The sequence below is a fragment of the Halomonas flagellata genome (assembly GCF_022487945.1).
GTDB classification, from domain to species: domain Bacteria; phylum Pseudomonadota; class Gammaproteobacteria; order Pseudomonadales; family Halomonadaceae; genus Halomonas; species Halomonas flagellata.
Genome location: NZ_JAKVPY010000009.1, coordinates 110689 through 167318, shown reverse-complemented (window position 1 = coordinate 167318; position 56630 = coordinate 110689). Strand labels below are relative to the sequence as shown.

The window sequence follows — 56630 nt, the reverse complement described above, 5'->3', positions numbered from 1 at the left end:
GCGCCCGACGCCGCGCCACGGTACCCTGACGCCGTTTCGAGGCGGGGCGTTGCGCGCCGGCGACCCGACCGTCGCCGCGTCACGACATCCGCCACGCTGAATTTCTGGAGATTCCATGGTGCACTCCTCCTCCTCCGGGGGCCTGGCCCCCATCGAAGACCTGATCGAGGACATTCGTCAGGGCAAGATGGTGATCCTCATGGACGACGAGGATCGCGAGAACGAAGGCGACATCATCATGGCCGCCGAGAAGGTCGAGGCCGCGCACATCAATTTCATGGCGCGTCACGCCCGCGGCCTGATCTGCCTGCCGATGACCCACGAGCGCTGCGAGCGGCTGCGGCTGCCACTGATGGTGCGCGACAACGGCACCGGCTTCGGCACCAAGTTCACCCTCTCCATCGAGGCCGCCGAGGGCGTGACCACCGGCATCTCCGCCGCCGACCGCGCGCGCACCGTGCAGGCCGCGGTGGCCCGTGACGCCAGGGCAGAGGACATCGTCCAGCCCGGCCACATCTTCCCCCTGATGGCCGAGCCCGGCGGCGTGCTGCGCCGTGCCGGCCATACCGAGGCGGCCTGTGACCTGGCGGCGCTGGCCGGCCTCGACCCCAGTGGCGTGATCTGCGAGATCATGAACGACGACGGCAGCATGGCGCGCCGCCCGGAGCTCGAGCGCTTCGCCGCCGAGCACGGCCTGAAGATGGGTACCATCGCCGACCTGATCCACTACCGCATCCACAACGAGCAGACCGTGGAGCCGGTGGAGGCCACGCCGGTGAACACCGCCTTCGGCGAGTTGACCCTGCACGTCTTCCGCGACCGCATCCAGGGCGCCCACCACCTGGCGCTGGTCAAGGGGCACCCGACCCCCGAGGCGCTGACCACGGTGCGCGTGCACCTGGCCGACGTCATGCGCGACCTGCTCGGCCTGCAGCAGGGCGAGGGCGGCCACTGGACGACCCATAGCGCCCTCGCGGAGGTCGCCCGCGCCGATCACGGCGTCTTCGTGCTGCTCGACGACGGCCGTCCGCGCCAGGACTTCCTCGACTACCTCGAGGTGTTCCTGGAGCGCCGCCGTCCCCCGCGTACCAGCGATTCCGACGGCGCCGGCAACTACCTGACCATCGGCACCGGCTCGCAGATCCTGCGTCACCTGGGCGTTGGCCGCATGCGCCTGCTCAGCTCGCCGTGGAAGTTCTCGGCACTCTCCGGCTTCGACCTGGAAGTGGTCGAGCGGCTCGGGCCCGAGGACCGGGCTCCCGAGGACGACGTCCCCGGCGCCTGAGACCGACGAACGACGATCATCAACGGCACGGCACCGGCCGTGCCCCTGCGGATTCAGCAGGACGGGATTCACGAGGAACCTGGAACCATGCAACCGATTTCCCAAGTCGAAGGCAGCTTCGTCGACGTCGATGGCCGCTACGTGATCGTGGTGGGTCGCTTCAACCACCATGTGGTCGACAGCCTGGTTGAGGGCGCCGTGGACAGCCTGGTGCGCCATGGCGTCGATGGCGAGCACATCGATATCGTCCATGTCCCCGGGGCCTGGGAACTGCCGCTGGCGGTCAAGCGGGTGCTCAAGGTCGTGCGCCCCGAGGCGGTGATCGCGCTGGGCGCGGTGATCCGCGGCGGCACCCCGCACTTCGAGTACGTGGCCGGTGGCTGCAATGCGGCCCTCGGCAACCTGCAGCTCGAGTTCGATACCCCCATCGCCAACGGCGTGCTCACCGTCAACTCCATCGAGCAGGCCATCGAGCGCTCCGGCACCAAGGCCGGCAACAAGGGTGCCGAGGCGGCCATGGCGGCCATGGAGATGGTCTCGCTGCTGCGCTGCTTCAGCGACGATGACGGGGGTGAGGCATGAGCGACGAGCGCACCTCCCGCACACCCTCCAGGGCCCAGCTGTCGCGGCGCGCCGCTCGTGAGCTGGCGGTGCAGGGGCTCTACCAGTGGCAGATGACCGGCAAGTCGATCACCGCGGTGGAGGCGGAGTTCCGCAGCCAGGTGGCCGACGACGACCTCGAGGACCACGAGAACTGGCGCAAGGTCATGGAGATCGCCGACCTGGCGCTGTTCCATGAGCTGTTGCACAACGTGGTGCGCTTCAAGGCGGAACTCGACGCCACCATCTCCCCCTTGCTCGACCGTCGCCTCGAGGACCTCGATCCCATCGAGCTGGCCATCCTGCGGCTGGGGGCCTACGAGCTCTCCCGGCGTCTCGAGGTGCCCTATCGGGCGGTGATCAACGAGGGTGTCGAGCTGGCCAAGTCCTTCGGTGCCACCGACGGGCACAAGTACGTCAACGGCATCCTCGACAAGCTCGCCGGGCGGCTGCGTGCCGCCGAGGTCGCCGCCCGTCGCCGCTGAAGGTTGCCGCCGGATGCACAACGAATTCGAACTGATCGCCCGCTACTTCACGCCGGCGCCCCCCGCCCCCGAGGCCGGGGTGACCCTGGGCGTGGGCGACGACTGCACCCTGCTCGCCCCCACCCCGGGACATCGCCTGGCGGTCAGCGTCGACACCTCGGTGGCCGGCGTGCACTTCCCCGACGCGGCGCCGGCCGAGGCGATCGGCCACCGGGCCTTGGCGGTGAGCCTAAGCGACCTGGCGGCGATGGGCGCCCGTGCCCGCTGGTGCCTGATGGCGCTGACCCTCGCCCGGGCCGATGATGCCTGGCTGGAGGGCTTCTCCCGGGGCTTCCGGGCGCTGTGCGCCGCCACCGGCACCGCCCTGGTGGGGGGCGACGTGACCCGGGGCGCGACCACCATCGGCGTGACCGTGATGGGCGAGGTCGCCCCTCGGGCCGCCCTGACCCGCGGCGGGGCCCGTGCCGGCGACCTGCTGGCGGTGACCGGCGCCCTGGGCGGCGGGGCCGGCGGGTTGGCACTGTGGCAGCGGGGCGAGCGCGACCCCGCCCATCCGCTGCTGGTGCGCTACCTGTGGCCCCAGCCGCGGCTGGCGGCCGGCGAGGCCCTGCTGGGGCTGGCCACGGCGGCCATCGACATCTCCGACGGCCTGCTGGCCGACCTCGGGCATGTCCTCGAGGCCTCCGGCGCGGGCGCCGAGCTCGAACTCGAGGCCCTGCCGCTGGCCGAGGGGCTGGTGGCGGCCCTGGGTGACGAGCAGGCCCGACGGGCCGCCCTGGGCGGCGGCGATGACTACGAGCTGCTGCTGACACTGCCCGCCGAGCGGCTGGACGAGGCCCGCCGGCGTCTGGCCGCCCTCGGCCTGCCGCTCACCGTGATCGGCCGGATCACCGACACGCCGGGCGTGGTCGGGGCGGAAGACGGCGTCCCCGGCGGCTGGCAGCACTTCCAGGGCCAGCCCGACCAGGGAGAGAGGCCATGAACCGCGCGCCGGCCAGCGTCTGGCACCGTCCGACCCATTTCCTCGCCTTCGGGCTCGGCAGCGGCGCCGTGCCCTGGGCCCCCGGCACCTTCGGGACCCTGGCGGCCATTCCCTTCTACTGGCTGATCTCCGAGCTGCCCCTGAACTGGTACCTGGCGCTGGTGACGGTGTCCTTCATCGCCGGCATCTGGCTGTGCGACAAGACCTCCCGCGACCTGGGGGTGCACGACCACTCCGGCATCGTCTGGGACGAGTTCGTTGGCTACTGGATCACCATGGCGGCGGTGCCCTTTTCCTGGGAGGCCGCGCTGTGGGGGTTCGTCGTCTTCCGCATCTTCGATGTCTTCAAGCCCTGGCCGATCCGCTGGGCGGACCGCCGCGTGGCCGGTGGCTTCGGGGTCATGATCGACGATGTGCTCGCCGGCATCTACGCCTGGAGCACGATGCACCTGTGGTTATGGTTACACTGACGAGACGAATCGGTAACATGTCGATACACGGCGCCATGTGCGTGCGTGTGGCCTGCGACATGCCTCGGTGTCTTGCGATGGCCTGAGTCTCGGTAGCGGGTTGCCGGTGCCGGCATCCAGGGGAGGGGAGGCCGCGATGCGCAAGGAACGACTGATCGTCCCGGTGGTGGTGGGGCTGGCGGTGGTCTGGGCGGTGGCCCAGCTCGTCGCCGGGCTGCTGTTCGAGCGGGAGCTCGCCCGGGCCATCGACGACCTCGAGGCGCGGGGCGAGCTGGTGGTGGAACGCACCGATATCGAGCGGGGCTGGCTGACCTCCAGCGGGACCATTCGGCTGGCCCCCCTGCTGGGTGATGCCTGGCAGCTCGAGCTCAGCTACGAGGCGCGCCATGGCGTACTCAGCACCCGCGTCGACGGCCAGGTGATGCCGCGCCTCGGGCCGCATCAGGTGCGGCTGTTCGGCGATGCATTGCCCTCCACACCGCCGCGCTGGCGCGCCAGCTACCGCACCCTCGGTGGCACCCTGGACGGCAACATCCAGTTGGCGCCCTTCATCGCCCGGCAGGGCGAGCGTCAGCTGGACTTCGCCGGTGGCGAGATCCGCTTCGATGGCGAGTATGGCGACTGGCACCTGCTGGCCCGCCTCGAGGCGCTGAAGCTGAGCGACGGCCGGGCCACCCTCGAGGCGGGCCCGGTCGTCCTCGAGAGCCGCTATGCCTACACCGCCGGTGCCCACCACTTCACCCAGCACGACCTGCTGCGCACCGAGCGCCTGGCCTGGCGTCAGCCCGACCTGGAGCTGGAGGCGCGGGACCTGGTCTACCGGAGCCTGATGCATCTCGATGAGCGCGAGCTGAGCATCGACGGCGAGTTGACCATCGGCGAGGTGCAGGCCGCTGACCAGCTGCTGCTCACCGGCCGGGTGGGAATGGCGCTCTCGCGGATCAATGCCGATGCCCTGCGTGGCGTGCTGGCCGAGCTGCGCGACGAGGCGGCCCGGGGCGATGCCGCCCGGGAAGGACGCGAACTCCTGGCCAGGCTGGAGCCGGGACTGATCGCCATGCTGCAGGATTCGCCGCGTCTCGATGTCACCACGGTGGACCTGGACAGCCCCATGCTCGGCCTGGCGGTCCACGGCGACGGCGCGCTGTTCTTCGATGCCCGCCACCTCGACGAACTCAGCCTGCTCGGGCTGGATGACGAGCGGCAGCGGGTGCGCTGGCTGTCACGGCTGGACGGCGACTTCACCTGGCACGACGTGCCCACGGTGGTGGCCCTGTGGCTCGGCCTGCCGCTGGATACCCGCACCCTGGAGATCGACGTGGTGCGCGGCCAGGTGCGGGTCAACGGGCGTCCCCTGCCGCCGCTGTGGCGTTGAGCCGCGACGTCGTCGTGGGCCTCGCGACTTGAAGTCGGTACCTGTCGCCCGCATTCCTCTAACCAGTTTGCTTGCGTACACAACTCGGATCAGGACGACACGCCATGAGCGACGATCAGGAGCGCCCCGGGGACCCGGAGGTCCCGGGCTGGGCTCGGGAGCCATACGATGACGGTGACGAGCTTCCCTTCGACGAGGAGGAGCAAGGCCGCGGCCATGCCGTGGTGCCAGCCAGGGAGACCCTGCCCGAGCGCATCTACCTACTGCCGATCCATAACCGGCCGTTCTTTCCCGCCCAGGTGCAGCCGCTGGTGATCAACCGCGAGCGCTGGGAGGAGACCATGCGCCGGGTCGGCAAGACGCCGCACCATGTCGTGGGGCTCGCCTTCGTCGGCGAGACCGCCGTCGAGGAGCTCGGGCACGAGCACTTTCCCGAGGTCGGTACCGCGGTCAAGGTCCACAAGCTGCAGGGCGAGGAGCAGCAGATCCAGTTCATCGCCCAGGGGCTGCAGCGCTTCAGGATCCGGCGCTGGCTGTCGAAGACGCCGCCCTACCTGGTGGAGGTGAGCTATCCCCGCGAACCGGTGGACGCCGAGGACGACGAGGCCCGCGCCTACGCCATGGCGCTGATCAACGGCATCAAGGAACTGCTGCCGATCAACCCTCTCTATGGCGAGGAGCTCAAGCACTACCTCAACCGCTTCAGCCCCCACGAACCGGGGCCGCTGACCGACTTCGCCGCGGCCATCACCTCGGCCAAGGGACACCTGCTGCAGGATGTGCTGGCGACCCTGCCGGTGGTGACGCGGATGCAGAAGGTGCTGCCGCTGCTGCACAAGGAGATCGACGTCGCCCAGCTGCAGAGCGAGATCAGCGAACAGGTCAACGCCCAGATGCAGGAGCGCCAGCGCGAGTTCTTCCTGCGCGAGCAGCTCAAGGTGATCCAGCGCGAGCTCGGCATCTCCAAGGACGACCGCGAGAACGATGTCGACACCTTCCGCGAGCGACTCGAGGGCCTGACGGTGCCGCCCAGGGTGCTGACGCGGATCGAGGAGGAGCTCGACAAGCTCTCGGTGCTGGAGACCGGCTCGCCGGAGTACGGCACCACCCGCAACTATCTGGACTGGCTGACCTCGATGCCCTGGGGCGTGCACAGCGCCGACAACCTGGACCTCCCCCACGCCCGGGCCATTCTCGACCGGGACCATGACGGCCTCAAGGACGTCAAGGAGCGGATCATCGAGTTCCTCGCCGAGGGCACCTTCAAGGGCGACGTGGGGGGCTCGATCCTGCTGCTGGTGGGGCCCCCCGGGGTGGGCAAGACCTCCGTCGGACGCTCCATCGCCGAGGCGCTGGGGCGTCAGTTCTACCGCTTCTCGGTGGGCGGCATGCGCGACGAGGCCGAGATCAAGGGGCATCGGCGCACCTACATCGGCGCCATGCCGGGCAAGCTGGTGCAGGCGCTCAAGGAGGTCGAGGTCGAGAACCCGGTGATCATGCTCGACGAGATCGACAAGCTGGGGCAGTCCTTCCAGGGCGACCCGGCCTCGGCGCTGCTCGAGGTGCTCGACCCCGAGCAGAACGTCGACTTCCTCGACCACTATCTCGACGTGCGCCTCGACCTCTCCAGGGTGCTGTTCGTCTGCACCGCCAACACCCTGGACAGCATCCCGCCGGCGCTGCTCGACCGCATGGAGCAGATCCGTCTCGCCGGCTATATCGCCGAGGAGAAGCTGGAGATCGCCCGGCACCACCTCTGGCCCAAGCTGCTCAAGCGCGACCGCATCCCGAAGAAGCGTATCAACCTCACCGAGGCCGCGCTCAAGCAGGTGATCGAGGGCTATGCCCGGGAGGCCGGGGTGCGCCAGCTCGAGAAGCAGCTGCATCGCATCGTGCGCAAGGCGGCGGTCAAGCTGCTGGAGAACGGCCAGCAATCGGTGCGGGTCTCGGTGAACAACCTCGAGACGTTTCTCGGCGCGCCGCTGTTCCGCAAGGAGCGGGTGCTCCAGGGCGAGGGGGTGGTCACGGGGCTCGCCTGGACCGCCATGGGCGGGGCGACCCTGCCCATCGAGGCCGGCAAGGTGCATGCGCTCGACCGCGGCTTCAAGCTCACCGGCAAGCTCGGCGAGGTGATGCAGGAGTCGGCCAACATCGCCTACAGCTACGTGCTGGGGCACCTGAACGAGTTCGGTGCCGATGCCGACTTCTTCGATTCCGCCTTCGTGCACCTGCACGTGCCGGAAGGCGCCACGCCCAAGGACGGCCCCTCGGCCGGGGTGACCATGACCACGGCGCTGCTCTCGCTGGCCAAGCATCGCGCCATCGGCCGGTCACTGGCGATGACCGGTGAGCTGACACTGACCGGCCAGGTGCTGCCGGTGGGCGGCATCCGCGAGAAGATCATCGCCGCCCGCCGAAGCGACATCTTCGAGGTGATCCTGCCCGAGGCCAATCGCCGCGACTTCGACGAGCTGCCCGACTTCCTCAAGGAGGGCATGACGGTGCACTTCGCCGGCCGCTACCCTGACGTGGCGCGGGTAGTGTTCGGCTGAAGGCGCCAAGCTGCTTGGAATGAGCAGCGAATGAGGGCCGTCGGGCGCTGCAGCGAAGCGATATCTACCCGGGAACGCTGGCTACGAGCGCAGCGGCGCGCGGAAATCGGCAGGGATGCCGATTTAGGGCCGGCAAGAGGGACCTCGATCCGGCCCGACGCGTTGGCCGCAAGCGAAGTGCCAGGGTTTCGTTCCCGGGATCGTGAGCGCAGCGGCCGGCTGGCCTCTTAGGCTTGGGAACGCGGCTTTCCCGGCGACAGGCCTTCGCGGAGGCGCTGTGAACCCTTCCTTGGGCGCTACTTTTTCCATCCCTGGAAAAAGACCTCCGCATCGACCTGTCCCCGGCGCCGCTCACGTCAGCAGGTACTTGCTAGCATCCTCCCGTCGCTTCCCACTTGTGGCAAGGCCGCGCCGCTCGTGCCAGAATCAACGGCCAACCTGGACACCGAGACCGTCGGGCCGCCCCTCCTGAGCGTGGGGCGGTCCAAGACGGCGTAAGCGCACAGAGGACACCATGCCCGAGTATCGTTCCCGCACCACCACCGCCGGCCGCAACATGGCCGGCGCCCGCGCCCTGTGGCGTGCCACCGGCATGAAGGACGACGACTTCCACAAGCCGATCATCGCCGTGGCCAACTCCTTCACCCAGTTCGTGCCCGGTCACGTGCACCTGAAGGACATGGGCCAGCTGGTGGCCCGCGAGATCGAGAAGGCCGGCGGGGTGGCCAAGGAGTTCAACACCATCGCCGTGGACGACGGCATCGCCATGGGCCACGACGGCATGCTCTACTCGCTGCCGAGCCGCGACATCATCGCCGACAGCGTCGAGTACATGGTCAACGCCCACTGCGCCGACGCCCTGGTGTGCATCTCCAACTGCGACAAGATCACGCCCGGCATGCTGAATGCCGCCATGCGCCTGAACATCCCGGTGATCTTCGTCTCCGGCGGGCCCATGGAGGCGGGCAAGACCAAGTTGCTCGACCACGGCATCGACCTGATCGACGCCATGATCTCCGCCGCCGACGACCGCTACAGCGACGCGGAGATCGAGGAGATCGAGCGCAGCGCCTGCCCGACCTGCGGCAGCTGCTCGGGCATGTTCACCGCCAACTCCATGAACTGCCTGATGGAGGCGCTGGGCCTGGCGTTGCCGGGCAACGGCACCGTGCTGGCCACCCACGCCGACCGTCGTCGCCTGTTCGAGGAGGCCGGCCAGCGCATCGTCGATCTCGCCAAGCGCTACTACGAGGGCGGGGAGAGCCACCTGCTGCCGCGGGCCATCGGCTCCCGGGCGGCGTTCGCCAACGCCATGACCCTGGACATCGCCATGGGGGGCTCCACCAATACCATCCTGCACCTGCTGGCCGCTGCCCAGGAGGGCGAGGTCGACTTCACCATGGCCGACATCGACCGGCTGTCGCGGGAAGTGCCGCAGCTGTGCAAGCTGGCGCCCAATACCCAGCAGTACCATATCGAGGACTGCCACCGCGCCGGCGGCATCATGGCGATCCTCGGCGAGCTCGACCGCGCCGGGGTGCTCGATACCCGGGTGCCCACCGTCTACGGCGACACCCTCAAGGCGGCCCTGGACGACTGGGACATCATGCGCTCGCCGAGCCCCGAGGTGGTCGAATTCTACAAGGCCGGCCCCGGCGGCATCCCCACCCAGGAGGCCTTCTCCCAGGCCGCCCGCTGGCCGAGCCTCGACGGCGATCGTGCCGCCGGCTGCATCCGCGACCTGGAACATGCCTTCTCGCGGGAGGGCGGCCTGGCGGTGCTGTTCGGCAACATCGCCCAGGACGGCTGCGTGGTGAAGACCGCTGGCGTCGACGACTCCATCCTGGTCTTCGAGGGGCCGGCCCATGTGGTCGAGTCCCAGGACCAGGCCGTCGAACACATCCTCGAGGGCAGGGTGACCGAGGGCGAGGTGGTGGTGATCCGCTACGAGGGTCCCAGGGGGGGGCCCGGCATGCAGGAGATGCTCTATCCGACCTCCTATCTCAAGTCCAAGGGCCTGGGCAAGGCCTGTGCGCTGATGACCGACGGGCGCTTCTCCGGCGGTACCTCGGGACTCTCCATCGGCCATGTCTCGCCGGAGGCCGCGGCGGGTGGCGCCATCGGCCTGGTCGAGAGCGGCGACATCATCCAGATCGACATCCCCAACCGCGCCATCAACGTCAAGCTGACCGATGCCGAGCTCGCCGCGCGCCGCGAGGCGGAAGAAGCCAAGGGCAAAGATGCCTGGAAGCCGAGCATCCAGCGTGACCGCAAGGTCTCGGCGGCGCTCAGGGCCTATGCGCTGCTGGCCACCTCGGCGGACAAGGGCGCGGTGCGCGACCTGACCAGGCTCGATTGAACGGCCCCGACCCCGAACCCGACCCCGGCCCAGCGCCGGGGTTTCCTTCTGTTCCCCTCCGCAAGGAACCCCGACCATGAAAACCCATACTCTGAGTGTCGGCCTGGTCGGCTACGGCATGGCCGGCCGGACCTTCCACGCCCCCTTGATCCACTCGGCCCCCGGGCTCGAGCTGACCGCCGTGGTCAGTCGCGATGCCGAGCGGGTGCATGCCGACCTGCCCGAGGTGGCGGTGGTCGACAAGGCCGCCAGGCTGTTCGCCCGGGCCGACATCGACCTGGTGGTGATCGCCACGCCCAACGACACCCACTTCCCGCTGGCCAAGGCGGCGCTCAACGCCGGCAAGCATGTGGTGGTCGACAAGCCGTTCACCATCACGCTGTCCGAGGCACGCCTGCTCAAGGCCCAGGCCGAGGAAGCCGAGCGGATGATCAGCGTGTTCCACAACCGGCGCTGGGACAGCGACTTCCTGACCCTCAAGGGGCTGGTGAAGGACGATACCCTCGGGCGGGTGGTGGCCCTGGAGTCCCGCTTCGATCGCTTCCGGCCGAACGTTCCCGACCGCTGGCGCGAGCAGCACGGGCCCGGCGCCGGCATCTGGTACGACCTCGGCCCGCACCTGCTCGACCAGGCCCGCGAGCTGTTCGGCATGCCCAGAGCGATCCTGCTGGATCTCGCCACGGTACGCGACGCTGCCGAGGTGGATGACGACTTCCTGGCGCTGCTGGAGTACGACGGGCTACGGGTCAGCCTTCAGGCCAGTACGCTGGCCGCCGAGCCGACGCCGCGCTTCCGGGTCCATGGTACCCGGGGCAGCTTCGTGAAATATGGCCTCGACCCCCAGGAGGACCGTCTCAAGGCCGGTGAGACACCTTCGCCGCAGTGGGGGGAGGACCCGGTGTTGGCCAGCCTCACCCTGGCCGAGGGCGCCGACGCCAGCCCGGTGGCTCGCGAGCTGCGCTGCCAGCCCGGCGACTACCTGGCTTACTACTCCGGCATCGCCGACCACCTGCTGCATGCCACCCCGGTACCGGTGGACATCGACGAGGCCATCGAGGTGATGACGCTGCTGGAGACCGGCCTCGACAGCTATCGCCAGGGGCGCTGGCTGAAGCTGAAGGAGGGTAATGGCCTCAGGAAGCGACTCCACACCCACTGAGCCCCGGCGCGAGGGCGTCCCGGCGCTCCGCTCGCCTACCAGAGCGTCGGGGGTTCTGCCTCGTTGCGCAGTCGTTCCCGGGCGATGAACAGGGCGGCGATGGCCCGGGCCTCGTGGAAGTCCTCCCTGGCCAACAGCGCCGGGAGCTCGTCGAGGGCGTGGGTCTCGACGATCAGCGGCTCCGGTTCGTCGCCGGGCAGCCGTCTCGGATACAGGTCGGTGGCCAGCAGCACCTGCATGCGGTGGCGCATGTAGTTGGGCGCCAGCGACAGTTCCACCAGCGGCTCGATGCGATGGGCCCCGAAACCGCACTCCTCCATCAGCTCGCGGTTGGCGGCGCTGACGATGTCCTCGCCGGGGTCGACCAGCCCCTTGGGCAGGGTCAGTACGTAGTCCTCGAAGCCGGCGGCATACTCGCGGATCAGCAGCACGTGCTCGGGGTCGGGCATGGCGACGATCATCACCGCCCCCTGGTCGCTGCCGGTGAGGCGCTCGAAGGTGCGCTCCTCGCCGTTGGAGAAGCGCAGCTCCAGCGCCTCGACATGGAACAGGCGGCTCCTCGCCACCGACTGGCGCGCCAGCACGCTGGGCTTCTCGGGCCAGGACTTGTCGGCACGGGGGCTGTACGGGCCGGGGGAATCTGACATGGGCTCTCCCATTGAGCGGTCGTCGAGCAGGGCTATCGCAGTTGACTGTAGCGCGGCCTGCCGGCGGATCAGCCCCGAGCAATGCTGCTATCTGCGATAGCCCGGTCGTCGAGTGGGTGGAATGCGCCGTCGGCATCGATTGGGTACAATATCACGCCTTCCGCCACCACCGACGCCATCCGGAGCCGCGATGATCGACTGGCGCGCCATCGACACCGTCCTGCTGGACATGGACGGCACCCTGCTGGACCTGCACTTCGACAGTCACTTCTGGCTGGAGCACCTGCCGCGGCGCTATGTGGAACTGCACCGCCTGGACGAGGCCACCCAGGAGGAAGTGCGCTCGCGGGTCCTCCACGAGAAGGGCACCCTGAACTGGTACAGCCTGGCCTACTGGAGCCGCGAGCTCGATGTCGACATCGTCGCCCTCAAGCGCGAGATACAGCACTTGATCGGTCTGCGCGGCGATGCCCTGGACTTCCTCAAGTGGCTCAGGCGGGCCCACCCCCGGGTGGTGCTGGCCACCAATGCCGACCGCGAGAGCCTCGAGCTCAAGCTGCCGCTCACCGGACTCGAGGCCTATCTCGACGCCATCGTCTCCTCGGCCGACCTCGGCGTGCCCAAGGAGGAGCAGGGGTTCTGGTTTGCGCTGCAGGAGGTCGAGCCCTTCGATCCGAGCCGCACCCTGTTCATCGACGACAACCCCTCGGTGCTGGAGAGCGCCCGCGAGTTCGGCATTCGCTACCTGCTGGGCATCAAGCAACCCGACAGCACCCGCCCCGAGAAGGACCTCGAGGAGTTCATTGCCCTGGACCGCTTCGCCGCCATCCTGCCCGGCAACCTCCCGCCGACGGCAGAAGAGGGGAGTGGCCATGGATAGCGTGCGGCTCGACAAGTGGCTGTGGGCGGCCCGCTTCTTCAAGACCCGGGCGCTCGCCAAGAAGGCCATCGAGGGCGGCAAGGTGCACTACAACGGCACCCGCGCCAAGACCAGCAAGAGCGTCGAGATCGGTGCCCTGGTCCGCGTGCCCCAGGGCTGGGACATCCTGGAGGTCGAAGTGGTGGCGCTCTCCGACCAGCGCCGCGGCGCACCCGAGGCCCGCGAGCTCTACCGCGAGACGCCGGAGAGCGTCGCGCGCCGCGAACGCGAGGCCGAGGCCCGCCGCCTGACCAACCAGGCGATGCAGCATCCCCTCAAGCGCCCCGACAAGAAGCAGCGCCGCGAGATCCAGCGCTTCCAGCGTCGGCAGGACGACGACTAGACAGAGAGATTCATGACCGACCAGATCCAGCGTTTCCTCTTCGACAACACCAATGTGCGCGGCGAGATCGTCACCCTCGAGCGGGCCTACGCCGAGGTGCTCGAGCGCCACGAGTATCCCCCGGTGGTCAACCGCCTGCTCGGCGAGCTGCTGGCCGCCGTGGCCCTGCTCACCGATATGGTCAAGCTCGACGGCACCCTGAGCATCGAGGTGCGCGGCCAGGGGACCCTCGCGCTGCTGATGGCCGAGTCCAACCCCGGCGGCGAGCTGCGCGCCATCGCCCGCCTGGCCGAGGACCGGCCGATCCCCGGTGACGACACCGGCTTTCGCGAGCTGCTCGGCCAGGGGCAGATCATGATCACCATCGATCCGACGGAAGGGCACCGCTATCAGGGCGTGGTGGCGCTCGACCGGGATAGCCTGGCCGGCTGCCTGGAGGACTACTTCACCCAGTCGGAGCAGTTGCCGACCCGGCTGTGGCTCACCGCCGACGGGGCCCGTGCCGGTGGCCTGCTGCTGCAACGCCTGCCCGACGAGTCGATGAACCGGGACGCCGATGCCTGGGAGCGCACCCAGCAGCTCGCCGCGACCCTGAAAAGCGACGAACTGCTGGGGCTCGAGCCGCTCGAGGTGCTGCGTCGCCTCTATCACGAGGAGACCGTGCGGGTCTTCGACCCCAGGGCGCTGCACTTCGGCTGCACCTGTTCCCGCGAACGCATCGCCTCCGCGCTGCTGACCCTGGGCGAGCAGGAGCTGCGCGAGGTGTTGGCCGAGCAGGGCAGCATCGACACCCAGTGCCACTTCTGCCATACCCGCTACCACTTCCCGGCCGCCGAGATCGAGGCGCTGCTGGCCTCGCCGGATGGCTCGCCGCCCACCCTGCATTGACGTGGCGGTTGCCGGCGGCGGTGAGAGCCGGCAGGGCAATGCTGCATGGCACAATCGATTTTGTAGCGAACGGCTTCGATGTAGTAGTAAAACTACATGAAGTTCGGCCAGGAGCGGCGTTTCCCGCCGGCCCTCTTTTTGCCATAATGGCGCCGCTTTTCATCGGCACGATCGCCGCCACAACGAGACGGGAATACCCGCACCCGGCGATCGTTGGCACGTCACCCGATGCGTCATCGACGCCCGGCAAACGAGAGAGAACCGGCCGCAAGGCCCAGGAATCGACATGACCACGACCCAAGCCGCTTCCCAGGCTGCCAGTGTGCAGCAAGCCGCCACCGCCCAGGCCCACGTCAACCTCAGCAGCGCCGAGCTGATCGAGCGTGCCGTGACCCGTGGCGAAGGCCGCCTGGCTGCCAACGGTGCCCTGGTGGTGAACACCGGTGCGCGCACCGGCCGCTCGCCCAAGGACCGCTTCATCGTCGACGAGCCGTCCACCAGTGCGCAGATCGACTGGGGCAGCGTCAACCGTCCCTTCGACAGCGGCAAGTTCGACGCCCTCTGGGCGCGCGTCGAGACGCATCTGAACGGCGGCGAGCGTTTCGTTTCCGAACTGCACGTGGGCAGTGACCCGGTTCACTACCTCCCGGTGCGGGTGACCACCGAGACGGCCTGGCACAACCTCTTCGGTCGCACCATGTTCGTGCGCCCCGAGGCGTTCAACCCCTCCGCCAAGGAGGCGTGGACCATCCTCAACGCTCCCTTCTTCGAGTGCGACCCGGCCCGTGACGGCACCAACAGCGACGGCTGCGTGATCCTCAACTTCGCCCAGAAGAAGGTGCTGATCGCCGGCATGCGCTACGCCGGCGAGATGAAGAAGTCGATGTTCTCGGTACAGAACTTCCTGCTGCCGGCCTCCGACGTCCTGCCCATGCACTGCTCCGCCAACGTCGGCGAGGACGGCGAGACCACCCTGTTCTTCGGCCTCTCCGGCACCGGCAAGACCACCCTTTCCGCCGACCCGGCGCGCTTTTTGATCGGCGACGACGAGCACGCCTGGGGGCCGGGCACCGTCTTCAACATCGAGGGCGGCTGCTACGCCAAGTGCATCGACCTCTCCGAGAAGAACGAGCCGGTGATCTGGAAGGCGATCAGGTTCGGTGCCGTGCTCGAGAACGTGGTCCTCGATGATCGCCGCGAGCCCGACTACACCGACGACAGCCTGACCCAGAACTCGCGTGCCGCCTATCCGCTGGAGCACGTCGACAAGCGCGTGCCCGAGAACCGCGCCGGCGAGCCCAACGCCATCATCTTCCTGACCTGCGACATGTCCGGCGTGCTGCCGCCGGTCTCGGTGCTCTCCAAGGAAGCCGCAGCCTACCACTTCCTCTCCGGCTACACCGCCAAGGTCGGCTCCACCGAGATGGGCTCCTCCGCCGGTCTCGAGGCGACCTTCTCCACCTGCTTCGGGGCGCCCTTCTTCCCGCGCCCGGCGCGCGAATACGCCGATCTGCTGGTCAAGCGCGTGGCGGCCAGGGACGCCCAGGTCTACCTGGTCAACACCGGCTGGACCGGCGGTGCCTACGGTGAGGGCGGCGCGCGCTTCTCGATCCCGACCACCCGCGCCATCATCAGCGCCATCCAGTCCGGCGTGTTGCGCGACATCGAGACCCGGCACATCGACGGCCTGAACCTCGAGGTGCCGGTGTCCGTGCCGGGCGTCGACTCCCGCCTGCTCGACCCGCGCGAGACCTGGGCAGACAAGGCCGCCTACGACCGACAGCTGAACGAGCTGGCCGCCAAGTTCGTCGACAACTTCAAGAAGTTCGACGGCGTCAACGAGGCCATCGTCAAGGCCGGGCCCAGCCTGATCTGAGGTGATGTTCGACAGCGAACCGCCGGTGTCGCCGGCGGTCTGAACGGGGGAAGGGCGCGCGTCCTTCCCCCGTTTACTTCATGCATCCGGATTGCCTTGCCTGTCGAGGCGTAGGGATAGGGAGAAACGGCGATACCCAACGCGGGAGGCTTGTCATGCAACGACGCCATTTCCTGGGAATGCTGGGGGCGGGCAGTCTGGCCGGGCTGGTGCCGGGTCTGGCCGGCGCGCGTCCCAAGCTGGAGCTCAGCGCCGCCCCCGGCGTCGAGCCGCTGGAGCTCAGCGACGCCGAGTGGCGTGAGCGGCTGACCCCCGAACAGTACGAGATCCTGCGAGAGGAGGGCACCGAGCCACCCTTCTCCAGCCCGCTGGACAAGGAGTGGGGGGAAGGGGAGTACCGCTGCGCCGGCTGCGACCTGCTGCTGTTCACCAGTGCCATGAAATACGACTCCGGCACCGGCTGGCCGAGCTTCTTCGAGCACGTCGAGGGGCACCTGCTTACCAGCGTCGACTACTTTCTGGTCTTCCCGCGCACCGAGTACCACTGTGCCCGCTGCGGCGGCCATCAGGGCCACGTGTTCGAAGATGGCCCCGAGCCCACCGGCCTGCGCTGGTGCAACAACGGCCTGGCCTTGCGTTTCAGCCCGGCTATGCCGGGCTGAAGCCTTAAGCTTCCAGCTTCTAGCTTACGGCTCCCGGCGCAGCCGGGCTTGTGGTACCTTGTCGCGATTCGTTCTCGTGCATCAGCGAAGGGGTTACATGGACGCCACCAACCGCATCATCACGCGCCTCGCCGAGGAGCTAGCCGTTCGCCCGCAGCAGGTCACGGCCACCGTGGAACTGCTCGACGGCGGGGCCACCGTGCCCTTCATCGCCCGCTACCGCAAGGAAGTCACCGGGAGCCTCGACGACACCCAGCTGCGCACCCTCCACGAGCGCCTGGGCTACCTGCGCGAGCTGGAGGAGCGCCGGGTCGCCGTGCTCGCCGCCATCGACGAGCAGGGCAAGCTCACCGACGAGCTCGCCGGCCTGATCCAGGCCGCCGACACCAAGCAGCGCCTCGAAGACCTCTACCTGCCCTACAAGAAGAAGCGGCGCACCAAGGCGCAGATCGCCCGCGAGGCAGGCCTCGAGCCGCTGGCCGATGCCTTGCTGGCCGACCCGACCCTCGACCCCGGGACCGAGGCCGCGAACTACCTGCGCCCGGCGGAGGGCGACACCCCGGCCGTCGAGGACGCCAAGGCGGCACTCGACGGCGCCCGCCAGATCCTGATGGAGCGCTTCGCCGAGGACGCCGAGCTGGTGGGCCGGCTGCGCGAGCGGCTGTGGGACGAGGGCGAGCTCAGCGCTCGGGTCATCGGTGGCAAGGAGCGCGAGGGCGCCAAGTTCTCCGACTACTTCGAGCACGACGAGAAGCTCGCCAAGGCCCCGTCGCACCGGGCGCTGGCGATGTTCCGCGGCCGCAACGAGGGCGTGCTGACCCTGGCCATCCGCCTGCCCGGCGAGGAGGAGGCCCCGATCCATCCGGCCCAGGTGGCCATCGCCAGGCACTTCGATATCCGCGACCAGGGCCGCGCCGCCGACAAGTGGCTCGCCGACGTGGTGCGCTGGACCTGGCGGGTCAAGCTCTACACGCACCTCGAGACCGAGCTGCTGGGTCGGCTGCGCGAGCGCGCCGAGCAGGAGGCGATCGAGGTCTTCGCCGCCAACCTCAAGGACCTGCTGCTGGCCGCCCCGGCCGGGCCCCGGGCGACCCTGGCCATCGACCCTGGCCTGCGCACCGGCTGCAAGGTGGCGGTGGTCGATGCCACCGGCCAGTTCCTCGAGCACGCCACCATCTATCCCCATGCACCCCGCAACGCCTGGGACGCCTCCCTGGCCGAGCTGGCCAGGCTGGTGGAACGGCACGACGTGGCGCTGATCGCGGTGGGCAACGGCACCGCCAGCCGCGAGACCGACCGGCTCGCCGGCGACCTGGTCAAGGCCTTCGCCGGCCGGCGCGCGCTCTCGAAAGTGATGGTCAGCGAGGCCGGCGCCTCGGTCTACTCCGCCTCGGAGTACGCCTCCCGGGAGCTGCCCGACCTCGACGTCACCATCCGTGGAGCGGTCTCCATCGCCCGCCGCCTGCAGGATCCGCTGGCCGAACTGGTCAAGATCGAGCCCAAGTCGATCGGCGTGGGCCAGTACCAGCACGATGTCTCCCAGCTGCAGCTGTCGCGCAGCCTGGAGGCGGTGATCGAGGACTGCGTCAATGCCGTGGGGGTGGATCTCAACATGGCCTCGAGCGCGCTGCTCTCGCGGGTCGCCGGCCTCAACCCGGGCCTGGCCGAGAACATCGTCGCCCGGCGCAACGCCGAGGGCGCCTTCACCAGCCGCAAGCAGCTGCTCAAGGTGAGCCGGCTGGGGCCCCGGACCTTCGAGCAGTGCGCGGGTTTTCTGCGCATCATGAACGGCGACAATCCGCTGGATGCCAGCGCCGTGCACCCCGAGGCCTACCCGCTGGTGGAGCGCATCGCCAAGCACAACGGCCGGGAGCTCGCCGGCCTGATCGGCGACAGCGCCACCCTCAAGGCGGTCAAGCCCGCCGATTTCGCCGACGAGCGCTTCGGCGTGCCCACCGTCAGCGATATCCTCGCCGAGCTCGACAAGCCGGGCCGCGACCCGCGCCCCGAGTTCAAGGCCGCCGAGTTCCGCGAGGGCGTCGAGACGCTCAAGGACCTCGAGCCGGGCATGGTGCTCGAGGGCAGTGTCACCAACGTCACCCACTTCGGCGCCTTCGTCGACATCGGCGTCCACCAGGATGGCCTGGTGCATATCTCGGCGCTCTCCGAGAGGTTCGTCGAGGACCCCCGCTCGGTGGTCAAGGCCGGTGACATCGTCAAGGTCAAGGTGATGAGCGTGGACCTGGAGCGTGCACGCATCGGGCTCTCCATGCGCCTCGACGACCAGCCCGGCGAGCTGGATGGTGGCAAGCCGCGCCGCGGCGGTGGCGACGAGCGCCGTCGCGGCCAGGGCAAGGCGTCGCGCAAGGGAGGGCAGCCGGCGGAGCCGGCCGGTCAGGTGGGCGCCCTGGGGGCGGCGCTGCTCGAGGCCAAGCGCAAGCGCTAGCGTGACGGGCTGCGAGCCACGAGCCACGAGCAACACTGCTGCCCGAAGCCCGAAGCCCGAAGCCACTCTCGATAGTTCGCCGAAGCCCGAAGCCCGAAGCCCGAAGCCCGAAGCCCGAAGCCCGAAGCCCGAAGCCCGAAGCCCGAAGCCCGAAGCCCGAAGCCCGAAGCCACTCTCGATAGTTCGCCGAAGCCCGAAGCCACTCTCGGTAGTTCGCCGAAGCCCGAAGCCCGAGATTCGAAGCAGGCTAACCTTGAATCGCCGCCTGTCGGCACCATAATCTGACGTTTCATGGGTGCCCGGCAGGCCGTCGGGCACCCGCAACGATTGCGAACCGTGAAGCGCGCCCCTCCGGCCGGCTTCCACGACATGGGGTGTATTCTCTTGTCCGACACACTCGCTACCCTCATCGAGCGTCTCAAGGAACCCGCCCGACGGGGGCTGATCGGTCGCCTGCGCCGCGGCATCGAAAAGGAGGGGTTGCGCGTCGACGAGGCGGGGCGCATCGCGTCCACGCCGCACCCGGCCGCCCTGGGGTCCAAGCTCACCCATCCGCACATCACCACCGACTATTCCGAGGCGCTGCTGGAATACATCACCCCGGTCTACAGTCGACCGAGCGATGCCATGGAGTTCCTCGCCGACCTGCACCGCTTCAGCTATCGCCACCTGGGCAGCGAACTGATCTGGCCGGCCAGCATGCCGGCCAGGCTCGACGGCAACGACAGCGTGACCATCGCCGACTATGGCGACTCCAACGTGGGCACCATGAAGCACGTCTACCGCAAGGGACTCGACGTGCGCTATGGACGGATCATGCAGGCGATCGCCGGGGTGCACTACAATGTCTCGCTGCCCGACGACCTCTGGCAGCAGCTGCGCGAGCTCGATGGTGCCGGTGGCACGCCGATGAACGACTACCGCTCGGCGCGCTACTTCGGGCTGATCCGCAACTTCCGTCGCCACAGCTGGCTGCTGCTCTACCTGTTCGGTGCCTCGCCGGCCCTGGACCGCAGCTTCCTGGCCGGCGGCGAGGTGCCCGACAGGTTCGAGGCCCAGGGTGACGAGACCCTGGTCTCGCTCCACGCCACCAGCCTGCGCATGTCCGACCTGGGTTACCAGAACAAGGTCCAGGCCCAGCTGAAGATCTGTTTCAACTCGCTCGCCAACTATGTCAATACCCTGCGCCATGCGATCTCCACCCCCTGGCCGGCCTACCAGGCCCTGGGCGTGCACGAGAACGGCGAGTGGCGCCAGCTCAACGCCAATATCCTGCAGATCGAGAACGAGTACTACAGCGACATCCGCCCCAAGCGGGTCGCACGCCACGACGAGACCCCCAGCCAGGCCCTGGAGGCCCGCGGGGTGGAGTACATCGAGGTGCGCTGCCTCGACCTCAATCCGCTGCTGACCCTGGGCATCGACGAGGCACAGATCCACTTCCTCGATGCCTTCCTGATGTGGTGCCTGTTCTCCGAGAGCCCCTGGATCCCCGACGAGGAGTGCGACCGCCTCGACGATAACCGTCGCCTGGTCGTCGAGCGCGGCCGCGACCCCGAGCTGCGCCTGACCCACCATGGCCGGCAGCGCTCGATCGCCGACTGGGGAGACGAGATCCTCGGCGAGGTCGGCCAGGTCGCCGACCTGCTCGACCTGCTGGAGGAGGGCCGTCCCCATCGCGAGGCGGTGGCCGCCATGCGGCCGCGGCTCGACCACCCGTCGCTGACCCCGTCCGGCATGCTGCTCGACCGCCTGCGCGAGCGCGGCGAGGAGTTCAGCGACGCCATGCTGGCGATCGCCCGGGAGCAGGGCGAGCGGCTGCGCGAGGAGCCCCTGGACCCCGCCCGCCAGGCGCTGTTCGATCAGCTGGTCGAGACCTCTCACCAGCAGCAGAGCGATATAGAGGCCGCCGACGTCGAGGGCTTCGACGACTTCCTGGCCCACTACTTCACCCGTGCCCGGGAGTCCCGGCTGAGCAACGAGGACGCCTCGTGACCCAAGTACTCTCTCGTCTTTCCGTTCGCCAGTGGAGCCTGGCGGGGCTCGCCTTCTGTGTGCTGATGATGGCCGTGGCCCTGGGGCTGGAGCACCTCGGCGGGCTCGAGCCCTGCCCCCTGTGCATCTTCCAGCGGGTGGCGGTGTTGTCCGCCGCCACGGTATTCATGGTCGCCGCCATCCACAACCCCAGGGGCCGGCTCGGCGCCGGCCTCTACGGGGGGCTGTCGCTGGCCGCGGTGGCCGGCGGCATCACCGTGGCCTGGCGCCATCTCTGGCTGCAGTCGCTGCCCGCCGACGAGGTGCCCAGCTGCGGTCCCGGGCTCGACTACATGATGGATATCCTGCCGCTGCGCGACGTGGTGTCCATGGTGCTCTCGGGCTCCGGCGAGTGTGCCGAGATCGACTTCCTGCTGCTCGGCATCTCGCTGCCCGGCTGGACCCTGATCGGTTTCCTGGTGCTGGCGCTGGCCCCGCTGGGGCTGCTGCTCACCGCCTTTCGGGAACGGCAGCGGGCGGATGCGCCGGTCGAGTCGCCATGACGAGGTTGCTATGACAACGGCATCGGATCGATAAATTCGACTCGAAATCCGTATTTCTCGCGACGATCGGGCATGAGTGACACCCGAACGTGAGCCCTGCGTTAGAACGTGAGCCCTGCGTTAGAGAGAACCGGCCGGCAGGCGGATCTCCTCGAGCAACGGGATTGACAGCGGCCCCGGCAGGGGTGAGTCTGTGGACTCGACGGCCGGGCGGATGACGCCATCGGCATCATCGAGCAAGGGAGGCCCCATGCTGGAAGACTGCAAGACCGCGCTTGAGCGCTGGGGTGGCGTGCACGACCTGATCGACCGCTGGCTCGACGAGCGTCGCGAACTGCTGGTCAACTTCCTCGAACTCAAGGAAGCCTGCGATGCCGAGCTGGAAGCGGTGAGCAAGTCGCGCATCGACGCCTTCAGCGAGCTATTGATGGACTACATCAGTGCCGGCCACTTCGAGATCTACCCCCAGTTGCGTGAAGAGGCCAGGGCCTTCGACGACGACGAGGCACTGGGAATCGCCGACCGGTTGCTGGAGCGCCTGGAGATGTCCACCGAGCTGGTTCTCGCCTTCGATGCCGACTACGAGAGCCCGATGCGCTGCCAGCAGAACCTGACGCGACTCCCGGCCTGGATCGATCGCCTGGTCAAGGGGCTCACCGAGCGCTTCATGCTGGAGGATCAACTGATCGCCCGCCTGCATGCGGCCCATGCCCCCGATGCCGCCCGTGAAGAGGCCAGGGCGCAGACCCGGGTCTGACCCGGCTCCGCCGGGAGCTGTAAGCCATAAGCTTGAAGCTTGAAGAAATACACCCCCATAGCAGTGCTGCGGGGGTGTTTGCTATGGGATGCGGCAAGCTTATGCTGCCTTCCAGCTTCCAGCTACCGGTGAAACCGGGCGCCCAGCACCAGCATGCAGGGGGTGAGCAGCAGCGTCAGCCCGGTGGCGAAGGTCAGGCCGCCGGCGATGGCGCTGGAGAGCTGGGTCCACCACTGGGTCGAGGGCGCGCCGAAGCCGAGGCTGGGGGCGAACAGGTTGACGTTGACCTCTAGCACCATGGGCATCAGCCCCAGCACCGTGGTGACGGCGGTGAGCAGCACCGGGCGCAGGCGCAGCCCGCCGGCCTCCAGCGCCGCCTCGGCGGGAGCGAGCCCCTCGCCACGCAGCTGGTTGTAGGTGTCGATCAGTATGATGTTGTTGTTCACCACGATGCCGGCCAGGGCGATGATGCCCATGCCCACCATGACGATGCCGAAGGGCTGGGCGTTGACCAGCAGGCCCAGCAGCACCCCGGCGGTGGAGAAGACGATGGCCGAGAGCACCAGCGCCGCCTGGTAGAAGCTGTTGAACTGAGTGACCAGGATCAGCGCCATCAGCGCCACGGCCACCAGGAAGGCGGTGATCAGGAAGCGGCTCGCCTCCTCCTGCTCCTCCTGCTCGCCGGCCACGTTGACGATCACTCCCTCGCGGGGCGGGACGGCGGCCTCGAGCAGGGCATGCAGCCGCTCGTCGGGTCGGTAGCCCTCCTCCACGTCGGCCTCCAGGGTGATCGCCCGGCGCCCGTCGATGCGGTGCAGGGTGCCCACCTTGGGCGCCGGCTCCAGGGTCACGAAGTGGGAGATCGGCACCTGCCCCCGGACGGTGTTCAGGGTCAGCCGCCCGAGCTGGTCCAGCGAACGGTGGCTCTCGGGCAGGCGCACCCGGATGTCCACCTCGTCGTTGATCCCGGCGGGACGATAGCTGGCCACCTGCAGACCGGTGGTGATCAGCTGCACGGCGCTGCCCACCGTGGCCACGTCGGTGCCGAAGCGCGCCGCGGCCTCGCGGTCCACCATCACCCGCCATTCCACCCCGGGCAGGCTACGGTTGTCCTCGATGTCGCGGAAGCCGCCCAGCTCGATCATCCGCCGGCGCAGCTCGTCCACGGTGCGGTCGATCAAGGCATCGTCGTGGCTACTCACCTCCAGCACGATGGGCTTGCCCGCCCCGGGGCCCGCCTCCTGCTCGCGGAACTCCAGCCGGATGCCCGGCAGGTCGGCGGTGCGCCCGGCCATGTCGGCCAGTATCGCGCTGGCCGGGCGACGCTGCTGCCAGTCGATCAGTTGGAACTGCAGCACGCCGATGACGTCGCTGCCGATCTGCTCGTCGGGGGTCGCGAAGGAGCGGGCGTAGATCGCCTCGACCTCGCTCATGCCGGCGAGCCTCGCCTCCACCCGCTGTACCACCGCATCCTTCTCGATTGCCGAGAAGTCGCCGCGGGCATGCACCAGCACCTGGGCGCTGTCGGGCTCGACGCTGGGGAAGAACTCGACACCGTGATTGAAGCGGGCGTAGGCGGTGTAGATCAGTCCCATCAGCAGCAGGGCGCCGAGCAGGGTCCAACCGGGCCTGGTCAGCAGCCGGGCCAGCAGGCCGCGGTAGAGGCGCCCGCCCAGGGTGACCATCTCCTCGGCGCTTACCGTCCGCGAGGCGCGGGCGCCGAAGACGCCGCCCAGAGTGGGCAGGAAGATCAACGACATGGCCAGGGAGGCGAGCAGGGAGAGGATCACCGTGGTCGGCAGGTACTTCATGAACTCGCCCACCACGCCGGGCCAGAACAGCAGCGGCACGAAGACCGCCAGCGTGGTGGCGATGGAGGCGGTCACCGGCCAGCTCATGCGCGCGGCGGCGTTGACCCAGGCCTGTCGCGGCGCCTGGCCCTGGCGAAGGTGGCGGTCGGCCAGCTCGCTGACCACGATGGCACCGTCCACCAGCATGCCCGCCACCAGGATCAGCGAGAACAGCACCACGATGTTGAGGGTGTAGCCGATGGCCCAGATAAGCAGGATGCCGGTGAGGAAGGCGCCGGGGATGGTCAGGCCCACCATCAGCGCGTTGCGCACGCCGATGGCGGCCAGGATCACGATCAGTACCAGGACCACCGCGGTCAGCACGTTGTTGAGCAGCTCATCGAGCAACTGCTCGACCAGCGTGGACTGGTCCATGATGGTGGTGATCTCCAGTGCCTCGGGGAGCAGGTCCGAGCCCTGCTCGAGCCGCTCGCGCACCCGGGCGATGGTGGCGATGAGATTGGCCCCGGTGCGCTTGGTAATTTCCAGCACCAGTGCCGGCTGATCGTCGATGCGCGCGAAGCCCTCGGGATCCTTGAAGGTGGGGTGGATCCAGGCCACGTCGCCGAAGGTCACCACCCGGTCGCCGTCGACCTTCACCGGCATGGCCATCACGTCCTCGAGGCGCTCGATCACCCCGGGCACCTTGAGCGCCACGCGGCCGGCACCCGTGTCCAGGCTGCCCGCCGCCACCAGGCGGTTATTGCGGCTGACCTGGTTGAACAGGGTGTCGAAGTCGACGCCGTAGCTGTCGAGCACCAGGGGATCGACGACGATCTCCAGCAGATCCTCGCGTTCGCCGCCGATGTCGACCTCGAGCACCTCGGCGATGCCCTCGAGCTCCTCCTCGAGCCGGCGGGCCAGGGCCAGTTGCCGAGTCTGCTCCAGGGGGCCGGAGAGGCCGATCGAGAGCACCGGGAAGAGCGCCACGTTGATCTCCCTCACCCGCGGCTCGTCTGCCTCGCTCGGCAGCTCGCTCCTGGCGATATCGACCTGCTCGCGCACATCGGTGAGGGCCTGGTCGGGGTCGAAGCCGGCATCGAACTCCAGCATCACCGAGGCGTGGCCCTCGCTGGACTGGGAGGTCACCTTGCGTACCCCCTCGATGCCGCGCAGCTCCTGCTCCATGGGCCGTATCAGCAGGCGCTCGCCGTCTTCCGGGCTCACTCCCTCCAGGGTCATGGAGACGTAGATCAGCGGGATGGGGACGTCCGGATTGGCCTCCTTGGGCACCGCCTGCCAGGCGGTCATCCCCGCCAGCAGCAGCGCCACCAGCAGCATCAGGGTCGTGCGCCAGCGATCCAGCGCCGCCTCGATCAGCCTGCGCATCTCAACGCGACTCTTCGTCGGAGGACTCGAGGGACGAGGCGCCGGGCAGGGCGCTGCCAGGGAAGGCAGCCTCGGCGGGCGCATCGACCTCGGAGGGGACCGGGGTGACCCGCTCGCCCGGGGCGACGAAGCCGCCGCCCAGGGTGATCAGACGCACCCGCTCGGGCAGGCCGGCCACCCGGGCCTCGCCGGCGTCGGCGTCCACCAGGGTGACGCGCCGGCGCACCACCCGATCCTCCTCGTCCAGGATCTTGACCGCTAGCCGGCCCGCCTCGTCGAGCTCGAGCAGGGCCGGCGAGAGGCGGTGGACCCGGCGCACCGGCAGGGTGACGATCAGGCTGGCGCTGGCGCCGGCCAGGCGGCGCCGTGCGGGATTGTCCGCCGCCACCTCGATGCGGAAGCTGCGGGTGCTCTCGTCGGCGCGGCTGGCCACATGGGTCAGTTCCCCGGTGAGTCGCGAGCCGTCGAGCGGGCGCAGCTCGGCGTCCAGGCCCGGCGTGAGGCCCTGGGCCTCACGCTGCGGGACCCAGCCGCTGGCGACCAGGCGACTGTCGTCCACCAGGCGGCCCCAGCTATCGCCGACCTGCAGCAGGTCGCCGGGCTCCACGTCGAGGCGGTCGAGCACGCCGTCGAAAGGGGCGGCGGGGCGAGTCTCGTCGAGCTGGCGGCGCAGCGCGGCCAGCTCGGCCACGGCTCGGGCGGCGCCACTGTGCAGGCGCAGGTAGTCGATATTGGAGATCAGGTCGCGTCGGCGCAGCTCATCGGCCCCGGCCAGCTCCGCCCTGGCCAGGGCGAGCTCCGCCTCGGCCTGCTCGAGCCGCTCGGGCAGCTCGTCCCTGGCGATTTCGAGCAGCACCTCGCCACGCGCCACCCGACTGCCCAGGGCCACGGGCAGGGTCGACACCCGCCCGGCCTGGCGCGCGCGCAGCTCCAGCTCGCGATGGGCCTCGAGCTGGCCCTGCACCACGAGTCGCGGCGCATGGTCCTCGGCCAGGCGCTCCACCACTTCGACGCGCGGCGGTTCGGAGACCTCGGCCTCGCCGGCGGGGGGCGCGGTGTCGCGGAACCGCTCGAAGTCGCCCAGGGCGAGCCACAGCAGCAGCACCAGCACCAGGCCGATGGCCAGGAGCACGGAAAGCGGGGGGCGAGGGCGAGACATTCGGACCTTCCCTGGTTCGGCACGATGTTCGGGGGGCGAGGGCGTGGGCAATCGACACAGGATAGCGCAGTGGCGGCGAGGGTGTCTCGAGTCGGGGACACGCCTTGGCGCTGGGGCCTCCTAGTCGCAGGTCGAATTGAGTTTTATGCACTGCAGGCATACCATCTTGGCGGTTCGAATCCCGGGTGGGCACCGCTCCCGCCCGGCTCATTCGCATGGCGACAACCCGCGCGTTGACAACCCAAGGAGCCACCATGAAAGACCCCGTCCGTATTGCCATCACCGGTGCCGCAGGCAACATCAGCTACTCGCTGGCCTTCCGCATCGCCTCCGGCGACATGCTGGGCAAGGACCAGCCGGTCATCCTGCAACTGCTCGAGATCACGCCGGCTCTGGAGGCCCTCAACGGCGTGGTGATGGAGCTCAACGACTGCGCCTTCCCGCTGGTGCAGGACATCGTCGCCACCGACGACGCCAACGTCGCCTTCAAGGATGCCGACTACGCCTTGCTGGTCGGTGCCCGTCCGCGCGGCCCGGGCATGGAGCGCAAGGACCTGCTGGAAGCCAATGCGGCGATCTTCTCCGTCCAGGGCAAGGCGCTCAACGACAACGCCAGCCGCGACGTCAAGGTCCTGGTGGTGGGCAACCCGGCCAACACCAACGCCCTGATCGCCTCCTGCAACGCGCCGGACCTGGACCCGGGCCAGTTCACCGCCATGACCCGCCTGGACCACAATCGCGCCCTGGCCCAGCTGGCCCAGAAGACCGGCAAGCACGTCACCGACGTGGAAGGCATGATCATCTGGGGCAACCACAGCGCCACCCAGTATCCCGACATCGCCCACTGCAAGGTGGCCGGCACGCCCGCCGCCGAACTGGTCGAGCGCGACTGGTACGAGAACACCTTCATCCCCGACGTGCAGCAGCGCGGCGCCGCCATCATCAAGGCGCGCGGGGCCTCCTCCGCCGCTTCCGCCGCTTCCTCGGCGATCGACCACATGCGTGACTGGGCGCTGGGCAGCAACGGCATCGTCAGCATGGCGATCCCGGCCGACGGCAGCTACGGCATCGAGCCGGGCATCATCTACTCCTACCCGGTGGTGTGCCAGAACGGTGCCTACGAGATCGTCCAGGGCCTCGAGCTCGACGACTTCAGCAAGCAGAAGATGAAGGCCACCGAAGACGAGCTGCGCCAGGAGCGTGCCGCCGTCGAGCACCTGCTGGGCTGATCGCCCTTCGGGCGAAGCTACGGGCTGCGAGCCTCGAGCTTTGAGCGACAAGAACCCCGCCAGGCTGTGCCTGGCGGGGTTCTCTTATTGAGCTAAAAGGGCCGGAATACGCTGATCGCCCGCAGCCCGCAGCCCGCAGCCCGCAGCCCGCAGCCCGCAGCCCGCAGCCCGCAGCCCGCAGCCCGCAGCTGCCGGCTAGTCCCGCAGGCTGATGATCTTCCAGCCCTTTTGCTCGGCCACCTCGCGCAGGGTGGGGTCCGGATCCACCGCCACCGGGTGCTCCACCAGCTCGAGTAGCGCCAGGTCGTTGTGGGAGTCGCTGTAGAACCAGGCGTCGTCCAGGGTCAGCTCCTTGTCGGCCAGCCAGGCCTCCAGGCGCTCGACCTTGCCTTCCCGATAGCTGGGGGTGCCGCTCACCTTGCCGGTGTAGCGGCCGTCGACGATCTCCGGCTCCACGGCGATAAGGTTGTCCACTCCCAGGCGTTCGGCGATGGGGCCGGTGATGAAGCGATTGGTGGCGGTGATGATCAACAGGGTGTCGCCGCGGGCACGGTGGCGTGCCACCAGCTCCTCGCCCCTGGGCAGGATGTGCGGCTCGATCTTGCTGGCCATGAACTGCTGGTGCCAGGCGGCGAGCTGCTCGGGGCTGTGCTCCGCCAGGGGCTTCAGGGCCACCTCGAGAAAGGCGTGGATGTCCAGGGTCCCGGCCTCGTAGTCGGCCAGGAAGCGATCATTGGCTTCCCGGTAGGCCACCGGATCCACGGCGCCCTGCTCCAGCAGGAACTCGCCCCAGGCATGGTCGCTGTCGATCGACAGCAGCGTATTGTCCAGGTCGAAGATGGCCAGGCTCACGGCAACTCCTCATTGATTATCAACAAGTCGGTATGGGGTCAGATGCGAAGGCTGGCGATTATGGCAGAACCGCTCCTCGGCTGCGAGCCGTCGGCATGCGACGCAGAGTGTATTGATGCGCTTCATGGCCTTGTGGAAGAATGGTTCCAATTGTGGATTCATAAGGTGAAGCCCGTGATCGACGCTGACGGCTTTCGCCCCAATGTTGGCATCATCATCGCCAACGAACAGGGGCAGCTGCTTTGGGCGCGTCGGGTAGGGCAGAATGCGTGGCAGTTTCCCCAGGGAGGCATCAAGGCGAACGAGACACCGCAACAGGCACTTTTTCGCGAGCTGTACGAGGAAATCGGCCTCACCGCCGATGACGTCGAGGTCCTTGCCTGCACCCGGGGCTGGCTGCGCTACCGCCTGCCGCGACGCATGATTCGCACCAACTCACGGCCGGTCTGCATCGGCCAGAAGCAGAAGTGGTTCCTGCTGCGGATTCGCTGCCAGGAGAATCGGATCTGCATGGATGGCTCCCCCAAGCCGGAATTCGACGGCTGGCGCTGGGTCAGTTACTGGTACCCCCTAGGGCAGGTGGTACCCTTCAAGAGAGAAGTCTACCGGCGTGCCCTGCGGGAGCTATCCCCGCGGGCCCAACGGCTGGCTCTCGGCCACGGTTAGGAACACCGTGGCGGCGGCCGGGTCTGACAGGGTCAGTGAACTCCCGGCGAGGCAAGAGAGAACAACGAATGGACACCAGGACGCCAATGCTCGAGGTTTTGCGCCGCATCATCCAGGAGGTCAACGGGGCTCGCAACCTGGACGTGGCCCTGTCCACCATGGTGCGCCGCATCCGCAAGGCGATGCACACCGATGTCTGTTCCTTCTATCTTCATGATGCCGAACTCGGCCAACTGGTGCTGATGGAGACCATCGGCCTGCGCACCCAGGCGGTGGGGCAGGTGACCCTGCCACAGGGCGAGGGGCTGGTGGGCCTGGTGGCGAGCCGCGAGGAGCCGCTCAACCTGGAGGATGCCCAGGCGCATCCGCACTTCCGCTACTTCGAGGCCACCGGTGAGGAGCGCTATTCCAGCTTCCTCGGGGTGCCGATCATCCACCAGCGCCGCACGCTCGGCGTGCTGGTCGTGCAGCAGGCCGAGAAGCGCCGCTACGACGAGGAGGACGAGGCCTTCCTGGTCACCATGGCGGCACAGCTGGCCGGGGTGTTGGCCCACGCCCTGGCCACCGGCAGCTTCACCCGGCCGAGCCTCGATGGCCAGGCCATGTTCACCGGGGTGGCCGCCTCGCCGGGGATGGCCATCGGCGAGGTGGTGGTGATCGCCCCGCCCGCCGACCTGAACAGCGTGCCGGACCTGATACCCGCCGACGTCGACTACGAGGTCACCCGGCTCCGGGAGGCCATCGACCGGGTGCGCGAGGAGATCCGCTCCGCCGGGGAGCGCCTGGCCAGCCGCATCTCGGCCCAGGAGCTGGCGCTGTTCGAGGTCTACCAGCAGATGCTGGGCGAGGCGGCGCTCTCCCAGGAGGTGGTGAAGCGTATCCGCGAGGGGCAGTGGGCCCCCGGCGCACTGGCCGACGTGGTGCGACGTCACGTGCAGTACCTCGAGCGGGTCGATGACGACTATCTCCGTGAGCGGGCCGCCGATGTGCGCGATCTCGGGCGCCGGGTGCTGGCCCACCTCCAGGAGGAGACGCCCCAGACCCCCGACGTCTATCCGGACAGTACCATCCTGGTGGGTGACGAGATCAGCGTGGCAATGCTCGGCGAGGTGCCGCGAGACAAGCTGGCCGGGCTGGTCTCGGTGCGCGGCTCGAGCACCTCCCACGTGGCGATCATCGCCCGGGCCATGGGCCTTCCCACAGTGCTCGGCATGGTCGACCTGCCGCTGTCGCGGCTGGGGGGCGCCCGGGTGGTGCTGGATGGCCACCGGGGGCGGCTCTTCGTGCGCCCCACGGCCGAGCTGGAAAGCCATTACCAGAGCCTGATCGACGAGGAGCGGGCCCTGGCCGAGGTGCTCGAGCACGAGCAGGATCTGCCGAGCCGCACGCCGGACGACTACGACATGCCGCTGATGGTCAATACCGGCCTGGCGGTGGAGGCCGCGGCGTCGCTGAAGAACCGCATCAGCGGGGTGGGGCTCTATCGCACCGAGGTGCCGTTCATGATCACCGAGCGCTTCCCCGGCGAGCAGGAGCAGACCCGGCTCTACCGCAAGCAGCTCGAGAGCTTCGCGCCCTTGCCGGTGGTGATGCGCACCCTGGATATCGGCGGCGACAAGGACCTGCCCTATTTTCCCATCGAGGAGGCCAATCCCTTCCTCGGCTGGCGCGGCATCCGCGTCACCCTGGACCACCCCGAGGTGCTGATGGTGCAGCTGCGTGCCATGCTGCGCGCCTCCGTGGGGCTCGACAACCTTCAGGTGCTACTGCCGATGGTGACCAATGTCGACGAGGTCGACGACGCCCTGAAGCTGCTCGATCGGGCCATCATCGAGCTGGGCGAGGAGGGGGTCGAGGTCAACCGGCCCAGGGTGGGGGTGATGCTGGAGGTGCCGGCGACGCTCTACCAGCTCGACGCCCTGGCCGAGCGCGTCGACTTCTTCTCGGTGGGCAGCAACGACCTGACCCAGTACCTGCTGGCGGTGGATCGCAACAATCCACGGGTCGCCGAACTCTATGATGCCTGCCATCCCGCCGTGCTGTCGGCCATGGCACGACTGGCCAAGGAGTCGGCCGCGCTGCGGATGCCGATCTCGGTGTGCGGCGAGCTGGCCGGCGACCCGGCCGGGGCCCTGCTGCTGATGGGCATGGGCTTCAACTCGCTGTCGATGAACGCCCCGAGCCTGCCCCGGGTGCGGGCCGCCATTCGCCGGGTATCCCTGAAGGCCGCTCGCCAGCTGGTCGAGGAGACCCTGCGCCTGGACACCCCCGCGGCGGTGCGTCGCCACCTGAGCGCGCAACTGGGCGAGTGGCAGCTGGCACACCTGCTGCCGCCGAGGGATTGACCGGGCTTCGCCCGGAGCTTGAAGCCGTAAGCCTGAAGCTGGAAAGAAAGGGCTTGACACCTTGGGCGGGAAATTCAGGCTGCTTCGAGCTTCGAGCTTCGAGCTTCGAGCTTCGAGCTTCGAGCTTCGAGCTTCGAGCTTCGAGCTTCGAGCTTCGAGCTTCGAGCTTCGAGCTTCGAGCTTCGAGCTTCGAGCTTCGAGCTTCGAGTTTCGAGCTTCGAGCTTACGCCTTCCGGCTCGTCGAGACCCGCAGCTCGTTCTCCCCCAGCGCCACGCCCCCGGGGCCGAAGCGCCGCTCGCCGATTTCTATCCGCCCGTCGGCGTGCCAGGCGAGCCAGCTCATGGCGCGAGTGCCGTAGTCCTGTCCGACGATGAAGGGGGAGGAGAGGCGGCGCTCCAGCTCGAGCCCCACGCCGGTCTCCGGCAACTGGTCGTCATCGGCGGGGTGCGGGTCGCCCAGGGCCGCCAGGGCGTCGTCCGGCCAGTGGCCGTGGCGCACGCTGGCGGCGACCCCCTGGCGAGCGGCAATCAGCTTGGGCCAGGGGGTGTCGAGGCTGGCGTTGGAGAGCCCGTGCAGGCCAGGCGGCACCGCCTGCAGCGTGAGGCCGTCGAGGCCGCGGTGCAGATGCCAGAGCCGCTCGCCGTCGCCGGCCAGCAGGTTGAAGCCCGCATAGTGGTGGCCCTCGCCCGAGGCCAGCCGGTCGAGCCAGGCCGGCAGGTCGTCGCATTCCAGGGCCGCACGGACCAGGGCCCCGCGGCTGGGGGCGCCGGATGGCACCTTGAGGCGTGGGTCGCGCACATTGGTGACGGCGGCGAAACGGCCGCGGCGATGCACGGCCAGCCAGGTGCCCCCGGCCTCCAGGTCGCGTCCCCCGATGATGTGGGGGGCATCGCTCCAGGTGGCCAGCGGCGCGGCGGGGCGGGCGTGAAACTCGTCACGGTTAGCCACCAGGCGCAGCGGGCAGGCGCTGCCGGGGCGATGGTCGAAGGCAATCAGGCACATGGCGGCAGCTTAGCGTCCCGGTGCGCCGAGGGGAAGCCTGTCGAGCAAGATCGCCGGCGTCATGACAGGGGCAAGCCGGCGGCGTACACTCGTGGCATCATCGCACCTGTTCCCGGGAAGACAATGCGAGTCGAATCAAGCAAGGAACGCCTCTGGTCACGACTGATCCGACCCATCCTCTGGCCCGTGCTGCTGGCCCAGGGTGTCCTGGTGGCACTCTGTCTGATCGTCGGCGTGCTGCTGTGGTGGATGATGCCGTCCCATGCCTCCTGGAGTACCACCTTCTGGCTGATGCTGGCCTTGCTGCTGGGCAGCAGCATGAACGTGCTCGTCTTCCTGACCCTGCTGCGTCAGCGCCTGGCAACCTGCGAGACGGCCCTCGACGAGCAGCTGGCCACCGGCGAGCGGCACCTGACGGCGTCCCGCCCGGACCTGCTGGCCCCGGAAGCCTTGCCGGAAGGCGCCTCGACGGAGCGCGATCCGGCACGGCGCCTGTCGCGACTGCTCGATGGCATGGCCGCGCTGCTCGATGAGCAGGCCAGGGCCCCGCACCTCGAGAGGATGCTGGCGGCCAGCAGCCGGCCGGCGTTGCTGGCCACCCGAGGCCGGGTGCTGGTCGCCAATGCGGCCATGGAGGAGTTGCTGGAGCAGGGCGGGTTGCGCGGGCTGGCGGTGAGCCAGTTGCTGCCCGTCGACGAGTCGCAGAGCGATGGCGAACGGCTCGTGGTGCGTCCCCAGGGGGCCAGGAGCCCGTCATCACGCTGGTTGCAGGTCCGCCTGGAGGACGACCGCGGGCATGCACTGGTGCTGCTCGACGACCTCGAGCACCGGGAGCGGCGCCTCGACCAACTGCTGGTCGGGCGGCAACGGGCCCGGGAGGAGTCGCGGCTCAAGTCCGGCTACCTGAGCCACCTGCGACGGGAGATGAAACCGCTGATGGCTTCCCTGGGCGAGGTGCTGGACCAGGATGCCGCTTCGGCCCGGCGCGACGGCGCCGGCCGTTCGGCCGTGCTGGAGCTGCGCGAGCGGCTGACCGACATTTCGTTGCTGCTGGCCAATCTGGCCGGCGAGCCCCCGGCGCAGGATGCGAGGGCACCGGGTCGCCGGGCCGTTCGGGTGCTGATCGTCGATGACGGGCCGGTCAACCTGATGCTGGCCCAGCAGGTGCTGGAGGGGCAGGGGCTGGCGGTGGAGACCGCCACCTCCGGGGCGCAGGCGCTGGAGTGGCTCGCTCGCGCGTCCTTCGACCTGGTGCTGATGGATATCTTCATGCCCGAGATCGATGGGGTGGAGACCAGCCTGCGCTGGCGCGAGCAGGAGGCCGCCCGGGCCGATGGCCGGCGCAGCGTCCTGGTGGCACTGACCGCCAATGCCAGCGACGCCGACCGGCGCCGCTTCCGCGAGGCAGGCATGGACGACTATCTGGCCAAGCCCTATCGCCCCCAGGCGTTGATCGATATGGTGCGGCGGTGGCTGCCTGATACCCGGGAGGAGCGCGAGCCGTCGTGAGTGTGCTCGTGACCCGACCCATTCCCCGCGTCCTGCCTTCGTCGCCCCACTGGCACTGGTGGGGCTGAGATTTCTGCTCTGAGAACCCGGAACCTTCCATGATCGACTATCCGACTATCGACCCGGTGGCCATCTCCCTGGGACCGCTCCAGGTCCACTGGTACGGCCTGATGTACGTGATCGGCTTCGTCGCCGCCTGGTGGTTGGGCAGGCGGCGGGCCGCCCGCATCGGCCTGACCCATGACGACGTCGGCGACCTGCTGTTCTACGCCGCCCTCGGCGTGGTGCTGGGCGGCCGGCTGGGCTATGCGCTCTTCTACGGCATGGGCCAGTGGCTGGCCGACCCGCTGTGGATCTTCCGGGTCTGGGACGGGGGCATGAGCTTCCACGGCGGCCTGGCCGGGGTGCTGCTGGCGGCGCTCTGGTTCGCCCGGAAGAAACGGCTGGCCTTCTTCACCCTCACCGACTTCGTGGCGCCGCTGGTGCCGATCGGCCTCGGCGCCGGGCGCATCGGCAACTTCATCAACCGCGAGCTGCCCGGCCGGGTGACCGAGTTGCCCTGGGGCATGCCGTTTCCCGGCATGGGCCCCGAGCCGCGCCACCCCTCGGCGCTGTACGAGGCCTTGCTGGAAGGCGCGGTGCTCTTCGCGGTGCTGTGGTGGGTCTCGGCCCGGCCACGCCGCCGCGGCCTGGTCTCCGGGCTCTTCCTGCTGCTCTACGGCGTGTTCCGCTTCGCGGTGGAGTTCGTGCGCCTGCCCGATGCCCATATCGGCTTCATCGCCTTCGGCTGGGTGACCATGGGCATGCTGCTCACCCTGCCGATGATCGCCTTCGGCCTCCTGCTGATCCTCTGGTCGCGCCGCCAGCCGATCCCCTGACGGGGAGTCATAAGCCATAAGCTTTAAGCTGGAAGAGCGCCGCTTCGCGGCTGGAAGCTTGAAGCCCCCCTTGACGCCAGTGTCGGTGGGATCACGCAGTCTTCCAGCTTCCGCCTTACAGGGATGCCGGGTGCCATGTAAAATGATGGGCCCCATTTCCCAGTCGTCGGAAACGCCGTGACCACCGAGATGCCTTCCCCTCCGGAACAAGCCGCCCTCGAGCACCCCGCTCTTGAACAACCCTATCTGGACCTGATGCGCGCCGTGCTCGAGCATGGCGTGGAGCGCGACGACCGCACCGGGGTTGGCACGCGCTCGCTGTTCGGCCACCAGATGCGCTTCGACCTCTCGCGGGGCTTCCCGCTGGTGACCACCAAGAAGCTGCACCTGCGCTCGATCATCCATGAGCTGCTGTGGTTCTTGCGCGGCGACACCAACATCGCCTACCTCAGGGAGCACGGGGTGCGCATCTGGGACGAATGGGCCGACGAGAACGGGGATCTCGGCCCGGTGTACGGCTACCAGTGGCGCAGCTGGCCCGACCCCCGTGGCGGCCACGTCGACCAGATCGCCAGGCTGCTGGAGCAGATCCGCGCGAATCCGCGCTCGCGGCGGCTGATCGTCTCGGCCTGGAACCCGGCGCTGGTCGACGAGATGGCGCTGCCGCCGTGCCACTGCCTGTTCCAGTTCTACGTGGCCGAGGGGCGGCTCTCCTGCCAGCTCTACCAGCGCAGTGCCGACATCTTCCTCGGCGTGCCCTTCAACATCGCCAGCTACGCACTGCTGACCGCGATGATCGCCCGGGTCAGCGGGCTCGAGCCCGGCGACTTCGTCCACACCCTGGGCGATGCGCACCTCTACCTGAATCATCTGGAGCAGGCCGAGCTGCAGCTCTCCCGCACGCCCCTGGCGCCGCCGCGGCTCCGGCTCAACCCCGCGGTGCGCGATCTCTTCGCCTTCCGCTTCGAGGATATCGCCATCGAGGACTACGCGGCGCATCCCCATATCAAGGCCGAGGTGGCCGTATGACCGACGAGACCCTGGTTCCCATCGCGATGATCGCCGCCCTGGCCCGCAACCGGGTGATCGGCGTGGACAACCAGCTGCCCTGGTACCTGCCGGAGGACCTCAAGTTCTTCAAGCGCATGACCCAGGCCAAGCCGCTGGTGATGGGGCGCAGGACCTTCGAGTCGATCGGCCGCCCGCTGCCTGGACGCCTGAATATCGTGGTGACCCGCGACCCCGACTTCCACCCCGAGGGCGTGCGGGTCTGCCATGATCTCGCCTCCGCCCTGGCCCTGGCCGACCAGCAGGCCACCATCGATGCCAGTGACGAGATCATGGTGATGGGCGGTGCCCAGCTCTATGCCCAGGCGCTGCCGCTGGCCTCGCGGCTCTATCTCACCGAGGTCGATATCGAGGTGGAGGGCGACGCCCGCTTTCCCGAGCTGGACATGGCCGACTGGGAAGAGGTGCAGCGGGTGCCCGGCGAGCCCGCCGACGGCCAGCCGGCCTACAGCTTCGTGCACTACCGCCGACGCGACGACGGCATCCCCTAGGGTCGCCATTCAACGACATTTGTCATGGCCCGCCATCTGGCACAGACTTGCAGCTGAATGCGCCATACCGAGTGACGACGAGTTTGCCTGGAGGGTCAGGGTTTGATCGAGGAACGCTCATACCGTCTGCTGGCGGCACTGGAGAACCGTGCCGAGACCTTGCTGGCTGCCCTGCACGAGGCCCGCGTGCAGCAGTCGGCCATGCAGGCCCGCCTGGCCGAGCTGGAACGCCGCCGCAGCGAGCTCGAGGCGCACAATGCCGAGCTGGTCGCCCGGGCCGAGGAGGCCCTGGCCAGCCAGCGTGGCGTGGTGCAGCGCTGCGACGAACTCGAGCGCCGTCTCGCCGAGCTGGAGGCGAACCGCCTGGAGCTGGTGGAAGAAAACCGCGAGCTCGACGAGCAGAACCGCGAGCTGGAGGAGCACAATCGCCACCTGCACGACAAGCTCGTCGCGGGCGAACCGGGCGGCGGCTTTGCGATGCCGGCGCGCCGCGCCCAGGGGCTCTCGGCGCTGATCGGCCACCGCCCCAGGGGAGCGGCCCGCACGATGCCCGACGCGCCGCACGAGCCGGGCCCCGGCCAGCCGGCCGAGGCCGAAGCGGCGGCGGGCGAGCCGGCACGCAGCCCCCAGAGCGACCTGCCCATCGGCGAGGCGCCGTCGCCCCAGGCGCTGCTCGCCGAGTGGTACCAGCGCTACGCTTCGACCTTCTTCAAGGGGCATACCCGACCGCTCAAGGTCGGTATCCACGAGGAGCTCGCCGCCCGGGAGCCCTGGCCGGAGAAGCTGGTGCGCCGGGCGCTCGCCTGCTACGTCAACCTGCCGCGTTACCTCAAGTCGGTGCGCGAGGACGCCGAGCGCATCGACCTCGACGGCCAGGCCGCCGGCCGTGTCGACGCCGAGGCCGCCGAACACGCCCGCAAGAAGCTCGAGCAGTTGCAGGCCAATCGTCGCAAGCCCCGGGCCAAGCCCCAGCGGCACCCGGCACGGGCCGAGGGGCGGCAGGCCCCCGGCGACGCCTCCCCGCCCAAGAAGCCCGGTCGGGCGGGCGCCGAGGCGTCGGCCGCCCAGGCGCCGGCCACCCTGGAAGAGAAGCTCTCCGCCCTGCTGGCCAAGCACAACGGCCGCTGACCCCCGCCGCCCTCGTCCCCAGGGCTATCGCAGATAGCCGCATGGCTCGGGGCTGATCCCCCGGCGCCCCTCGCTACAGTCAACTGCGATAGCCCTGTCTTCGTCCCGCCTTGACTTGCCACCGTCATATTCGCAGGGCATCATAAACCCGCTCATCGCTGCCTGGGCTGTATTCGGTCGACTCGCGTCGGCCATGCCGGCAGCGGCGGCCGGCCAGCCGGGAGGGCTCGGCAGGCCGCCAGCGCATGGGAAAGTTCCGTGGATTCGGTACGCCTCGAAGGAAAACAGTGTTTTTTTCTTGTTGCGTTCCCGAAAATCCCGGTATAGAGTTCCCCTGCGAGCATTGGACTATAACAAGGCTTCGCTGAGGTGGTGCCGCGCCACCTGCCATCCTCCCGGGAGGGAGTCGCGCAGGAAAGGTGGAAAAAGAGCATGCCCGGCAAGCCGGCTGCATTCACTCCGGTGAATCGTGCAGTAACGATCGAAACAGTAAGCTAGTCAAAGGAACTATCGCGATGAAAAAGACACTGTTAGCGACTGCTATCGCCGGCGCCCTGGGCGCTTCAGCTGCCGCTCAGGCCGCTACCGTCTACGACCAGGACGGCACCCGTCTGGACCTCTACGGCCGTATCGCCCTGGGTGTCCAGGGGGGTGGTGAAGAAGTCAACGAAGCCGGCGAGAAGATCAACGGCTCCGAGTTTGTCGACGTCTTCTCCCGCTTCGGCCTGCGCGGCAGCCAGCAGCTCAGCTCCGACCTGACCGCCTTCGGTAACTTCGAGCTGCGCCCGCAGCTGGACGAAGTGAACCGCGATGGCCAGCAGGTGCGCAACAGCTTCCTGGGCCTGCGCAGCAACACCCTCGGTACCCTCCAGGCCGGTAACTTCGACAGCTTCTACCTGAATACCGTCGGCGCGCCCTTCGATGTCTACCTGAATCGCGGCTACGAGTTCACCGGCGGCAGCCACCAGGCCCGCGGCGACTCCGTCGGCTACATCACCCCGAACCTGGAGGGCTTCCAGGTCTTCCTGATGGGCAAGCACTTCAGCGGTAACGGTAACGAGGCTGGCTCCGAGGGCAGCAACTCCTCCAAGATCAACACCGCCGGTGGTGCCGTCTACGAGACCGGCCCGCTGCGCCTGGCCCTGGGTTACGCCGAGGATCGCGAGAGCACCGGCGGCATCGGCGAGAACATCTACGGCGGTACCGCCTCCTTCGAGTTCGTGCCGGGCTTCTCCGGCCGTCTGGGCTACGAGTACCAGGCCGAGCTCGAAGACAAGATCGGTGTCGGCATGACCTATGCCGTCGCCGACTGGGCCTTCAACCTCGACTACTACCGCATCGAGTCTCAGGGCGACTTCAAGGCCGCTCAGGAGGCTGAAGGTCTGAGCACCAGTCGTAACTCCTGGGCTGCCGGCGCCTACTACAAGGTCTCCAGCAACTTCGACATCTTCGCCGAGGTCCACGAGTCCGACCAGGGCACCATCATCGACAGCGACACCACCGGCAGCGATTTTGCCGACAACCTGAGTGATGTGCGCGACAATGTCTACTGGCTGACCGGCGCTCGCTACCACTTCTAAGCGGCCCGCCGCTTGATCTAGCGATACCCCTCAGTACACAGAAGCCGGCCCCTCGAGGGCCGGCTTTCTCGTGGGCGGGTGTCGAGAAGATGAGGGGAGAGACGGGACAGGGGCCATCCGGCCTGGCCATGCGGGCAACAGGCGAGCTTGACCTGCGCGATCATCTGGTTTCCGATGCCCATACGAATCGGTATTCACTAACGCACCCGGGAGCGGCGTTTGCTATCTCGACTCCGGTTTCTCCTCCGCTCGGCTCTCTCCCTCCAGGGGCGGCTGATGATCGGCCTGGCGGCCACCTGGATGATGGTGGCCCTGCTGATGCTGGGCAGCGGCCGGCTGGCGGGGCAGAAGCTGGTACGCCAGACCAACTTCACGCACCTGAGCTACGAGCCGCACCTGATCGCCGAGGAGATCACGGTCCAGGTCGATGACCGCCTGACCGCGCTGGAGCGGCTGTCCAGCAGGCTCGACGAGGCGGCCCATCCCGGTGACGAGGCGCCGTCCGACGAGGAGGCACTGCGCAGCGAACTGCGGCACAACGACGCCCTGCTCGAGTGGTTCGACGGCCTGGTGGTAGCGGATGCCGAGGGCGAGATACTGGCCGACTGGCCAGTGGTCAGGGGGCGCACGGGCCTGTCCACGGCCGAGACCGAGTATTTCCGTTTCGTGAAGAGTGTGCGCCGTCCCTATGTCAGCGAACCCTTCATCGGCCGGGCCAGCGACATGCCGCTGGTGATGTTCGTGGTGCCGCGATCGCAGGACGGCGAGTTCGCCGGCTTCGTCGGGGGCTTCGTCAACATTCACTCCGGGGGCCTGTTCCAGCTGCTGCACCGACGGCGTCTCGGCTCGGGCGGCTTCGCCGCCGTGGCCTGCCGGTCGGGGCTCACCCCTCGAACTCGGTACCGAAGCGCCTGCCGAGCAGGTCGCGCAGGAAGTCGAGCACCTCCGGCGAGGCGGCGTCCATGGCGGCCTCGAGCTGGCCCAGGTCGTCACCACGCATTATCTCGTAATCCTCGAGGACCTCGGCGCTGGCCGCCTGGAATGACGGGTCGTTGGCCATGGCCTCGACGCCTAGGTGCAGGGCCCGCATGGCCTCCTCGGGGATGTCGTCGTGGGTCCAGAGGGTACCCCGGGCGTTCTGCACCAGCGACACGGTGACCTTGAAGGCCTCCCAGACGATGCCGGAGGGCATTTCGCCGTGTATCTGCTCGTAGAGTTCGGGGGCGGTGATCAGCCCCGGCAGCGCCGGGTCACGGACCGGGTGGCCGTCCCCGTCGATGTAGCCGATCGCGTAGAGCGGCATGGCACGGCCCTGGTCGACCAGTGGCGCCACTTTCTCGAGGTAGAACGAGGTACTCTGGGTGTTGAGCATCAGCTCGCCGCGCTCGAAGGCGTTGCGGGTGGCGCCGCGGCTGCCATAGCCGGGCACCGCCCGGTAGTCGATGCCGAGCAGCTCCAGGGCCACCAGCGACTCGAGCAGGCCGATCGGATCGGTGATGCCCTTGGTCAGTGGACCCTGGGCCTCGAGCACTTCGCTGGGCTCCTCGATACCCACACGGGTGGAGATGGCGGTGACATGACCCATGGGGGCGGCGACCACCGGTTCCAGCGCGTCGAGGTCGAGGCGCAGGCCTCGCAGGCCGAGGATGGCGCGCAGGTTGAGGTGGCCGGAGGCGGCCAGCAGGGTGGTGCCGTCGTGGTCGACCCGTTCGGCGAACTCGTTGCTGCCCAGCAGGCCACCGACATCGGTGATGTTCTCGGCCACGATGGTCGGCTCACCCGGGATGTGTCGTCCCAGGTGGCGGCTGATCAGGCGGCCGAAGGTGTCGGTGTTGCCCCCCGGGGAGAAGGGGATGATCATGCGGATGGTCTTGCCGGCGTAGTAGTCGTCGGCGGCTGCCTGGGCGGTACTCGGCAGGCTGGCGGCGAAGAGTACCATTCCCGCCACGAGGGCGGGCAGGAGACGGAACTTGACCATGTGACGGGCTCCGGCGAGGCATGGCGGTCCTGTGCTTGGTTGCCCCGAGTGTCGCTCCAGCCACAGGGGCTGGGAACAGCATAGGCAGCGGACTAGGCGATCACCAGTACGTGGTGCGCGGCATCCGGCCCGAGGTTGAGGCTGAGGGTGTAGGCTGAAGAAGGAGGCCGCGACCGATCGAGGGTGGCGCCCTCTGCAGGATTCGAACCTGCGACCTGCCGCTTAGGAGGCGGCTGCTCTATCCTGCTGAGCTAAGAGGGCGAAGCGCGGCGCATTATAAGCGTTCGCGCGAATGAGATAAACCCGTCGGCTCGGGGCTGGCGCTCTCGAGGGATCCGAACGAGAGTCAGGCGGGAAGGGAGATGCCATGGAGCCGAGCGAGTATCGCGCCTACGATGGCCTGGGGCTGGCGGCACTGATCCGTCGCGGCGAGGTGAGCCGGGAGGAGGTCTTCGCGGCGGCCTGTGCCACCATCGAGGCGGAGAATCCACGCTTGGGTGCGGTGGTGCGCTGTCGCTTCGAGCGGGCCGAGCAGGAGGGGCGCCGGGTCGATCCGGGGTCGCCCTTCGCCGGGGTGCCGACCCTGACCAAGGACCTGCTGATGGCCATTGCCGGCGAGCCGCTGGCCTTCGGAAGCGCGGCCCTGGTCGACTGGCGGGCGCCGGAAGACGCCTCCCTGGTGCGTCGCCTGCGCGAGGCGGGACTGGTGATCCTCGGCCAGACCGCGACCCCGGAGCTGGGGCTGATGGGCATCACCGAGCCGCGGGCCTTTGCCCATCCGCTGAACCCCTGGAAGCCCGGGCACTCGCCGGGGGGCTCCAGCGGCGGTGCGGCTGCGGCGGTGGCCGGCGGGCTGGTGCCCCTGGCCATGGCCGGCGACGGCGGCGGTTCGATTCGCATCCCGGCGAGCCACTGTGGGCTGTTCGGCTTCAAGCCTTCCCGCGGGCGGGTGCCCCTCGGCCCCCAGTACGCCGAGGTGTGGCAGGGGGCGGTGGTGGAACACGCCCTGACCCGCAGCGTGCGGGACAGCGCGGCGCTGCTCGACCAGATCAACGGCATGGACGAGGGGGCGCCACAGCCGTTGCCTCGCGAGGAGGGCTTCCTGGCCGCCATCGCCAGGCCTCCCGCGCGGCTGCGAGTCGCCGTCTCCCTGGGCGAGCCACTGGGGGCGCCGCTGGGCACCCGGCTCGCCCCCGAGGTGCGACACGCCGTGGAGCAGGCCGCCTACCGCCTGGAGGCGATGGGCCACGGGGTGGAGTGGTGCGATCCGCCCGCCGAGGGCGAGCGGCTGGCCGACAGTTACCTGACCCTCTACCTGGGCCACCTGGCCGCCGACCTGGCCTGGATCAGCGAGCAGACCGGCGTGCCGGTGGGGCGGCTCGACATCGAGCCGTCGACCCGGGCCATCGGCCGGCTGGGGCGCTGGCTGTCGGCGCGGGACTATGAGCTCGCCAAGCGTTACTGGAACCGGGTGGCGCGAGCCATGGGCGAGTTCCACCGCCGCTTCGATGTGCTGCTGTTGCCGGTGGCGGCGACCCCGGCGCCGCGCCTGGGGGAGCTCTATCCCGATGCCGGCAAGGAGCGGCTGATGGCGCTGCTGACGCTGCCGGGCGCCGCTCCCCTGGCGCTGAAGGCGGGCATGCTGCACCGCCTGGCCAAGGAGGCGCTGTGCCGTACTCCCTTCACCCAACTGGCCAACCTCACCGGTCAGCCGGCCATGTCGCTGCCGCTGCATGTCACCCGGGACGGCCTGCCGGTGGGGGTGCAGATGATCGGCCCCATGGGCGACGAGCGTCGTCTGCTGGCGCTGGCCGCCGAGCTCGAGGCCGACAGCGGCTGGGGGCATCGGCTGCCCCGCGCGGCGAGCGGTGAGTCGCGGGCCGATCCCGGGTAGAATGGCCGACGAATCCGCCCGATGAGGCCGGCATGTCCGATACCCCTTCGCCCCTTTCCCCGGCCGGCGACCGCCACTTCGATGGCCTGGCCGACAAGTTTGCCGACAGCCTCTACGGCGCGGCCCGTGGCGAGCTGCGTCTGGCACTGCTCGACCGGCTGCTGCCGGAGATGCTCGCCCTCGACGCTCAGCCGGTGCTCGACGTGGGCGGCGGCCTCGGCCAGCTGGCCGCCTGGTTCGCCGGGCGCGGCCATGCGGTGACCCTGGCCGAGCCCTCCGGCGAGATGCTCGAGCGGGCCAGGGCGCACCTGGCCGGACAGCCGGTGAGCCTGCTCCAGGTCCCGCTGCAGGCCCTGCCCGAGTGCGCCCCCGGCCCCTGGCGGCTGATCGCCTGCCATGCGGTGCTGGAGTGGCTGGCCGACCCGCGCGCGGCGCTCGCCACCCTGGCGGGGTTGCTGGCGCCGGGCGGCCAGCTCTCGCTGATGGTCTTCAACCGCGACGCGCTGCGGATGTCCAACGTGGTCAAGGGCAACCTGGAGAAGGCCCTGGCCGACCGCCTCGAGGGCACCGGCCGGCGCCGTCGCTTGACGCCGATCTCGCCGCTGACCCATGGCCAGATCGAGACCTGGGCGGCCGAGAACGGGCTGGCGATCTCGGCAGTCGCGGGCATCCGCGTCTTCCACGACTATCTGCGCCAGCCACCACCGTCCGATGCCGACCGGGCACGCCTGCTCGCCCTCGAGCAGCGCTACTGCCGCGTCGACCCCCACTGGCGGCTGGGTCGCTACCTGCTCTACACCCTCGAGCCTTCCTCGATCCGACCCCAGGAGCCCCTTGCATGAGCGCCGAGACCCCTGTCTGCCAGTTGCTGGAGCGCCAGGCCCTCGACTACCGCGGCTGGTGGTGGGTGGGACCGCCACGGGACGGCTGGCTGGAGGCGGGCGAGGGCGCGGCGGTCAGCGTCGACGCGGCGGTGCTCGAGGCCTGGCGCGCCCGGGGCCGGCCGGCCTTCTCGCCCTTCGATGACGGCCTGCCGGCCACGGCCGGTGCCGGCGTCCCCGGGGTCGTGCTGTTCTGGCCCAAGAGCCATGCGCTGGGCGAGTGGTGGCTGCTGTGGCTCTGTGCGATGCTGCCGCCGGGCACGCCGCTGCAACTCGCCGGCGAGAACCAGGGGGGCATCAAGCGGGTGCTCAAGGTGTTGGCCGCGCTGGGACTGGGCTGCCGCAAGCGCGACACCGCCCGGCGCTGCTCGCTGTTCGAGACGCGCCTCGGCCGGGTCGGCCTCGACCCCGAGGCGGCCTGGTCGTCGTTCGAGGCCGAGGGGCTGACCCTGGTCAGTCACCCGGGCGTGTTCGGCCACGGCAAGCTCGACGACGGCACCCGACTGCTGCTGGAGCGGTTGCCGGCGGTGCTGCCGGAAGGGCAGGCCGAGGTGTTGGACATGGGCTGCGGCGACGGCATCCTGGCCGCCTGGCTGGCCCGGCGCGGGGCCCGGGTCACGGCGGTGGACGTCAACGCCTGTGCCGTGGAGGCGACCCGCCGCACGCTCGCCGCCAATGGCCTGGCCGGCGAGGCGCGGGTCGGCGACGTCTACGCCGCACTCGGCGAAAGGCGCTTCACGGCCATCGTCAGCAACCCGCCCTTCCACCAGGAGCGGGCCATCGACTATGGCCCGGCGGCGCGGCTGATCCTCGAGGCGCCCGACCACCTGCGGCCCGGTGGCCAGCTGGTGATCGTGGCCAACGCCTTCCTGCCCTACCCGGATCTGCTCGAGCGTGCCTTCGGCGGCTTCGAGATCCTTGCCGACGACAGGCGATTTCGTGTCTATCAGGCGGTGAAGCCCCTGGGCTGAGCCGACTCAGGCCTGCGGATCGCGATAGGCGATCCCGGTGATGATATAGCTCGTTTCGCCACCGGGGGCGGCGACGGTCACCTCGTCGTCCAGCGACTTGCCGAGCAGGGCCTTGGCCAGGGGGGCGTCGACGCTGATCCAGCGTTTCGCCGTGTCGGTCTCGTCGTGGCCGACGATGCGGATGTGCGTCTCCTCGCCGTCGTCGTCCTCGAGGGTGACGAAGGCGCCGAAGTAGACCCTGTCGGTGTCCTCCGGGAGCCGATCCACCACCTGCACTTCGTCGAGGCGCTTGGTCAGGTAGCGGATCCGGGCGATGACCCGATTGAGCTCCTTCTTGTTGTAGGTGTAGTCGGCGTTCTCGCTGCGGTCGCCGAGTGCCGCCGCCTCGCCGACCTTGGCCGAGAGCGCGGGGCGCTTGACCCGCGACAGGTGGTCGAGGATGCCGCGCAGGCGGTCGGCGCCCTCGGCGGTGATCAGGTTGCTCTTCGGCTCCTGGCGCGGATCCTTGGCCGGGTCGCGCCAGCGCGTCATGTTGCGGCCTTTCATCCGGCTGGTCCCTCCTGCTGGTGAGAGTTGAAACATACGCCATCGGTGAAGGGGCGCCAAGGCATCGATGACCGCGGCGGTTGGCATCCCCCCTCCGGGTCATGATAATGGTCGCCACCCTGCGACCCGGAGACCGGCATGAGCGACCCCCGTCACCCGCACGACCAGGATCTCACCGCGCTGACGTCCTTCACGGCCGCCGACGTCGAGTTGCTGGAGCGGCGCTGCCTGCACCAGGGCTTCTTCCGCCTGGAGGAACTGCACCTGCGCCATCGCCTGTTCGAGGGCGGCTGGAGCGGCGAGGTGGTGCGCGAGGTACATCATCGCCACGACGCCGTGGGCGTGCTGCTCTATGATGTGGAGCGAGACGCCGTGGTATTGATCGAGCAGTTCCGTGCCGGTGCGTTCGATGACCCCGCGTCACCCTGGAAGCTGGAGGTGGTGGCGGGGCTGGTGGAGCGGGGCGAGAGCGTCGCCGAGGTCGCTCGCCGCGAGGCGCTGGAAGAGGCCGGCTGCGAGGTGGGCGAGCTGATCGAGCTGCATGTCTACTACCCCAGTCCCGGGGCCTGTGACGAGCGCGTCACCCTGTTCTGTGGTCTGGTCGACAGCCGTGGCCTCGGCGGGGTGCATGGGCTCGACGAGGAGCACGAGGACATCCGCGTGCATGTGTTGCCGTTTACCCGAGCGTGGGAACTCCTCCAGGCCGGGCGACTCGACAATGCCATGTGTCTGATCGCCTTCCATTGGCTGGCAGGCGAACGCGCATCACTGCGAGCAAGGAGGTAGCGTGTCGAGAACAGCCTATGTCACCGACCTGAAGAGTCTGCAGGGCGAGTGCACCGTCAACTACCTGCGCCTGACCCGGCTGCTGGGGGCGCTGGACGCCGGCGAGATCCGCGAGGTCGAGCTGCTCCGTGGCGGTCGACGGCTCGGGGCACTGTGCATCGAGGTGCTCGAGCAGGCCCCCTACACTACCATCGCTCAGGTCTCCCAGCAGGGCGTGCTCGACGAACTGATCGAGACCCCGCGCATGCGCGTGCATCTCTACCACGACGTGCGCATGGCCGAGGTCACCGACTTCCAGCGCCAACGCCATTTCCATGGCCGCTACCGCTACCCCAATGCGCGCATGCATCAGCCCGACGAGAAGCTGCAACTCAACCGCTTCTTAGGCGAGTGGCTGGAGCATGGACTGGCCCACGGCCACTCCCTCGACCTGCCAGAACTACCTTGATGAATAGGCTGCCCTGAGGAGATGCTGCCCTGATGCGACTGGTCCAGATCAGCGACTGCCATCTGCAGGCCGACCCCCGGGCCCGTTCCCGGGCCCGTTCCCGGGCCGGCTTTCCGCTGCGCCAGCTCGAGGCGGTGATCGAGGCGGTCAACCGGGAGCGGCCGGACATGGTGCTGGTGACCGGTGACGTCAGCCAGGACGAGACCGCGGCTTCCTACCGGCTGGCGGTCCGTACCCTCGGGGCGCTCGACGCCCCCTGGTTCTGGCTGGCGGGCAACCACGACGAGCCGGCGCTGATGGCCGAGGCCCGCGAGCTGCCCGATGAACTGGAACTCGGTAGTTGGCGGGTGCTGTTGCTGGATACCCGGGTCAGTGGCCAGCCCCACGGCGAGCTGGGACCCGAGCGACTCGGCTGGCTGGCCGACCGGCTCGAGGAGGACGACCGGCCGACCCTGCTGGTGATGCATCACCCGCCCCTGGCCGTCGGCTCGGCCTGGCTCGACGAGCTCGGCCTGCTGGACCGGGAGGCCTTCTGGCAGACCCTGGCGGCCTATCGTCAGGTGAAGGCGGTCCTCTGCGGCCATATCCACCAGGCCTTCGCCAGCCGGCGGCGGCTGGAAGCGGGGGCGGTGGCGGTCTACGGCTGCCCTTCCACCACCGACCAGTTCCTGCCCGGCGCCGAGACCTTCGCCGTCGACGAGGCGTCGCGCCCCGGCTATCGGGTCGTCGACCTCGAGGCCGGCGACCTGACGACCTGGGTGGAGCGCGTCGAGCCGTGAATCTGGGCATCTTTTTTCGTTCTAAAAAGATAGTTATTAATTCTTTTGGGTTATTATCAATCCGGCGTTAATCTGTGGCGCATGATCTCACGCCCAACGTCTTGCGAGGTAGCCGGGCCATGACCACTCATGTTGCACCGACACGTCATGCACCGAACCGCGAATCGGCCGCCCAGGCCAGTGGCGCGACGTCGGTTGCCGCCGTCACGCCGCGTCGGCTGACCCATCTCGAGCAGCTCGAGGCCGAGTCGATCCACATCATCCGCGAGGTGGCGGCCGAGTTCCGCAACCCGGTGATGCTCTACTCCATCGGCAAGGACTCCTCGGTGATGCTGCACCTGGCGCGCAAGGCCTTCTATCCGGGGCCGCCGCCGTTTCCGTTGATGCACATCAACACCACCTGGAAGTTCCGCGAGATGATCGCCTTCCGCGATCGCATGGCGGCAGAATCCGGGATGGAGCTGATCGAGTATATCAACGAGGAGGGGCGGGCCGCCGGTATCAACCCCTTCGATCACGGCAGCAGCGGTTACACCGACGTGATGAAGACCCAGGCCCTCAAGCAGGCGCTGGACAAGTACGGCTTCGATGCCGCCTTCGGCGGTGCCCGTCGCGACGAGGAGGCCAGCCGTGCCAAGGAGCGGGTGTTCTCCTTCCGCGACAAGTTCCATCGCTGGGACCCGAAGAACCAGCGGCCCGAGCTGTGGAACCTCTACAACGCCAGGGTCAACAAGGGCGAGTCGATCCGCGCCTTCCCGCTCTCCAACTGGACCGAGCTGGACATCTGGCAGTACATCCACCTCGAGCAGATTCCCATCGTGCCGCTCTACTACGCTGCGCCGCGCCCGGTGGTGGAGCGCGACGGCATGCTGATCATGGTCGACGACGAGCGCATGCCGCTCGAGCCCGGCGAGGAGCCCGAGGAGAAGTGGGTGCGCTTCCGCACGCTCGGCTGCTACCCGCTGACCGGCGCCGTGGAGTCGAAGGCCGCCACCCTGCCCGAGATCATCCAGGAGATGCTGCTGACCCGCACCAGCGAACGCAGCGGCCGCGCCATCGACCACGACCAGGCGGGCTCCATGGAGAAGAAGAAGCGCGAGGGCTATTTCTGATGGCACACCAATCGACACTCATTGCCGATAACATCGAGCAGTACCTGCACGAGCACGAGAACAAGGACCTGCTGCGCTTCATCACCTGCGGCAGCGTCGACGACGGCAAGTCGACCCTGATCGGCCGGCTGCTGCACGACTCCAAGATGATCTTCGACGACCAGCTCGCGGCGATCACTCAGGCGTCGAAGAAGAGCGGTACCACCGGCGAGGAGGTCGACCTGGCGCTGCTGGTCGATGGCCTGCAGTCGGAGCGCGAGCAGGGCATCACCATCGATGTCGCCTACCGCTTCTTCTCCACCGACAAGCGCAAGTTCATCATCGCCGACACCCCGGGGCACGAGCAGTACACCCGCAACATGGCCACCGGGGCCTCCACCGCCAGCCTGGCGATCATCCTGATCGATGCCCGCTACGGGGTGCAGACCCAGACCCGTCGGCACAGCTTCATCGCCGATCTGCTGGGCATCCGGCATCTGGTGATCGCGGTCAACAAGATGGACCTGGTCGACTTCGACCAGGCGCGCTTCGACGAGATCGTCGCCGACTATCGCCTCTTCGCCGAGCAGCTCTCGGCCGAGGACATCCACTTCGTGCCCATGTCGGCCCTGAAGGGCGATAACGTGGTCAACAAGAGCGCCGCCATGGCGTGGTATGAGGGCCCGGCGCTGCTGGAACTGCTCGAGGGGGTGGAGGTCAGCCGCGACCGCAACCTCACCGACCTGCGCCTGCCGGTGCAGTACGTCAATCGCCCGAACCTCGACTTCCGTGGCTACGCCGGTACCCTGGAGGCGGGCGTGCTGCGCCCCGGCCAGGCGGTCAAGGCGCTGCCCTCGGGCAAGGCCTCGACGGTCGAGCGCATCGTCACCTTCGACGGTGACCTGGACGCGGCCTACCCCGGCCAGGCGATCACCGTGACCCTGAACGACGAGATCGACATCTCCCGCGGTGACTGGCTCGTTGCCTCGGACGCCGACGTAGCCATGGCGAGTGCCTTCGATGCCGACATCGTCTGGATGCACGAGGAGGCGTTGACCCCGGGGCGGTCGTACGACATCCGCCTGGCCGGACGCTCCGTTGCCGGCCAGGTGGGAGCGATCCACCACCAGGTCGACGTCAACACCCTGGAGCGCCATGCCACCGAGCGTCTCGAGCTCAACGCCATCGCCCGCTGCCGGGTCGAGCTGACCGCCGAGGTGCCATTGGATGACTACGCCACCAGTCCGGGTACTGGGAGCTTCATCGTCATCGACCGCCTGACCAACGTGACGGTCGGCGCCGGGATGATCCGCGGTACGGCCGAGGGGGCCGCCGAGGCCCACGGCGAGGTCGACTGGGCCGGCTTCGAGCTGGAGCTCAACGCGCTGGTGCGCAAGTACTTCCCGCACTGGGAGGCGAGGGACATCCGCGAGCTGATTCGGTAACCCCCTGCCGGAATTGCGTGACGAGGGGCGCCGGGGACAGGCCGAAGAGGGGGTCCGATTCCATGGGTGAGGCGGAATCAGAAGAACATCCAGTGAATGTTCTTCCCGCCGAACGGGTTGGCCATGGATGGCCAACCCCGGGCCCTGCAAGCGAAGCAGGATGCGAAAGCGCAGCAGGGAATCGGTAGCGCCCAGGGAGGGGGGTCACAGCGCCCCCTCGCAGGCCTGTCGCCGGATCAGCCCCGAGAAGTCGGCCCCGGGGAAACTGGTGCTGCCAGGCTGGGTCCAACCTTGCACACTGGAAGCCGGAGCCCTTGCCGATGATCCTGCTGGTGATCGCCCTGCTGCTGGCCATCTTCCTGCTGCCCAACCTCTGGGCCAAGTGGGTGCTCAACCGCCATGCCCGGCCGCGGGACGACTACCCGGGTACCGGCGGCGAGCTCGCCGAGCACCTGCTCAAGCGGCTCGGCATCGACGGGGTGGAGGTGGAACTCACCGAGCAGGGCGATCATTACGACCCCCAGGCGCGGCGGGTGCGGCTCTCCCGGGAGCATTACGCGGGGCGCTCGCTTACCGCAGTGACGGTGGCGGCCCACGAGGTGGGCCACGCCATCCAGCACCACCACGGCTATGCGCCGCTGCTGGCGCGCACCCGGCTGGTGGCGGTGGCCCAGCAGGCCGAGAAGCTCGGGGCGCTGCTGATGATGGCCGCCCCCTTCCTGTTCGTCCTTACTCGCATGCCGGGCGGCATGCTGATCGTGCTGCTGGCCGCGGTGATCAGCTTCGGCACCGCGGCGATGGTGCACCTGGTGACCCTGCCGGTGGAGTTCGACGCCAGCTTCCAGCGGGCCCTGCCGCTGCTCAAGGAGTACATACCGCCCTACGATATGCCCGGCGCCCGCCATGTGCTCACCGCCTGCGCCTTCACCTATGTGGCGGCGTCGCTGGCCAGCCTGCTCAACCTGGGGCGGTGGCTGGTGATCCTCAGGCGCTAAGCGCCCAGCTTCGAGCTGATCCGAGGTGGTGAAGGGCCAGTTCAATGCATCAAGGCCGAAGGCTCTGCATGAGCGGCGCCGGGGACAGGGCGAAGCGGAGGTCAGTCTTCAGGGATGAAGAATGTAGCGCCCAGGGACGGGTCCACAGCGCCTCCGCGTAGGCCGGTCGCCGGAAAAGCCGCGGGCCCCAGCATCAAGGGCGTGGCCGGTTGGCCATGACCACCGCCCGCCGCGGGGCGGGGTAGCCCTCGCGGGTCTTGCTCGGGTCGTTCGGATCGAGGAAATCGGCCAGCGACTGGAAGGTCATCCAGTCGGTGGCGCGCTGCTCGTCGGTCGTGGTCACCGCTTCGTCCACCACGCGCACGTTGTCGAACCCGCAGCGCGCGAGCCACTGGCAGAGGGCGGCGGAAGAGGGCAGGAAGTAGACGTTGGGCATGGCGGCGTAGCGCTCGCCGGGCAGCAGCACGCTGGTGGCGTCGCCTTCGACCACCAGGGTCTCGAGCACCAGCTCGCCGCCCGGGCGCAGGGCGTCCCTGAGCTGCAGCAGGTGCTCGAGCGGCGAAGGGCGGTGGTAGAGCACGCCCATGGAGAACACCGTGTCGAAGAAGGCGAGCCGTTCGGGCACCTCCTCGATGCCCACCGGCAGGAAGTGGGTGCGCCAGCCGTCGGCATCGCCGATGAAGTGGCGTACGGCCCGGAACTGCCAGAAGAAGCGCGGCGAGGGGTCGATCACCAGCACGAAGGCGGCACCGGCGCCCGCCATGCGCCAGGCGTGGTAGCCGCTGCCGCCACCCACGTCGAGCACCCGCCGGCCGGCGAGGTTCGCCAGGTGCGGCGCCACGCGCCGCCACTTCCAGTCGGAGCGCCACTCGGTCTCGATGTGGATGCCCCCCAGGCGGTAGGGCCCCTTGCGCCAGGGTGCGAGCTTGCGCAGCAGGCTCTCGCACCGGCGGCGCTGGCTGTCGGTCAGCGCCAGGTCGACGCTGACGGTATCGCCGTCCAGGGACACCTCGCGGGCCGCGGGGAGGGCGGGCAGCTTGGCCACCGCCTTCTCCCAGGCCGGCAGGTCGCCGTAGCGGCTTCGGTCCAGCCCGCGGGCGAGCTGGTCGGGCAGGCGGGCCAGCCAGGTGTCGAGCCCCTGGTCGAGGAAGGCCTGGTAGAGCTCGCGGTGCTCGGCGGGAATGGGCACGTCAGGTCTCCCCGTACCGGGCGTCCTTGAAGGCGATCAAGGAGGCGAAGTTCAGGAACTGGAACCAGGTCTGCGAGCGGGGGAAACCGGCCCGCGCCAGGCGCTCGTGGTGGGCGGCCAGGGTGTCGGGCACCAGGACGTTCTCGAGCGCCGTGCGCTTCTGGCTGATCTCCAGCTCGCTGTAGCCGTTGGCGCGCTTGAAGTCGTGGTAGCGCTCCACCAGCCAGGCATTGTCCTGTTCATCTTCGGCCACGATCTTCTCCGAGAGCACCAGCACGCCGCCGGGCTCCAGGGCGGCGAAGAGCTTGTCGATCACCGCATCGCGATCCTCGGGGGCGAGGAACTGCAGGGTGAAGTCGAGCACGATCATCCCCGAGGGGCGGTAGTCGAGCTCGCGGATGTCGCCCTCGACGATCTCGACGGCGTGCTCCGGGCACTCCGCGGCCAGGGTCTCCCGGGCCCGGGCCACCATGGCCGGCGAGAGGTCCACGCCGGTATAGCGGAAGGCGGCCGGCGGCAGCGTCCCGGCCAGTGCCAGGCCGGCGGCCCCCAGCGAGCAGCCCAGGTCGTAGACGTGGGCGCCGTGGCGCAGGTGGCGCCGGGCGATCAGCCCCAGCATGCCGAGTATCTGGCCGTAGCCCGGGACCGAGCGGCGGATCATGTCGGGAAAGCAGGCGACGACCTGCTCGTCGAAGGAGAAGCGCGCCATCCGATCGAGGGGTGTCGAAAAGATCGCGTCACGGTAAGATGCGTCACTCATGGGCCGAGCCGGAAATCGTGCGGAAATGGACGCCCATTCTACGTCTCCCTCGCCCCGGCTGCACGACAGGATGTCAGGAGGAAACCATGACCCAACTCCCGATCGACCAGCGCGGGGCCTGGCGCGCCCTGGCCACCCACGCCGAGACCATGCGCGGCGTGCACCTGCGTGACCTCTTCGCCGCTGCGACCGGCCGTCATGCGGCCTACACCCGCCACGCGGCGGGGCTGACCCTGGACCTCTCCAAGCAGCGCTGGTCCGACGAGACCTTCGCCCTGCTGCTGGACCTGGCCCGGGAGGCCGGCCTGCCCGAGGCGAGCCGCGCCCTGCTCGACGGCGAGCGGGTCAATGTGAGCGAGGATCGCCCGGCGCTGCATACCGCCCTGCGCCTGCCGGCGGATGCCTCGCTGGTGGTGGAGGGCGAGGACCTGGTGCCCGGCGTGCACGCGACGCTGGATCGCATGGCCACCATGGTCGAGCGCTTCCATGCCGGCCAGTGGCGCGGTGCCACCGGCAAGGCGATTCGCAATGTCGTCAACCTGGGGGTCGGCGGCTCCGACCTCGGCCCCCTGATGGTGACCCACGCCCTGGCCGACTACCGCCCGGAGGGCGTGCACCGCATCGAGGTGCACTTCGCCTCGACCATGGACGGCTCCCAGCTGGCCGACTACCTCTCTCGGCTCAACCCCGAGACCACGCTGTTCGTGCTCTCGTCCAAGTCGTTCACCACCATCGATACCCTCTCCAATGCCCGTACCGCCCGTGACTGGCTGATGTCGCGGCTGGGCCAGGAGGAAGGCGTCGACGATGGCCTGGTGATGCGCCAGCACTTCATCGGCGTCTCGGCGAGCCCCGAGAAGATGAACGACTGGGGCATCGCGCCGGATCACCAGCTGGAGTTCTGGGAGTGGGTCGGCGGGCGCTACTCGCTGTGGGGCGGCATCGGCCTGCCCATCGCCCTGCTGGTCGGCATGGGCAACTTCCGCGAGCTGCTCGCCGGGGCCCACGCCATGGACCGCCACTTCCGCGAGGCGGCGCTTGCCGACAACCTGCCGGTGCTGCTGGCCCTGGCGGGGATCTGGAACGTCAACTTCCTGGACATCCGCGCCCACTCGATCCTGCCCTATGACGGCCGCCTGGAGTACTTCGCCGCCTATCTCGAGCAGCTCGAGATGGAGTCCAATGGCAAGTCGGTGACCCACGACGGTCGTGAGGTGGGTTACTCTACCTGCCCGGTGCTGTGGGGCCAGCTCGGGCCCAACGCCCAGCATGCCTTCTACCAGTTGCTGCACCAGGGCACCCAGGCGGTGGAGTGCGACTTCATCGCGCCCCTGGTGCGCTATGACGACGTGACCGACGAGGCGACCCGCGATCACCTGATGAGCCAGCACCGCCTGACGCTCGCCAACTGCTTCGCCCAGTCGCGGGTGCTGATGCTCGGCGACGACGCCATCGAGGACGACGGCCCGCGTCCCGGCCACAAGCGCTACCGTGGCAACCAGCCGTCCACCACGGTGCTGCTCGAGCGGCTGACGCCGGCGACGCTGGGGGCGCTGATCGCCCTCTACGAGCACAAGGTGTTCGTCCAGGCCACCATCTGGGAGATCAACCCCTTCGACCAGTGGGGGGTGGAGCTGGGCAAGAAGATCGCCGGCGAGACCCAGCGCATCCTGGAGAGCCATCAGGGCCTCGAGGCCATGGATGACTCCACCCGCGCGCTGATCGAGGCCGTGTGGCAGGCCGAGCGGGCGGCGGAGACCGGTTTGCGATGAGGCTGGCTGTTTGTACAGGGGTTGGGGTATGCTGAGTGCGGCCCTGGGCGTGCCGCCGGCCAGCGGGGTGCTCTATCTGCATGGTTTCAACAGCGGCAGCGGTTCGCCGAAGGCGGCGCTGATGCGCGCCGCCTGCGCCGCCCTGGGGCTGCCCTGCGCGACACCGCAGCTGACCCACCGGCCGCGTGCGGCCCTGCGGCTGGCCGAGTCGCTGCTCGAGGGGTTGGGGCCGCGCCCACTGGTCGCGGGTAGCTCCCTGGGGGGCTTCCTGGCAACGCTGGTCGCCGAGCGCCACGACCTTCCGGCGGCGCTGATCAACCCCGCGGTGGAGCCGGCCCGGCTGGTGGTGGGCTGGGTCGGCGAGGCCTTCGTCAACGAGTATACCGGCGAGCGCTTCTCCGTCGAGGCCGTGCATCTCGAGGAGCTCGAGGCGCTCACCCCGCGGGGCGTCACGCCGGCGCGCTACCTGCTGCTGCTGGGCAGCGCCGACGAGACCCTGGACCCGGCCGATGCCTTCGCCTTCTATCGCGGCGCCCGGACCATCCTTCACCCCGGGGGCGACCACGGCTTCACGGCGCTGGCCGACTACCTGCCGGCGATCTTCGCCCACGGTGGCCATCGACTGGCCCCCGGGCGCATCACCCATCAGGATGTGGATGACGCATGACGCAATACAGTGCCAGCTCCATCGAGGTGCTTTCCGGCCTCGAGCCGGTGCGCAAGCGCCCCGGCATGTACACCGACACCAGTCGCCCCAACCACCTGGTCCAGGAGGTCATCGACAACAGCGTCGACGAGGCGTTGGCCGGCCATGCCCAGGAGATCACGGTGCGCCTGTTCGAGGACGGCGGCATCGAGGTCACCGACGACGGCCGCGGCATGCCCATCGACATCCACCCGGAACACGGCGTGTCCGGGATCGAGCTGATCCTCACCCGGCTGCATGCCGGCGGCAAGTTCTCCCAGTCGAGCTACCGCTTCGCCGGCGGCCTGCACGGCGTGGGGGTGTCGGTGGTCAATGCCCTGTCGAAGCGGCTCGAGGTGGAGGTGCTGCGCGACGGCAGCCGCCACGGGATGGCCTTCGAGCACGGCGAGCTGGCGTCCCCGCTGGCGGTGATCGGCAGCTGCGCCAGGCGGGCCCGGGGCACCGTGGTGCGCTTCTGGCCCGAGGAGAGCTACTTCGACAGCCCGAAGCTGTCGTTGGCGAGGCTGAAGCATCTGTTGCGGGCCAAGGCGGTGCTCTGCCCGGGGCTCAAGGTGGTGCTGGTCGAGGCCGACGGTGGCGAGAGCGTCTGGCAGTACGAGGATGGCCTGCGCGACTACCTGGCGCAGGCCACCGACGGCTATGAGGTACTGCCGGCCTCGCCCTTCGTCGGTCACTTCGCCGACGACGAGCAGGGGGTGGACTGGGCGATCCAGTGGCTGCCGGAGGGCGGCGAGCCGCTGCTGGAGAGCTACGTCAACCTGATTCCCACGCCCCAGGGCGGGACCCATGTCAACGGCCTGCGCGCCGGCCTGCTCGAGGCCCTGCGCGAATTCTGCGAGTACCGCAGCCTGCTGCCCCGGGGCGTCAAGCTCACCGCCGAGGACCTCTGGGAGCGGGTCTCCTATGTGCTCTCGGTGAAGATGCTCGACCCCCAGTTCGCCGGCCAGACCAAGGAGCGCC

Annotated in this window: 49 protein-coding genes and 1 tRNA gene (1 of these 50 running past the window's edge); 39 read left to right on the top strand and 11 right to left on the bottom strand. The window is 68.9% G+C overall.

What is annotated here, in order from left to right; genetic code table 11:
* Nucleotides 1-115: 115 nt before the first annotated feature.
* The 9 genes from ribBA (at nucleotide 116) to MKP05_RS09840 (ending at nucleotide 11267) form a co-directional block, all read left to right on the top strand.
* Complete coding sequence (gene ribBA, locus MKP05_RS09880; RefSeq protein ID WP_240568136.1) at nucleotides 116-1285, top strand: bifunctional 3,4-dihydroxy-2-butanone-4-phosphate synthase/GTP cyclohydrolase II; 1170 nt, start codon at nucleotides 116-118, stop codon at nucleotides 1283-1285.
* A gap of 87 nt (nucleotides 1286-1372) precedes the next feature.
* On the top strand, nucleotides 1373-1867 hold the full coding sequence (gene ribH / locus MKP05_RS09875; protein ID WP_110282183.1) for a 6,7-dimethyl-8-ribityllumazine synthase: 495 nt from the start codon (nucleotides 1373-1375) through the stop codon (nucleotides 1865-1867).
* Complete coding sequence (nusB, locus tag MKP05_RS09870; protein ID WP_240568135.1) at nucleotides 1864-2370, top strand: transcription antitermination factor NusB; 507 nt, start codon at nucleotides 1864-1866, stop codon at nucleotides 2368-2370. Before ribH ends, nusB begins: the two co-directional genes overlap by 4 nt.
* Nucleotides 2371-2383: 13 nt before the next feature.
* Nucleotides 2384-3352 carry a thiamine-phosphate kinase gene (thiL, locus tag MKP05_RS09865; RefSeq protein WP_240568134.1) on the top strand — a complete coding sequence of 323 codons (969 nt, stop codon included), beginning with the start codon at nucleotides 2384-2386 and terminating at the stop codon, nucleotides 3350-3352.
* Nucleotides 3349-3822 (top strand): phosphatidylglycerophosphatase A family protein, encoded by a 474-nt coding sequence (locus MKP05_RS09860; protein WP_110282180.1) that lies wholly within the window; start codon nucleotides 3349-3351, stop codon nucleotides 3820-3822. The genes thiL and MKP05_RS09860 overlap by 4 nt, the downstream gene beginning before the upstream one ends.
* A gap of 136 nt (nucleotides 3823-3958) precedes the next feature.
* On the top strand, nucleotides 3959-5197 hold the full coding sequence (locus MKP05_RS09855; RefSeq protein ID WP_240568133.1) for a DUF945 family protein: 1239 nt from the start codon (nucleotides 3959-3961) through the stop codon (nucleotides 5195-5197).
* A gap of 104 nt (nucleotides 5198-5301) precedes the next feature.
* The gene (gene lon, locus MKP05_RS09850) at nucleotides 5302-7749 is read left to right on the top strand and encodes an endopeptidase La (RefSeq protein ID WP_240568132.1); all 2448 of its coding nucleotides are present in this window, start codon (nucleotides 5302-5304) and stop codon (nucleotides 7747-7749) included.
* A gap of 514 nt (nucleotides 7750-8263) precedes the next feature.
* Nucleotides 8264-10108 carry a dihydroxy-acid dehydratase gene (gene ilvD / locus MKP05_RS09845; RefSeq protein WP_240568131.1) on the top strand — a complete coding sequence of 615 codons (1845 nt, stop codon included), beginning with the start codon at nucleotides 8264-8266 and terminating at the stop codon, nucleotides 10106-10108.
* A 76-nt stretch (nucleotides 10109-10184) separates the two neighbouring features.
* Nucleotides 10185-11267, top strand: a complete 1083-nt coding sequence (locus tag MKP05_RS09840; RefSeq protein WP_240568130.1) for an oxidoreductase — start codon at nucleotides 10185-10187, stop codon at nucleotides 11265-11267.
* A gap of 35 nt (nucleotides 11268-11302) precedes the next feature.
* Here the strand turns inward: MKP05_RS09840 and nudE are convergent, their stop codons facing one another.
* Nucleotides 11303-11914 carry an ADP compounds hydrolase NudE gene (gene nudE, locus MKP05_RS09835; RefSeq protein WP_240568129.1) on the bottom strand — a complete coding sequence of 204 codons (612 nt, stop codon included), beginning with the start codon at nucleotides 11912-11914 and terminating at the stop codon, nucleotides 11303-11305.
* Nucleotides 11915-12104: 190 nt separating this feature from the next.
* On the opposite strand from nudE, the gene yrfG reads away from it, so the two are divergent.
* From yrfG to rsd, 9 genes are all read left to right on the top strand, one after another.
* Nucleotides 12105-12794, top strand: a complete 690-nt coding sequence (gene yrfG / locus MKP05_RS09830; protein WP_240568128.1) for a GMP/IMP nucleotidase — start codon at nucleotides 12105-12107, stop codon at nucleotides 12792-12794.
* Nucleotides 12787-13176 carry a ribosome-associated heat shock protein Hsp15 gene (gene hslR / locus MKP05_RS09825; protein ID WP_110282173.1) on the top strand — a complete coding sequence of 130 codons (390 nt, stop codon included), beginning with the start codon at nucleotides 12787-12789 and terminating at the stop codon, nucleotides 13174-13176. The genes yrfG and hslR overlap by 8 nt, the downstream gene beginning before the upstream one ends.
* 12 nt (nucleotides 13177-13188) lie before the next feature.
* Entirely contained in the window at nucleotides 13189-14064 is an 876-nt protein-coding gene (gene hslO / locus MKP05_RS09820; RefSeq protein ID WP_240568127.1) for an Hsp33 family molecular chaperone HslO, read from the top strand.
* A gap of 286 nt (nucleotides 14065-14350) precedes the next feature.
* Nucleotides 14351-15940 carry a phosphoenolpyruvate carboxykinase gene (locus MKP05_RS09815; protein WP_240568126.1) on the top strand — a complete coding sequence of 530 codons (1590 nt, stop codon included), beginning with the start codon at nucleotides 14351-14353 and terminating at the stop codon, nucleotides 15938-15940.
* Between the two features lie 155 nt (nucleotides 15941-16095).
* The gene (msrB, locus tag MKP05_RS09810) at nucleotides 16096-16602 is read left to right on the top strand and encodes a peptide-methionine (R)-S-oxide reductase MsrB (protein ID WP_240568125.1); all 507 of its coding nucleotides are present in this window, start codon (nucleotides 16096-16098) and stop codon (nucleotides 16600-16602) included.
* Between the two features lie 97 nt (nucleotides 16603-16699).
* Entirely contained in the window at nucleotides 16700-19048 is a 2349-nt protein-coding gene (locus MKP05_RS09805; protein ID WP_240568124.1) for a Tex family protein, read from the top strand.
* Nucleotides 19049-19417: 369 nt separating this feature from the next.
* On the top strand, nucleotides 19418-21043 hold the full coding sequence (gene gshA / locus MKP05_RS09800; protein ID WP_240568156.1) for a glutamate--cysteine ligase: 1626 nt from the start codon (nucleotides 19418-19420) through the stop codon (nucleotides 21041-21043).
* Nucleotides 21040-21585 carry a disulfide bond formation protein B gene (locus MKP05_RS09795; RefSeq protein ID WP_338072350.1) on the top strand — a complete coding sequence of 182 codons (546 nt, stop codon included), beginning with the start codon at nucleotides 21040-21042 and terminating at the stop codon, nucleotides 21583-21585. The genes gshA and MKP05_RS09795 overlap by 4 nt, the downstream gene beginning before the upstream one ends.
* A gap of 250 nt (nucleotides 21586-21835) precedes the next feature.
* A complete protein-coding gene (rsd, locus tag MKP05_RS09790) occupies nucleotides 21836-22342 on the top strand; it encodes a sigma D regulator (RefSeq protein ID WP_240568123.1) in 507 nt (168 codons plus the stop codon).
* A 122-nt stretch (nucleotides 22343-22464) separates the two neighbouring features.
* On the opposite strand, the gene MKP05_RS09785 is transcribed toward rsd, so the two are convergent.
* Together MKP05_RS09785 and MKP05_RS09780 are read right to left on the bottom strand one after the other, a co-directional pair.
* On the bottom strand, nucleotides 22465-25521 hold the full coding sequence (locus tag MKP05_RS09785; RefSeq protein ID WP_240568122.1) for an efflux RND transporter permease subunit: 3057 nt from the start codon (nucleotides 25519-25521) through the stop codon (nucleotides 22465-22467).
* Nucleotide 25522: 1 nt separating this feature from the next.
* The gene (locus MKP05_RS09780) at nucleotides 25523-26680 is read right to left on the bottom strand and encodes an efflux RND transporter periplasmic adaptor subunit (protein ID WP_240568121.1); all 1158 of its coding nucleotides are present in this window, start codon (nucleotides 26678-26680) and stop codon (nucleotides 25523-25525) included.
* 254 nt (nucleotides 26681-26934) lie between these two features.
* On the opposite strand from MKP05_RS09780, the gene MKP05_RS09775 reads away from it, so the two are divergent.
* Nucleotides 26935-27909, top strand: coding sequence for a malate dehydrogenase (locus tag MKP05_RS09775; RefSeq protein ID WP_240568120.1), 975 nt, complete (start codon nucleotides 26935-26937; stop codon nucleotides 27907-27909).
* A 195-nt stretch (nucleotides 27910-28104) separates the two neighbouring features.
* Here MKP05_RS09775 and MKP05_RS09770 read toward each other — a convergent pair whose 3' ends face one another.
* Nucleotides 28105-28761 carry a histidinol-phosphatase gene (locus MKP05_RS09770; protein WP_240568119.1) on the bottom strand — a complete coding sequence of 219 codons (657 nt, stop codon included), beginning with the start codon at nucleotides 28759-28761 and terminating at the stop codon, nucleotides 28105-28107.
* Nucleotides 28762-28935: 174 nt separating this feature from the next.
* Between MKP05_RS09770 and MKP05_RS09765 the strand changes: the two genes are divergently transcribed.
* A complete protein-coding gene (locus MKP05_RS09765; RefSeq protein WP_110282810.1) occupies nucleotides 28936-29427 on the top strand; it encodes an RNA pyrophosphohydrolase in 492 nt (163 codons plus the stop codon).
* Nucleotides 29428-29513: 86 nt separating this feature from the next.
* On the top strand, nucleotides 29514-31772 hold the full coding sequence (gene ptsP, locus MKP05_RS09760; RefSeq protein WP_240568118.1) for a phosphoenolpyruvate--protein phosphotransferase: 2259 nt from the start codon (nucleotides 29514-29516) through the stop codon (nucleotides 31770-31772).
* 223 nt (nucleotides 31773-31995) lie between these two features.
* On the opposite strand, the gene MKP05_RS09755 is transcribed toward ptsP, so the two are convergent.
* A complete protein-coding gene (locus tag MKP05_RS09755) occupies nucleotides 31996-32775 on the bottom strand; it encodes an NRDE family protein (protein ID WP_110282162.1) in 780 nt (259 codons plus the stop codon).
* 123 nt (nucleotides 32776-32898) lie between these two features.
* Between MKP05_RS09755 and MKP05_RS09750 the strand changes: the two genes are divergently transcribed.
* The 6 genes from MKP05_RS09750 to MKP05_RS09725 all read left to right on the top strand — a co-directional run bounded on the left by MKP05_RS09750 (nucleotide 32899) and on the right by MKP05_RS09725 (nucleotide 39429).
* On the top strand, nucleotides 32899-34284 hold the full coding sequence (locus MKP05_RS09750; RefSeq protein ID WP_240568117.1) for a response regulator: 1386 nt from the start codon (nucleotides 32899-32901) through the stop codon (nucleotides 34282-34284).
* Nucleotides 34285-34382: 98 nt separating this feature from the next.
* Nucleotides 34383-35162, top strand: a complete 780-nt coding sequence (lgt, locus tag MKP05_RS09745; protein ID WP_240568116.1) for a prolipoprotein diacylglyceryl transferase — start codon at nucleotides 34383-34385, stop codon at nucleotides 35160-35162.
* A 189-nt stretch (nucleotides 35163-35351) separates the two neighbouring features.
* The gene (locus MKP05_RS09740; protein WP_240568154.1) at nucleotides 35352-36191 is read left to right on the top strand and encodes a thymidylate synthase; all 840 of its coding nucleotides are present in this window, start codon (nucleotides 35352-35354) and stop codon (nucleotides 36189-36191) included.
* Nucleotides 36188-36721 (top strand): dihydrofolate reductase, encoded by a 534-nt coding sequence (locus MKP05_RS09735; protein ID WP_240568115.1) that lies wholly within the window; start codon nucleotides 36188-36190, stop codon nucleotides 36719-36721. The genes MKP05_RS09740 and MKP05_RS09735 overlap by 4 nt, the downstream gene beginning before the upstream one ends.
* A 102-nt stretch (nucleotides 36722-36823) precedes the next feature.
* A complete protein-coding gene (locus tag MKP05_RS09730) occupies nucleotides 36824-37849 on the top strand; it encodes a ProQ/FINO family protein (protein ID WP_240568114.1) in 1026 nt (341 codons plus the stop codon).
* 515 nt (nucleotides 37850-38364) lie between these two features.
* Nucleotides 38365-39429 carry a porin gene (locus MKP05_RS09725; RefSeq protein WP_240568113.1) on the top strand — a complete coding sequence of 355 codons (1065 nt, stop codon included), beginning with the start codon at nucleotides 38365-38367 and terminating at the stop codon, nucleotides 39427-39429.
* Between the two features lie 222 nt (nucleotides 39430-39651).
* Here the strand turns inward: MKP05_RS09725 and MKP05_RS09720 are convergent, their stop codons facing one another.
* The 3 genes from MKP05_RS09720 to MKP05_RS09710 form a co-directional block, all read right to left on the bottom strand.
* Entirely contained in the window at nucleotides 39652-40260 is a 609-nt protein-coding gene (locus MKP05_RS09720) for a hypothetical protein (protein WP_240568112.1), read from the bottom strand.
* 52 nt (nucleotides 40261-40312) lie between these two features.
* The gene (locus MKP05_RS09715) at nucleotides 40313-41407 is read right to left on the bottom strand and encodes a type 2 periplasmic-binding domain-containing protein (protein ID WP_240568111.1); all 1095 of its coding nucleotides are present in this window, start codon (nucleotides 41405-41407) and stop codon (nucleotides 40313-40315) included.
* Between the two features lie 184 nt (nucleotides 41408-41591).
* Nucleotides 41592-41668 (bottom strand) — tRNA-Arg (locus tag MKP05_RS09710).
* A 106-nt stretch (nucleotides 41669-41774) separates the two neighbouring features.
* Here MKP05_RS09710 and MKP05_RS09705 point away from each other — a divergent pair.
* Genes MKP05_RS09705 through MKP05_RS09695 form a run of 3 tightly spaced genes read left to right on the top strand, consistent with a single transcriptional unit; the run spans nucleotide 41775 to nucleotide 45153 of the window.
* Nucleotides 41775-43301, top strand: a complete 1527-nt coding sequence (locus tag MKP05_RS09705; RefSeq protein ID WP_240568110.1) for an amidase — start codon at nucleotides 41775-41777, stop codon at nucleotides 43299-43301.
* Between the two features lie 32 nt (nucleotides 43302-43333).
* A complete protein-coding gene (locus MKP05_RS09700; protein WP_240568109.1) occupies nucleotides 43334-44143 on the top strand; it encodes a methyltransferase domain-containing protein in 810 nt (269 codons plus the stop codon).
* Entirely contained in the window at nucleotides 44140-45153 is a 1014-nt protein-coding gene (locus MKP05_RS09695; protein ID WP_240568108.1) for a methyltransferase, read from the top strand. The genes MKP05_RS09700 and MKP05_RS09695 overlap by 4 nt, the downstream gene beginning before the upstream one ends.
* A gap of 6 nt (nucleotides 45154-45159) precedes the next feature.
* On the opposite strand, the gene greB is transcribed toward MKP05_RS09695, so the two are convergent.
* The gene (gene greB / locus MKP05_RS09690) at nucleotides 45160-45699 is read right to left on the bottom strand and encodes a transcription elongation factor GreB (protein WP_240568107.1); all 540 of its coding nucleotides are present in this window, start codon (nucleotides 45697-45699) and stop codon (nucleotides 45160-45162) included.
* Between the two features lie 138 nt (nucleotides 45700-45837).
* Here greB and MKP05_RS09685 point away from each other — a divergent pair, with 138 nt between their 5' ends.
* The 6 genes from MKP05_RS09685 (at nucleotide 45838) to MKP05_RS09660 (ending at nucleotide 51243) form a co-directional block, all read left to right on the top strand.
* Nucleotides 45838-46485 (top strand): NUDIX domain-containing protein, encoded by a 648-nt coding sequence (locus MKP05_RS09685; RefSeq protein WP_240568106.1) that lies wholly within the window; start codon nucleotides 45838-45840, stop codon nucleotides 46483-46485.
* A gap of 1 nt (nucleotide 46486) precedes the next feature.
* Nucleotides 46487-46933: a DUF1249 domain-containing protein gene (locus tag MKP05_RS09680; protein ID WP_240568105.1), complete on the top strand. Its 447-nt coding sequence runs from the start codon at nucleotides 46487-46489 to the stop codon at nucleotides 46931-46933.
* A 32-nt stretch (nucleotides 46934-46965) separates the two neighbouring features.
* On the top strand, nucleotides 46966-47712 hold the full coding sequence (locus tag MKP05_RS09675) for a phosphodiesterase (protein WP_240568104.1): 747 nt from the start codon (nucleotides 46966-46968) through the stop codon (nucleotides 47710-47712).
* A gap of 119 nt (nucleotides 47713-47831) precedes the next feature.
* Nucleotides 47832-48824 carry a sulfate adenylyltransferase subunit CysD gene (gene cysD, locus MKP05_RS09670; protein WP_240568103.1) on the top strand — a complete coding sequence of 331 codons (993 nt, stop codon included), beginning with the start codon at nucleotides 47832-47834 and terminating at the stop codon, nucleotides 48822-48824.
* On the top strand, nucleotides 48824-50248 hold the full coding sequence (gene cysN / locus MKP05_RS09665) for a sulfate adenylyltransferase subunit CysN (protein WP_240568102.1): 1425 nt from the start codon (nucleotides 48824-48826) through the stop codon (nucleotides 50246-50248). Before cysD ends, cysN begins: the two co-directional genes overlap by 1 nt.
* A 320-nt stretch (nucleotides 50249-50568) precedes the next feature.
* Nucleotides 50569-51243: a zinc metallopeptidase gene (locus MKP05_RS09660; RefSeq protein ID WP_240568101.1), complete on the top strand. Its 675-nt coding sequence runs from the start codon at nucleotides 50569-50571 to the stop codon at nucleotides 51241-51243.
* 193 nt (nucleotides 51244-51436) lie between these two features.
* On the opposite strand, the gene cmoB is transcribed toward MKP05_RS09660, so the two are convergent.
* On the bottom strand, nucleotides 51437-52432 hold the full coding sequence (cmoB, locus tag MKP05_RS09655; RefSeq protein WP_240568100.1) for a tRNA 5-methoxyuridine(34)/uridine 5-oxyacetic acid(34) synthase CmoB: 996 nt from the start codon (nucleotides 52430-52432) through the stop codon (nucleotides 51437-51439).
* Nucleotide 52433: 1 nt separating this feature from the next.
* The gene (gene cmoA / locus MKP05_RS09650; RefSeq protein WP_110282142.1) at nucleotides 52434-53192 is read right to left on the bottom strand and encodes a carboxy-S-adenosyl-L-methionine synthase CmoA; all 759 of its coding nucleotides are present in this window, start codon (nucleotides 53190-53192) and stop codon (nucleotides 52434-52436) included.
* An 86-nt stretch (nucleotides 53193-53278) separates the two neighbouring features.
* Between cmoA and pgi the strand changes: the two genes are divergently transcribed.
* The 3 genes in view from pgi to parE are tightly spaced (at most 28 nt apart) and all read left to right on the top strand, a layout consistent with a single transcriptional unit that may run on beyond the window.
* Nucleotides 53279-54964, top strand: coding sequence for a glucose-6-phosphate isomerase (gene pgi, locus MKP05_RS09645; protein ID WP_240568099.1), 1686 nt, complete (start codon nucleotides 53279-53281; stop codon nucleotides 54962-54964).
* Nucleotides 54965-54992: 28 nt separating this feature from the next.
* On the top strand, nucleotides 54993-55631 hold the full coding sequence (locus MKP05_RS09640; RefSeq protein ID WP_240568098.1) for a YqiA/YcfP family alpha/beta fold hydrolase: 639 nt from the start codon (nucleotides 54993-54995) through the stop codon (nucleotides 55629-55631).
* On the top strand, nucleotides 55628-56630 hold the 5' portion of the coding sequence (gene parE / locus MKP05_RS09635) for a DNA topoisomerase IV subunit B (RefSeq protein ID WP_240568097.1). The gene runs 878 nt beyond the window's last position; only the first 1003 of its 1881 coding nucleotides appear in the window; the start codon lies at nucleotides 55628-55630; its stop codon lies off the right edge, out of view. Before MKP05_RS09640 ends, parE begins: the two co-directional genes overlap by 4 nt.

What these genes read in the sequence shown, in the direction of transcription:
- MKP05_RS09715 (WP_240568111.1), bottom strand. Translation starts at nt 41,407, where the DNA reads ATGGTCAAGTTCCGTCTCCTGCCCGCCCTCGTGGCGGGAATGGTACTC.
- MKP05_RS09725 (WP_240568113.1), top strand. Translation starts at nt 38,365, where the DNA reads ATGAAAAAGACACTGTTAGCGACTGCTATCGCCGGCGCCCTGGGCGCT.
- hslR (WP_110282173.1), top strand. Translation starts at nt 12,787, where the DNA reads ATGGATAGCGTGCGGCTCGACAAGTGGCTGTGGGCGGCCCGCTTCTTC.
- rsd (WP_240568123.1), top strand. Translation starts at nt 21,836, where the DNA reads ATGCTGGAAGACTGCAAGACCGCGCTTGAGCGCTGGGGTGGCGTGCAC.
- MKP05_RS09750 (WP_240568117.1), top strand. Translation starts at nt 32,899, where the DNA reads ATGCGAGTCGAATCAAGCAAGGAACGCCTCTGGTCACGACTGATCCGA.
- cysD (WP_240568103.1), top strand. Translation starts at nt 47,832, where the DNA reads ATGACCACTCATGTTGCACCGACACGTCATGCACCGAACCGCGAATCG.
- MKP05_RS09805 (WP_240568124.1), top strand. Translation starts at nt 16,700, where the DNA reads ATGGACGCCACCAACCGCATCATCACGCGCCTCGCCGAGGAGCTAGCC.
- MKP05_RS09685 (WP_240568106.1), top strand. Translation starts at nt 45,838, where the DNA reads ATGAGCGACCCCCGTCACCCGCACGACCAGGATCTCACCGCGCTGACG.
- gshA (WP_240568156.1), top strand. Translation starts at nt 19,418, where the DNA reads ATGGGGTGTATTCTCTTGTCCGACACACTCGCTACCCTCATCGAGCGT.
- MKP05_RS09860 (WP_110282180.1), top strand. Translation starts at nt 3,349, where the DNA reads ATGAACCGCGCGCCGGCCAGCGTCTGGCACCGTCCGACCCATTTCCTC.
- ilvD (WP_240568131.1), top strand. Translation starts at nt 8,264, where the DNA reads ATGCCCGAGTATCGTTCCCGCACCACCACCGCCGGCCGCAACATGGCC.
- ribBA (WP_240568136.1), top strand. Translation starts at nt 116, where the DNA reads ATGGTGCACTCCTCCTCCTCCGGGGGCCTGGCCCCCATCGAAGACCTG.
- nudE (WP_240568129.1), bottom strand. Translation starts at nt 11,914, where the DNA reads ATGTCAGATTCCCCCGGCCCGTACAGCCCCCGTGCCGACAAGTCCTGG.
- MKP05_RS09675 (WP_240568104.1), top strand. Translation starts at nt 46,966, where the DNA reads ATGCGACTGGTCCAGATCAGCGACTGCCATCTGCAGGCCGACCCCCGG.
- cmoA (WP_110282142.1), bottom strand. Translation starts at nt 53,192, where the DNA reads ATGAGTGACGCATCTTACCGTGACGCGATCTTTTCGACACCCCTCGAT.
- MKP05_RS09740 (WP_240568154.1), top strand. Translation starts at nt 35,352, where the DNA reads ATGCCTTCCCCTCCGGAACAAGCCGCCCTCGAGCACCCCGCTCTTGAA.
- MKP05_RS09855 (WP_240568133.1), top strand. Translation starts at nt 3,959, where the DNA reads ATGCGCAAGGAACGACTGATCGTCCCGGTGGTGGTGGGGCTGGCGGTG.
- MKP05_RS09840 (WP_240568130.1), top strand. Translation starts at nt 10,185, where the DNA reads ATGAAAACCCATACTCTGAGTGTCGGCCTGGTCGGCTACGGCATGGCC.
- MKP05_RS09780 (WP_240568121.1), bottom strand. Translation starts at nt 26,680, where the DNA reads ATGTCTCGCCCTCGCCCCCCGCTTTCCGTGCTCCTGGCCATCGGCCTG.
- ribH (WP_110282183.1), top strand. Translation starts at nt 1,373, where the DNA reads ATGCAACCGATTTCCCAAGTCGAAGGCAGCTTCGTCGACGTCGATGGC.
- MKP05_RS09815 (WP_240568126.1), top strand. Translation starts at nt 14,351, where the DNA reads ATGACCACGACCCAAGCCGCTTCCCAGGCTGCCAGTGTGCAGCAAGCC.
- hslO (WP_240568127.1), top strand. Translation starts at nt 13,189, where the DNA reads ATGACCGACCAGATCCAGCGTTTCCTCTTCGACAACACCAATGTGCGC.
- ptsP (WP_240568118.1), top strand. Translation starts at nt 29,514, where the DNA reads ATGCTCGAGGTTTTGCGCCGCATCATCCAGGAGGTCAACGGGGCTCGC.
- msrB (WP_240568125.1), top strand. Translation starts at nt 16,096, where the DNA reads ATGCAACGACGCCATTTCCTGGGAATGCTGGGGGCGGGCAGTCTGGCC.
- MKP05_RS09785 (WP_240568122.1), bottom strand. Translation starts at nt 25,521, where the DNA reads ATGCGCAGGCTGATCGAGGCGGCGCTGGATCGCTGGCGCACGACCCTG.
- thiL (WP_240568134.1), top strand. Translation starts at nt 2,384, where the DNA reads ATGCACAACGAATTCGAACTGATCGCCCGCTACTTCACGCCGGCGCCC.
- MKP05_RS09660 (WP_240568101.1), top strand. Translation starts at nt 50,569, where the DNA reads ATGATCCTGCTGGTGATCGCCCTGCTGCTGGCCATCTTCCTGCTGCCC.
- MKP05_RS09705 (WP_240568110.1), top strand. Translation starts at nt 41,775, where the DNA reads ATGGAGCCGAGCGAGTATCGCGCCTACGATGGCCTGGGGCTGGCGGCA.
- greB (WP_240568107.1), bottom strand. Translation starts at nt 45,699, where the DNA reads ATGAAAGGCCGCAACATGACGCGCTGGCGCGACCCGGCCAAGGATCCG.
- MKP05_RS09735 (WP_240568115.1), top strand. Translation starts at nt 36,188, where the DNA reads ATGACCGACGAGACCCTGGTTCCCATCGCGATGATCGCCGCCCTGGCC.
- MKP05_RS09700 (WP_240568109.1), top strand. Translation starts at nt 43,334, where the DNA reads ATGTCCGATACCCCTTCGCCCCTTTCCCCGGCCGGCGACCGCCACTTC.
- MKP05_RS09695 (WP_240568108.1), top strand. Translation starts at nt 44,140, where the DNA reads ATGAGCGCCGAGACCCCTGTCTGCCAGTTGCTGGAGCGCCAGGCCCTC.
- cysN (WP_240568102.1), top strand. Translation starts at nt 48,824, where the DNA reads ATGGCACACCAATCGACACTCATTGCCGATAACATCGAGCAGTACCTG.
- yrfG (WP_240568128.1), top strand. Translation starts at nt 12,105, where the DNA reads ATGATCGACTGGCGCGCCATCGACACCGTCCTGCTGGACATGGACGGC.
- MKP05_RS09640 (WP_240568098.1), top strand. Translation starts at nt 54,993, where the DNA reads ATGCTGAGTGCGGCCCTGGGCGTGCCGCCGGCCAGCGGGGTGCTCTAT.
- lon (WP_240568132.1), top strand. Translation starts at nt 5,302, where the DNA reads ATGAGCGACGATCAGGAGCGCCCCGGGGACCCGGAGGTCCCGGGCTGG.
- MKP05_RS09775 (WP_240568120.1), top strand. Translation starts at nt 26,935, where the DNA reads ATGAAAGACCCCGTCCGTATTGCCATCACCGGTGCCGCAGGCAACATC.
- lgt (WP_240568116.1), top strand. Translation starts at nt 34,383, where the DNA reads ATGATCGACTATCCGACTATCGACCCGGTGGCCATCTCCCTGGGACCG.
- nusB (WP_240568135.1), top strand. Translation starts at nt 1,864, where the DNA reads ATGAGCGACGAGCGCACCTCCCGCACACCCTCCAGGGCCCAGCTGTCG.
- MKP05_RS09755 (WP_110282162.1), bottom strand. Translation starts at nt 32,775, where the DNA reads ATGTGCCTGATTGCCTTCGACCATCGCCCCGGCAGCGCCTGCCCGCTG.
- pgi (WP_240568099.1), top strand. Translation starts at nt 53,279, where the DNA reads ATGACCCAACTCCCGATCGACCAGCGCGGGGCCTGGCGCGCCCTGGCC.